Genomic DNA, 40,517 nt, shown 5'->3' with positions numbered 1-40,517 from the left:
ACCGTCCACAATTCTACTTCCGTACAACAGACGTAACAGGTGTTGTAAACCTTCCAGAAGGTGTAGAAATGTGTATGCCTGGCGATAACGTAACAATGAACATTGAATTGATTACACCAATCGCTATTGAAGAAGGTCTTCGTTTCGCGATCCGCGAAGGTGGCCACACAGTAGGCGCTGGCGTAGTAACAGCAATCGAAGCTTAATATAAGCTTTTATGCTCATCGTAGTGATGCGTTGAGCACAATACATGCAGCACTCAGAGCGGCAGATCCTGCCGCTCTCGTGTTGTGTTTTTAAACTATGAAGTAGAAGGTTGCCTCTGCGGAGGAGAATTTCTATGGAGCAGCCCATTCACGAAATGGACGACAGGAGGAATTATTAATAATGGCTAAACAGCAAAAAATCCGTATTCGCCTTAAGGCATACGACCACAAAGCTCTCGATCAAAGCGCTGCTAAGATCGTAGACACTGCAAAAAGAAATGGCGCTATGGTTTCTGGTCCGATTCCATTGCCAACAGAAAAGAATATCTTCACAATTCTTCGTTCTGTACACGTAAATAAAGATTCTCGTGAACAATTCGAAATGCGTACACATAAACGCTTAATCGATATTCTTGAACCAAATTCGAAAACAGTAGATGCTATCACTCGTTTAGATTTACCAGCTGGTGTATCTATTGAAATAAAACTATAAGGAGGTGCGATAATGTCTAAAGCTATTTTGGGTAAAAAATTAGGAATGACACAAGTCTTCACAGCTGAAGGCCAATTAGTTCCTGTAACAGTAGTGGAAACTACCCCAAGCGTTGTAGTGCGCGTTAAGACTGTTGAAACAGACGGCTACGAAGCAGTACAAATTGGTTACGGTTCCATTAAAGAAAAACATTTAACAAAACCTGTAAAAGGTCAGTTCGACAAAGCTGGCGTAGCTCCAGTGAAATATCTTCGCGAAGTTCGCGTTGCAAATGCAGCTGACTACACAGTAGGCCAAACTCTGGCAGCTGATATCTTCGCAGAAGGTGAATTAGTGGACGTAGTGGGTACAGGTAAAGGTAAGGGTTTTGCTGGCACAATTAAACGCCATAACTTCTCCCGTGGTCCTGAAACTCATGGTTCTAAATCTCACCGTGAACCTGGTTCCATCGGTCCTATGATCTCCGGTGGCGGCGGTAAGGTATACAAAGGTAAAAAACTCCCTGGACAAATGGGTGGTTACAGAGTTACCGTACAACGCTTATCCGTTGTGAAAGTTGATGCTGAACGTAACCTTTTATTGGTTAAAGGCGGTATCCCAGGCGCTAAAGGTAGCTTGGTTATGGTTCGCAACACGGTTAAACCTGTTAAATAATCATTTGTCGAAAGGAGGATTATGTAATGCCTACAGTAGCAACATATAATCAATCCGGCGTTAAAGTCGGTGAAATACAGTTAAACGATGCAGTATTCGGCGTTGAAGTTAACGAAGCCGTAATGCATCAAGCCGTAGTTCGTCAATTGTCTAACGAACGTCTCGGCACACATGCAACAAAAACTAGAGGTATGGTTCGTGGCGGTGGCCGCAAACCTTGGAAACAAAAAGGTACTGGCCGTGCTCGTGCAGGCTCCAGCCGTTCCCCAATCTGGATCGGTGGCGGTACTACATTTGGTCCACAACCTCGCAGCTATTACAAAGCTATGCCTCGTAAGGCTAGACGTTTAGCAGTTAAATCTGCTCTTAGCGATAAAGTGAATAATAGCGAATTATACGTTTTGGAAGAAATCACATTAGCAGCTCCTAAAACTAAAGAAGTGTTGAACATTATTAACAGCTTCAACGTTGGTGATGCAAAAGTATTGTTCATCACTGAAGGTGATGTAAATGTTGAACGTTCCGCTCGTAACATCCAAGGTGTTAAAGCTTTGGCTTGCGAAGGTATGAACATTTTCGATCTTCTTCATTACGATAAGCTCTTCATTACTAAAGGCGCTGTCGCAAAAATCGAGGAGGTGTTCGGATAATGCAATTACATGATGTACTAATCCGCCCGGTTATTACCGAAAAATCCACTATGCTTATGGAAGAAGGCAAATACACTTTCCGTGTGCCTTTAACTGCAAATAAAGTGCAAATCCGTCAAGCAGTTGAAAAAATCTTCAATGTAAAAGTAGAAAAAGTAGCTACTATTCGCGTTTTAGGCAAAACTAAACGCATGGGTCGTACACAAGGTAAACGTAGCGATTACAAAAAAGCTATCGTTACTTTAAAAGCTGGCGAATCCATTGAATTCTTTGAAGGTGTCTAAGAGTCTAGTTGTAAGGAGGCCCACTAATGGCAATTAAATCATTTAAACCGTACTCCGCTGGTCGCCGGTTTATGACAGTATCCGCCTTCGACGAAATCACAGCAAGCAAACCAGAAAAATCCTTGCTCGCTAAGGTTTCTCAAAAAGGTGGTCGTAACAATACTGGTAAAATGACAGTTCGTCACCAAGGTGGCGGTCACAAACGTCAATACCGTATTATTGACTTCAAACGTACTAAAGATAATATTCCAGCTAAAGTAGCAACAATCGAGTACGATCCTAACCGTTCTTCTCGTATCGCTTTGCTTAACTATGCTGATGGTGAAAAACGCTACATTTTAGCTCCTAACGGCTTAAAAGTTGGTGACGTTGTTTTCTCCGGTCCTGAATCCGATATTAAACCTGGTAACTGCTTACCATTGATTAATATCCCAGACGGTACACAAATCCACAATATCGAATTGAAAATCGGTAAAGGTGGCCAAATCGTTCGTTCCGCTGGTACATCCGCTCAATTGATGGGTAAAGATAATGGCTATGCTATTCTTCGTTTACCATCTGGCGAAATGCGCCGCGTACGTCAAGAATGCCGTGCAACAGTTGGTGTTGTTGGTAATACTGACCACAGCAACCAAGTAATCGGTAAAGCTGGTCGTCATCGTTGGATGGGCGTTCGTCCTGGCACTCGTGGTGTTGTAATGAACCCTTGTGACCATCCACATGGTGGTGGTGAAGGTAAATCTCCTGTTGGTCGTAAACATCCTGTTACACCTTGGGGCAAACCAGCACATGGTGTTAAAACTCGCGACAAGAAAAAAGCTTCTAATAGCTTAATCATTAAACGTCGTACAAAATAGGATAAAGGAAAGGAGATAAAATAGTGTCCAGATCTATTAAAAAAGGCCCTTTCGTAGCAGATCATTTGCTTAAGAAAGTTGATGCTTTAAACGAAACTAACGAAAAGAAAGTTGTAAAAACCTGGTCCCGTGCCTCTACTATTATCCCTAGTTTTGTAGGCCACACAATTGCTGTGCATGATGGTCGCAAACACGTACCTGTATTTATTACAGAAGATATGGTAGGTCATAAATTAGGTGAGTTCGCTCCTACACGTACTTATAAAGGTCATGGTAAGGACGAAAAATCTACAGGCAGAAAATAGGAGGAATTAATACATGGAAGCAAAAGCAATCGCTAGACATATCCGAATCGCGCCTCGTAAAATCCGTATCGTAGCTGATTTAGTGCGCGGTAAAAACATCGGCGAAGCATTTGCCATCTTGAAGTTCACTCCGAAAGTTGGCGCTGATGTAGTAGAAAAAGTTATGCGTTCTGCAATCGCAAACGCTGAACATAATTTCGATATGAATGTTGACAATCTTTACGTATCCGAGATCTTCGTTGATCAAGGCCCTACATTAAAACGCATTCATCCTCGTTCCCGTGGTCAAGCTTTCAAAATTTTGAAACGCACTAGCCACGTAACAGTAGTAGTTAAAGAAAGAGCTTAAGAAGGAGGGAAACAGAGTGGGTCAAAAAGTTAATCCACACGGTTTGCGTGTCGGTATCGTAAAAGATTGGGACGCAAAATGGTATGCAGATAAAGATTTCGCTGCTAATCTTCATGAAGATGTAAAAATTCGTAACTTCTTGAAAGAAACCCTTTTCATTGCTGGTATTTCCCGCATTGAAATCGAGCGTACAAATAAACGTATTAAATTGACTATCCACACTGCAAAACCAGGTATGGTTATCGGTCGTGGTGGTGCTGGTATCGAAGATATCAAAAAAGCAATGACTCGTTTCACTGACAAACAAGTGGACGTTAACATCGCAGAAATTAAACAAGCAGACATGGATGCAACTTTAGTTGCTGAAAACATTGCTGGCCAATTGGAACGCCGTATCGGCTTCCGTCGTGCAATGAAACAAGCTGTAGGTCGTACAATGCGCTTAGGTGCAAAAGGTATTAAAATCATGGTAAGTGGTCGTCTTGGCGGCGCTGAAATCGCTCGTAGCGAATCCTACCGTGAAGGTTCTATTCCTTTGCATACACTTCGTGCAGACATCGACTACGGTACTGCTGAAGCTCATACAACATATGGTTGTATCGGCATTAAAGTATGGATTTACAAAGGTGAAGTTTTGCCAGAAGCTAAACAAGCACCTGCTAAGAAGGAAGAAGGTGGCAAGTAATGCTTATTCCAAAGCGCGTAAAACATCGTAAGCAATTCCGCGGCCGTATGAAAGGTCGTGCTATGCGCGGTAATACAGTGTCTCATGGTGAGTTCGGCTTGGTAGCATGCGAACCATCTTGGATCACTAACCGTCAAATCGAAGCTGCCCGTATTGCTATGACTCGTTATATTAAACGTGGTGGTAAAGTATGGATTAAAATTTTCCCTGACAAACCAATCACAGCTAAACCAGCTGGTACTCGTATGGGTTCCGGTAAAGGTTCTCCTGAATACTGGGTAGCAGTGGTTAAACCAGGTCGTGTAATGTTTGAAATGGACGGTGTGCCAGAAGCTACAGCTCGTGAAGCTATGCGTCTTGCAAGCCATAAACTTCCAATCAAATGCAAATTTGTTGTTAAGGGTAAAGAATTGGGTGGTGACGTAAATGAAGGTTAATGACATTCGCAATATGAGCGCTGCCGAAATGGAACAAAAAGTTTCCGGTCTTAAGGAAGAGTTATTTAACCTCCGTTTTCAGCTTGCAACAGGTCAATTAGAAAATCCTATGCGCATTCGTGAAGTTAAGAAGACAATCGCTCGTATTAAAACTGTACAACGTGAAGTTGAACTTAAATCTGAAAACGCATAATAACAGATTTGTTAATGGTTGAAAAGGAGGCTTAAAATCGTGGCAGAAGAAAGAAACGTACGTAAAGTCCGCGTAGGTAAAGTTGTAAGCGACAAAATGAATAAAACTGTTGTTGTTGCTGTAGAACGTAAAGTACCTCACGCATTATATAACAAGCCAATGGTTAGCACAAAACGCTTCAAAGCTCATGATGAAAACAATGAGTGCCAAGTTGGCGATACAGTTAAAATTGTAGAAACTCGTCCACTTTCTAAAGATAAATGTTGGAGAGTTGTTGAAATTCTTGAAAGACAAAAATAAGAGTGATGTAAGGAGGAATAGACGATGATCCAGCAACAAACAATTTTGAATGTTGCCGACAACACTGGTGCAAAACGTATTATGTGCATCCAAGTCATGGGCGGTTCTTATCGCAAATTCGGCAATATCGGTGACGTAATCGTTGCTTCTGTAAAAGATGCATCACCCGGTGGCGTTGTCAAGAAAGGCGACGTAGTTAAAGCTGTTATTGTTCGTTCTAAAAAAGGTATCCGCCGTCAAGACGGTTCCTATATTCGTTTCGATGAAAACGCAGCAGTAGTTATTAAAGAAGATAAAACCCCTCGTGGTACTCGTATCTTCGGACCTGTAGCTAGAGAACTTCGTGAAAAAGACTTCATGAAAATCGTTTCTTTGGCTCCAGAAGTATTATAAAGAAGGAGGAACGCAGCATATGGCTAAGCTACAAATCAAAAAAGGCGATACAGTTGTTGTTATCTCCGGTAAAGATAAAGGTAAGCAAGGTACAGTTATCGCAACTGAACCTAAAAAAGAACGCGTATTTGTTGAAGGCGTTAACACTGTAAAACGTCACACAAAACCTTCTCAAGCTAACCCACAAGGCGGCATCGTTACTAAAGAAGCTGGTATCCATGTTTCTAACGTAATGGTTGTTGACCCAGAAACTAAAACAGCTACTCGTATCAAAAAGGTAGAAGGCAAAGACGGTAAATTCGTTCGCGCTACTGTTAAATCCGGTACAGTACTTAAATAATCAGGAAAGGAGGAGCTACATAAATGTCTCGTTTGTTTGAACAATACAACTCTGAAATCAAAAAGAGTATGCAAGAAAAATTCCAATACGGCAACGTAATGGAAATTCCTAAATTGGAAAAAATCGTTATCAACATCGGCGTAGGTGATGCAGTAGGCAATGCAAAAGCATTGGAAGCAGCAGTTAATGACTTGACTATCATCGCTGGTCAAAAACCTGTAATCACAAAAGCTAAAAAATCCATTGCGAACTTCAAAGTTCGTGAAGGCATGGCGTTGGGTACAAAAGTTACTCTTCGTGGCGAACGCATGTATGAATTCCTTGATAGATTGATCAATGCGGCATTACCTCGTGTACGTGACTTCCGCGGTATCAGCGCTACTGCATTCGATGGCCGTGGTAACTACGCTTTGGGTCTTAAAGAACAGCTCATCTTCCCTGAAATCGAATATGATCAGGTAGAACGTGTTACAGGTATGGATATCATTATCGTAACAAGTGCTAATACAGATGAAGAAGCTCGTGAATTGTTGACTCAATTCGGTATGCCTTTTGAAAAATAATAGGAGGAACATATAGATGGCTAAAAAATCTATGATTGAACGCGAAAAGAAACGCGCTAAAATCGTTGAAAAATATGCAGCTAAACGTGAAGCGTTAAAAGCAGCAGGTGATTATGAAGGCTTATCCAAATTACCAGCAAATGCATCCCCAACACGCTTGCACAATCGTTGCAACTTAACTGGTCGTCCTCACGGCTATATGCGTAAATTCGGTATCAGCCGTATTGCGTTCCGTGAATTGGCGTACAAAGGACAAATTCCTGGTGTTAAAAAAGCCAGCTGGTAATATTAGACGAGAGGAGGTTTTTAGATTATGGTAATGACCGATCCTATCGCGGATATGCTTACGCGCATCCGTAATGCAAATGCTGCACTTCATGAAACGGTAAACATTCCTGCATCTAGAATGAAAGCAGCAGTTCTTGACATCCTTTTACAAGAAGGTTTTGTAAAGAACGTAGAAAAAGAAGAAAACACTTTAAAAGTAACTTTAAAATATGGTTCCAATAACGAGAAAGTTATTACAGGAATTAAACGTATTTCCAAACCAGGCTTACGCGTTTACGCGAAAAAGGAAGAACTTCCTCGTGTACTTGGTGGTTTGGGTATCGCAGTTATTTCTACATCCAAAGGCGTTATGAGCGACAAACAAGCTCGTAAAGAAGGTCTTGGTGGCGAAGTAATCGCATACGTTTGGTAATAGTAGCAATAGGAGGTAGAAATAATGTCACGTATCGGTAGAATGCCTATCGAGATCCCTGCAGGCGTTACTGTTACATATGATAACCATCATATGAACGTAAAAGGTCCTAAAGGTGAATTATCTCGCGATTTGCATCCAGATATGAATATCACTGTAGAAGGTAACACAATCACAGTAACTCGTCCTTCCGACGAAAAAACTCATCGTTCCCTTCACGGTTTGACTCGCGCTCTTGTTGCTAATATGGTAACAGGCGTATCTGAAGGATTCACAAAAACTCTTGAAATCAACGGTGTTGGTTACAGAGCGGCTAAACAAGGCAATAAATTAGCTCTTACACTTGGCTTCTCTCATCCAGTAGAAATGGAAGCTCCAGCTGGTATTACAATTGAAGTTCCAGCTCCTAACAAAATCGTTGTGTCTGGTGCAGACAAAGAAGTTGTAGGCGCAGTAGCAGCTGATATCCGTAAATGGAGAAAACCTGAACCTTACAAAGGTAAAGGTATCCGCTATGAAGGCGAAGTTGTTCGTCGCAAAGCTGGTAAAGCTGGTGCAAAAGGTAAATAGTAATATCATCTATATGAATGAAAGGAGTGAATATCTTGCCTCGTAAATCTAGTAGAAACATCGCACGAGCAAAACGTCATCTTCGTATTCGCCGTCACATCTCTGGTACGGCAACTTGCCCACGTTTGAACGTATTCCGTTCTTTAGGCAACATCTATGCTCAAGTTATCGATGACGTAGCAGGTACAACTTTGGTAGCTGCTAGCTCTTTAGATAAAGATTTGAACTTGTCCTATGGTGGTAACGTAGCTGCTGCTAAAGCTGTTGGTGAAGCAGTTGCTAAAAAAGCTATCGCTAAAGGCATTGACACAGTAGTGTTTGACCGTGGTGGTTACATTTACCACGGCCGCGTAGCAGCCCTTGCAGAAGGTGCTCGTGAAGCAGGCTTAAAATTCTAAGAAGGAGGAACTATAGACATGGCGAGAATTGACTACACCAGTCTTGATCTTAAAGAAAGAGTAGTATTCATCAACCGCGTAGCCAAAGTAGTTAAAGGCGGTCGTCGTTTTTCCTTCAGCGCTCTTGTAGTTGTTGGTGATGGCAACGGTTATGTAGGCGTTGGCTTAGGTAAAGCAGCGGAAGTACCAGAAGCAATTCGCAAAGGTATTGATGATGCTAAGAAAAATATTGTAAACGTAGCAATTAAAAATGGTACAATCCCTCACAGCGTAACAGGCGTATTCGGTGCAGGCCGCGTATTCTTGAAACCAGCTGCTGAAGGTACTGGCGTTATCGCTGGTGGCCCTGTTCGTGCCGTATTGGAATTAGTAGGTGTTCGTAACATCTTGACTAAATCTTTGGGCTCTTCTAACCCTAACAATATGGTTCGTGCTACAATCGAAGGTTTGAAAGATTTGAAACGCGCTAGCGAAGTTGCTGAACTTCGTGGTAAAACCGTTGAAGAAATCTATAACGCGTAATAAGGAGACAAGAAATGGCACAAGTTAAAGTAACATTAACAAGAAGCTTAATCGGTCGTCCTGAAGATCAACGCGCGACAGTTAAAGCTTTGGGCTTGAAAAAAACTAATTCTCAAGTCGTAAAAGAAGTGACACCTCAAATCGAAGGTATGCTTCACAAAGTTAGACATTTAGTAAAAGTTGAAGAAGTTTAATACTGATAAGGAGGTGTACTGAATGAAACTTCATGAATTACAACCAGCAGCTGGTTCTAAAAAAACTCGTACTCGTGTAGGCCGTGGTTTAGGTTCTGGCTTGGGTAAAACATCTGGTCGTGGTCAAAAAGGTCAAAACTCCCGTTCTGGCGGTGGCGTTCGCTCCGGTTTTGAAGGCGGCCAAATGCCTCTTTATCGTCGTTTACCAAAACGCGGTTTCAACAACAGCGTTTTTGCTAAACAATATGCTGAAGTTAACGTAGCACAATTAAATCGTTTTGAAGATGGTGCAACAGTTGATCCAGTAGCTCTTATTGAAGCTGGCATTTTGAAAAATGTACGCGATGGTATTCGTATTTTAGGTAACGGTACATTGGAAACTAAAAACTTGACTGTTATCGCTAATGGCTTCACTAAATCTGCTGAAGAAAAAATCACAGCAGCAGGCGGAAAAGTTGAGGTGATCTAGGGTGCTAGATAGCCTCTCGAACATCTTTAAGATTACTGAATTACGTAACAAGATTTTGTACACATTGATGATGTTTGCCGTATTTAGAGCCGGCATTCACATTCCAGTACCAGGTGTAGATGCATCTGTTATTGAATCTTTGTTTACATCCGGTAACCTATTTGGTCTATTAGACTTGTTTGCTGGTGGTGCGCTAAGTAAGTTCTCTATCTTTGCAATGAGTATTACACCTTACATTAATGCTTCCATCATCATGCAACTGCTTCAGTCTGTAGTTCCTCAGTTTGAAGCATGGAGTAAAGATGGTGAAGACGGGCGTAAGAAAATAGCGAAGGTAACTCGTTATGGCACCGTAGTCCTTGGCTTTGTACAAGCCTCTGGCATGGCATTTGCTCTAAGAGCAAACAACGCTTTGGTAAATAATGATTTCCTTAGTGTATTTGTTGTGGCCATCATCCTCACAGCAGGCACATGTTTGTTGATGTGGATTGGTGAGCAAATCACAGCATATGGTATAGGTAATGGTATTTCCTTGATCATCTTTGCTGGTATCGTAGCTCGACTACCAGATGGTCTCGAAACTATTTATCAATATATCCAAAACGGAACTATTAACATGTTCCAAGCATTCTTATTTGCTGTAATTGCACTTGCGATGATTGCTGTCGTAGTAGCAGTTACACAAGGCCAACGTCGCATTCCTATCCAATACGCAAAACGCGTAGTAGGGCGTAAAATGTACGGTGGTCATTCTACATTCTTGCCGTTGAAAGTCAATCAGGCAGGTGTAATCCCAATTATCTTTGCGTCATCTGTGTTGATGTTCCCTGTGACGATTGCTCAATTTATTGACAATGAATTTGTTCATAAAGTGGCTGATCTATTTACATGGGGTACGCCGTTACAAACGGCATTGTATGCATTATTGATTTTTATCTTTACGTATTTCTATACTGCAATCTCTATCAACATTACAGATATGGCAGATAATATGAAAAAATACGGTGGTTTTATCCCAGGCATTCGTGCGGGTAAACCAACTGCTGATTATGTGGATAACGTGATGACCAGAATCACATTGGCTGGCGCTGTATTCTTAGCTGTCGTTGCTATTATACCGAATTTCCTCGGTAGTATAACTGGCGTCCAAGGCGTATACTTTGGTGGTACGGCTCTTCTCATCGTTGTAGGTGTAGCGCTTGATACAATGCAACAAATTGAGTCGCTCATGGTAACACGCCACTATAAAGGCTTTGTGAAATAGGAGGGAAACAATATGTATATTCTATTAATGGGACCTCCTGGTGCAGGTAAAGGCACTCAGGCAGCTCGACTTATTGAAAAATACGGTATTCCCCAAATTTCAACAGGTGATATGTTCCGCGCTGCGATTAAGAACGAAACACCTCTTGGAGTTGAGGCTAAGAAATACATCGATGCTGGTCAATTGGTACCAGATAGTGTAACTGTTGGTATCGTACGTGATCGCTTGGTGAAAGATGACTGCAAATCTGGATTTATTCTTGATGGCTTCCCAAGAACTACAGCACAAGCTGTATCCTTGGATGCAATCCTCAAAGAATTAGGAATTTCTTTGGACGCTGTACTTAACTTAAACGTTCCTTCCGAGGAATTGGTTAAACGTATTAGTGAACGAGCTGTTCTAGAAAATCGTGCTGATGATAACCCTGAAACAGTACAGAAACGTCTAGCTGTGTACGAAGAATCTACTAAACCATTAATTGACTACTATCGCAATAGCGGATTGTATCAAGAAATCAATGGTTTACAAGATGTAGACGCAGTATTTGCTGACATCATTAAGGCGTTGGAGAAATAATTCATGATTATTTTGAAATCGCCCCATGAGATTGAATGTATCCGCAAGGCAAGTAAGCTTACAGCAGAAACGTTGTCCTTGTTAGTAGAAAAGGCTAAACCTGGCATCACGACGCTTGAGTTAGATACAATTGCCGAAGAATATATTCGCAGCCACGGTGGTATACCAAGTTGTAAAGGGTACTATGGATTCCCTGCAACAATCTGTGCTTCTATTAACGAAGAAGTCGTTCATGGTATTCCGAGCGCTAAGCGCAAGCTTAAAAACGGCGATGTCCTCAGTATCGATCTTGTATCGTCTATTGATGGATATCACGGCGATTCGGCTGTGACGGTTCCTATCGGTCACGTCAAACCTGATGTGATGAAATTGTTAAAAGTTACAGAAGAAAGTCTGTTCAAGGGAATTGAACAAGTGAAAGTTGGTAACCGTATCGGTGCTATCGGTCACGCTGTTCAAACGTATTGTGAGAAACATGGTTACGGTGTCGTTCGCGACTTCGTAGGTCATGGTTTAGGCCGCGAAATGCATGAAGATCCGCAAATACCAAACTATGGTAGTCCTGATCAAGGACCTCTTATGAAGCCTAGTATGGTATTGTGTATCGAACCGATGATTACTCTAGGGACGCATCGTGTTCGTGTATTAGGGGATGACTGGACAGCAGTTACCGCAGATGGTAAACCTGCTGCTCATTTCGAACATACAGTGGTTGTTACAGAAAACGGCCCTGAAATATTAACTATGCGGGAAGAACCGCGGTTAATTAAATAAACAGGTAACCGGAGGAAAAGATATGTCAAAAGAAGACGTTATTGAGGTGGAAGGTACGGTAGTTGAGGCATTACCGAATGCCATGTTCCAAGTAGAATTGGAAAATGGTCATATCGTATTGGCTCACGTGTCAGGTAAAATGCGTATGAATTTTATCCGTATTCTTCCTGGTGATAAAGTTACTATGGAACTGACACCGTATGACTTAAATCGTGGTCGCATCACCTATCGCTTTAAATAAGCATAGGGTCCACAAAGGAGGTACTAATGAAGGTTCAACCATCAGTTAAAAAGATATGCGAAAAATGTAAAATCATTAAACGCAAAGGCCGTGTAATGGTTATTTGCGAAAATCCAAAACATAAACAAAAACAAGGATAATCTGATAGGAGGTGGATGATTAGATGGCACGTATCGCCGGTGTAGATTTACCTCGTGATAAACGAGTGGAAATTGGTTTAACTTATATTTATGGTATTGGTCCAACTTTAGCAGCTGAAATCATTGCTAAAACTGGTATCAATCCAGACACACGCGTTCGCGATCTTTCCGAAGATGAAGTAGCGAAAATCCGTGAATTGTTAGATGCTGAATACAAAGTAGAAGGTGACCTTCGTCGTGAAGAAGCACTTAACATTAAACGCTTGATTGAAATCAACTCCTATCGAGGCAAACGTCATCGTATGGGTTTACCACTTCGTGGTCAACGTACTAAAACGAATGCACGTACTCGCAAAGGTCCTAGAAAAGCAATTGCTGGTAAAAAGAAATAAGATAAAGGAGGGATAAAGCGTGGCTAAAAAAGTTGTTAGAACTAAAAGAAAAGAAAAGAAACATATTGAATCCGGTGCGGCTCATATTCGTTCTACATTCAATAACACTATCGTAACTTTAACAGATACAAACGGTAACGCGTTGTCTTGGGCTTCCGCTGGTGGCTTGGGCTTCCGTGGTTCCCGTAAATCCACTCCATTCGCTGCTCAAATGGCTGCTGAACAAGCTGCTAAAGCTGCAATGGAACATGGTCTTCGCACTGTTGAAGTATTCGTAAAAGGTCCTGGATCCGGCCGTGAAGCTGCAATCCGTGCTTTACAAGCTGCAGGCCTTGAAGTTACTTCCATTAAAGACGTAACTCCAATTCCTCACAATGGTTGTCGCCCTCCAAAACGCCGTCGTGTATAATTTATAGCGGCCGATTTGATACGGTGCTATAATTTAACTATGAACGTGTGTTGTATAGGAGGATGTTCCTGATGAGCGAAGAAAAGAAACTTAAAATCGAGAAAGTGGACATCGCCGATGGCGGTCGCTATGGTAAGTTCGTATGTGAACCACTAGATCGTGGTTATGGTATCACTCTCGGTAATAGCTTACGCAGAATTTTGCTTTCATCCTTGGATGGGGCAGCTATCACCTCTATCAAAATTGATGGAGTTCTTCATGAATTCTCTACTATTCCTGGTATTCGCGAAGATGTTACGGATATCATCCTTAACTTAAAGCAATTGTGCCTCAAAGTTGAAGAAGAAGCACAATTACCTTTGGAAGTTCATTTTGATTTCCAAAAGGACGGCGTATTGACAGCTGCTGATTTGGCTGAGCAATTCCCACCAGATGTAGAAGTATTGAATCCTGAACTCGTGATTGCGACAATGGATGAGACAGCTCATCTCGTAATGGACGTAGTGATCGAACGTGGTAAAGGCTACGTTCCTTCCACGAAGAATAAAAAAGATACAGATGTTATTGGTTGTATTCCAATCGACTCCATCTTCTCTCCAATTCTCCGTGCTAAATACGAAGTGAGTGATGTTCGTGTAGGCAATGAAATGGACTTCGACAAACTTACATTGGAAGTTTGGACTGATGGCTCCATTACTGCTGCTGATGCAGTGGCAAAATCTGCTGCCATTATGATTGGTTATTTAGGGAACTTCACTAAATTAGCACATTCTGCAGATGTTGTAGATGTAAACACTGGTGAAGGCGGTATCGTTATAGATCCAGTTGGTTCCGATAATGAAGAACCAGCTGTAGATGACGGCCCAGCAAAGATTTCCATCGATGAGTTGGAACTCTCTGTTCGTGCGTATAACTGCTTGAAACGTGCTGGCATTAATACAATTGCAGACTTGCTAGACAAAACCATTGATGACTTAGGAAAAGTTCGCAATTTAGGTAAAAAATCTATCGATGAAATTGAGGAAAAACTCAACAATCATCCAGGTGGTTTTCAACTTAAACAAAAAGGCGAATAAGGAGGAAGACGAATGTACAGAAAATTAGGCCGCGACAGCTCCGCTCGTAAAGCGTTGTTCCGTAGCATGTTAACATCTTTCTTCCAATATGAGCGTATTGAAACTACTGAAGCTAAAGCGAAAGAACTTCGCTCTTTAGCTGATCAAATGGTAACTTTGGCAAAACGTGGTGATCTTCATGCACGTCGCCAAGTTCTTGCATACCTCATGGATGAAAGCGTAGTAAAAAAATTGTTTGATACAATTGCTCCAAAATATGCAGACCGTCAAGGTGGTTACACTCGTGTAATCAAAACTGGTCTTCGCAAAGGTGACGCTGCACCTTTGGCTATTATCGAGTTAGTTTAATCAAACTCATACGGTGTTGTAACTTACGTTGCAGCACCGTTTTTTTATTGTCAATTTTATGGTACAATCGACTAGTATAATATCGTAATATGTTAGCAGTTATCGTAAGTAATGAATATATATTGTTAACCTTTTACATGATATCTAAGACAATATTAAATTCCAGTCCTATTAATAGGATAAATTGAAATATTGTATCATGCACAATATGAGCATGATAGATAATGTAAATATAAATATAAATGTAAATGTTAATGGTTATACTTTCATAGAAACGAAATTGACTAGAAAGATATGAGGCTATTCATGAACGGAAAAGACATTATGATTGAGGTCAATCATATGAGTCATATTTATACTGATGAGAACGGCAATGACGTACGTGCCTTAGACGATGTGAGTCTATCCATTAAGCGCGGCGAATTTGTTTGTATCATCGGTACTAATGGCAGTGGTAAAAGTACGCTTGCCAAGCATTTTAATGTGCTATTACAACCTAGCGAAGGACATATCAATGTGTGTGGCTTTGATACGCGAGATGAGGCACATATTTGGGATATTCGCCAACATGTGGGGATGGTATTCCAAAATCCTGATAACCAAATCGTAGCGGCCGTCGTAGAAGAGGACGTTGCCTTTGGTCCTGAAAATCTAGGCATTCCTAGTGATGAAATTAGAAAACGCGTCGATGCAGCTTTAGCAGCTGTTAATATGACTGAATATAGAGAACATGGCCCTCATTTGTTATCGGGTGGTCAAAAGCAACGTATTGCTATTGCAGGCGTATTAGCTATGAAACCAGATTGTATCGTTCTTGATGAACCGACAGCGATGCTCGATCCAAAAGGTCGTCGTGAGGTTCTTGAAACAGTTCATAAGCTCAATAAAGAAGAAGGTATTACCATTGTATATATTACGCACTTCATGGAGGAAGCCGTTACGGCTGACCGCGTTGTGGTCATGAAAAATGGTGTGAAATTACATGATGGTACGCCTCGTGAAATCTTTAGCCATGTAGATACTTTAAAAGGTCTTGGCCTCGATGTGCCGGTGGCATCAGAAATTGCTTTCAAACTGAATGCTAAAGGGTATGAAGTTGGTAAGAGTATCATTAATAATGAAGAGTTAGCAAAAGGGCTCAAAGGCTCAAAGTTAGGTAAGCAATTATCCGCTATACACTCAACAGATGCTTCAAGAGGGGAGGGAACCCACTAATGGCGATTGTATTAGATAATATTACATATACTTACGGCATGGGTACTCCTTTTGAAAAGACTGCACTTCGTGGTGTATCTCTTACCATTGAAAATGGGGAGTTTTTAGGTGTTATCGGTCATACTGGTTCCGGTAAATCTACCTTTGTACAGCATCTAAATGGGCTATTACATCCTACAACTGGTACCGTTACGGTCAATGGTGTAGATATTAGCGCCTCCACAGAGGAAGCTAAAAAAATGCGCCATAAGGTAGGCATGGTATTCCAGTATCCAGAGCATCAATTGTTTGAAGAAACGATTGCTCAAGACATCGCTTTTGGCCCTAAAAATTTAGGGCTTAGTGCTGATGATGTAGATGAACGTGTACGAGATGCGATGAAGTTTGTAGGTCTCGACTACGACACGTATGCAGAACGATCTCCATTTCATTTATCTGGTGGTCAAATGCGCCGCGTTGCTATTGCTGGTGTAGTGGCTATGAACCCAGACTTCCTCGTGCTTGACGAACCGTCTGCCGGACTTGATCCATTCGGTCGGGAAGAAATCTTTGAAGAAATCATTCGCCTTCATAAGGAAAAGGGGATAACGGTAATTCTCGTATCTCATAACATGGAAGATATCTCTCGCATGGCTTCTCGTCTTGTAGTACTCGATAAAGGGCGTGTCGTTCTCGATGGTGAACCGATGGATATCTTTAACAATCATCGCGATGAGTTACAAGCTGTTGGTGTAGATGTACCTCCCGTGTCCGTTACCATGGAATATTTACGTGAACAAGGCCTTGATGTGTCTAATCGCGTACTATCCGTAGATGATGCGGTACAAGCAATTCTAGAGGGAGGTAGCCATGTTAAATAACATTACTATTGGTCAATACTTCCCAGGTAATTCCTTCTTACATCGCATGGATCCGCGAGCAAAGATTATTGCTACTACAATCTTTGTTGTAGCTATATTCTTGGCTAATTCTCCATTGGCATATGGTATTGTAGGTGGTTTTACCATCTTTGCAATGCTGTTATCGCGTTTGCCATTGCGCCTTATGTGGTCTGCCATTAAACCGCTTTGGATTATTATCGTATTTACCATGGGTATTCATATTTTTACGACGCCAGGTAATCCAATTTTCCAATGGGGAATTATTAATATTACAGATCATGGGGTGGCAATGGGCCTTCAAATGGCGGCAAGATTAATCTTCTTAATCTTGTTCTCCTCCTTGTTGACCTATACGACTTCGCCAATCCGCTTGACTGATGGCATCGAGCACTTGCTCAATCCATTCCGTCGCATTGGTGTTCCTGCTCATGAACTGGCCATGATGATGACCATTGCGTTGCGTTTCATTCCTACCTTACTGGATGAGACCGATCGTATTATGAAGGCACAATCTGCTCGTGGTGCAGACTTTGTGACGGGCTCTATCATTCAACGCGCTAAAAACATGGTGCCGCTTTTAGTACCATTATTTATTAGTGCTTTCAGACGTGCTGACGAATTAGCCATTGCCATGGAGGCACGTTGTTATAGAGGCGGTGTCAACCGTACCCGTATGAAAGAATTACAAGTAACCTATGTTGATTATATCGGCATCGGTGCTGTAATCTTAATTACTATCCTACTCATCGTATTATGGTGGTTAGGGCTATGAGAAATGTACGAATCATAGTGGCTTATGATGGCACTGATTTAGCGGGGTATCAAAAGCAACCTGACGATAAGGGATTAACAGTACAAGGCTGTTTAGAATATGGTTTGTCAAAAATTTGTAATGAACCGATTCAAATCTACGGTGCTTCTCGCACAGATGCGGGAGTGCATGCTAAATTTCAAGTGTGTACCTTTCAAACGTCGGGGACTATACCGGTAGAAAATATTCCTCGTGCCATGATAGCTCATATTCCAAAAGATATAGTCGTTCTAGAAGCGGTAGAAATTCCATTAGACTGGAAGCCTCGTTGGAATATATATGGCAAGGAATATGTGTATACTATTCATAATCAGCTCATTGCAGATCCTTTGACGAAGCGGTATCATTGGCATGTGAAAAAGCCCTTAGATATTGCTCAGATGCAAGCTGCAGGTAATGAACTATTAGGTACGCATGACTTTACAACCTTAAAGGGAACGAATTCAACACCTGCGGATCCAGTTAAGACTATCCTGGGAATCCATGTGGAGGCAAAAGAGTCTCACGTGACGATTTCTGTGCTTGGTGATGGGTTCTTATACCATATGGTGCGTAATATTGCAGGCCTACTCGTAGATGTCGGGCTTGGTCGCCGTAAGGTGGAGGACATTAAAGGGTACTTAGCAGCTAAGGACCGCCGTGTTATAGGGAAAACTGCACCCGCTCAAGGCTTATGTTTAGAGGAAATATTCTTTACTGAAGAGCGGCAACAAGAGGTGTTACGGAATAAATATTCTAAATAATTTAAGAATAAATATTCTATATAATTTTATATAGACTCTTTTTTTGCCGTCTGAATATAAAACGATAAGCATAAATACTAAAAGGATACTACTTAAAAAGTGGTATCCTTTTTCTCTTATAATTTTTAGTTATAATACCTTAATTTATACCTATTATTATGTGAAATGATACATTGTAAACCTAAAATATACATGATACAATGACGATATAAGACAGGTTCGTACTATACATACATTAAAATAGTAAGGTAGACTCTTGTCAGCAGTGTAATTTTTATCCTAAGGAGGGTGAATCTCTTGCAAAAACGTAAAGATTTTATCTGGAAAATGGGCGGCCAACAAGGTGAAGGTATCGAGAGTTGCGGCGAAATCATGGCCACAATCCTTGCTAAAGAAGGCTATTCCTTGTATAGCCAACGTTTATTTGCATCCCGTATCAAAGGTGGTCATACTACATTCGCATTGCGCGTAGCATTGAATCAAATTATGTCTATCGGTGAAGGGGTAGACTTCTTGCTAGCTCTTGACCAAGAAACTGTTGATATGCACGGTTCCGAAGTTCGCGATGGCGGTTATATTATTTGTGATAGCAAAGTAAATCCTGACTTCTCTAAATACGAAGGTACAAAGATTAATTGCTTATCTTTGCCAATCTCTGAAACAGCAATGAAACAAGGCTCCATGTTGATGCGTAACATCGTAGCACTTGGTATGTCTGTAGCTCTTCTTGGTTTTGAAACTAAGATGTTTAAAGATGCTATTGCTGAACAATTCGCAAAGAAATCCCAAGAAATCATAGATAAAAACTTGGCTGCTTTCGATGATGGTCATGGTCTTGTAATGGAAAAATTGGGCGATGTTGAAATCGATACATTGCCAGCACCTGGTAAGAAAGATCAAATGTTCTTATTAGGTAACGAAGCATGTGCTCTTGGTGCTATTGCAGCAGGTTCCCGTTTCATGGCATCTTATCCTATTACACCAGCATCCGAAGTTATGGAATTCATGATTAAAAACATGGATAAATTAGGTGCTACAGTTGTTCAAACAGAAGACGAAATCGCAGCATGTATGACAGCTATGGGCGGCGTATACGCAGGCGTTCGTGGCTTTACATGTACTTCTGGTCCAGGCCTTTCCTTGATGGCAGAATCCTTGTCCATGGCTTCCATGGCTGAATTGCCAATGGTTGTTATCGACGTTCAACGCTCTGGCCCATCCACTGGTATGGCTACAAAAGTTGAACAATCCGATATTGATGCGGCTTGCTACAATGCACATGGCGACTATTCTGGTATCGTAATTTCTCCAACATCTATCGAAGAATGCTTCTATGAAATTCAAAAAGCTTTCAACTTGGCAGAAATGTATCAATGTCCAGTTATCTTTATGCCTGACTTACAACAAGGTTTGAATAAACAATCCGTTCCTTCCTTTGATTTGAACCGCGTACCTATTAATCGCGGCAAAATGATGAAAGAAGCTGAACTTCCTGAATTGGTACAACCTAACTACTTCAAACGCTTTGAATTGACTGAAGATGGCATTTCCCCTCGTACAATTCCAGGTATGAAAAAGGGTCTATTCCTTTCCACAGGCTTAGAGCATAATGAAGAAGGTAAACCAGCAGAAGCGCCTACAATGCACGTAGCGCAAACTGATAAACGTTTCCGCAAATTGGAAACTGTGGCTGACAACTATGAACCATTCTTGAACAACGCTAAATACGACGAAGCAGATGTACTCGTTGTAGGTATGGCTTCTAGCCGTGGTGCTATCGAAGAAGCAGTTACTGAATTCGATCAAGAAGGCGTTAAGGTTAACCACTTACAATTGCGCTTGATTAAACCATTCCCAGCAAAACAATTACAACCATTCTTTGATGCTGCGAAAAAAGTGGTTATCGTAGAGCATAATAAAACTGGTCAATTGACTAATTTATTTAAAATCAACATGCATAAGAAACATAAGATTTCTAGCTGCTTGAAATACGATGGTAATCCATTCACAAAAAGTTATGTGAAAAATGCAATTAAGGAGGTCCTATAATATGGCAACAGCTAAAGATTACAGAAACGATATTCGTCCTAACTGGTGCCCAGGCTGTGGCCATTATGGGGTTCAAGCAGCGGTTACTGATGCTGTGGTAGCGAAAAATATTCCACCAGAAAAATTAGCAGTAATTTCCGGTATCGGTTGTTCTAGCCGTATCGGTGGTTATTTCTATGCTTATGGTGCGCATACAACTCATGGTCGTGCGCTTCCTTACGCTCAAGGCGTTAAACTTGCTAACCAAGATTTAGAAGTTATTGCATTCTCCGGTGACGGCGATGCGTTTGCTATCGGTATGGGTCACACGATTCATGCTTTCAAACGTAATGTAAACATGACATATATTGTAATGGATAACCATGTATATGGTTTGACTAAAGGGCAAGCATCCCCTCGTTCCGACATCGGTTTTGTTACAAAAACAACTCCTCATGGTGCGTTCGAGTCTCCATTGTCCGTCTGTGAAACAGCGATTGCAGCAGGTGCTACATTCGTAGCTCAAAGCTATATGGTCAACCGTCAAGAGCTCGTTGATTTGATTCAACAAGCTATGGATCATGATGGCTTCTCCTTCATCAACGTATTTAGCCCATGTGTTACATATAACAAACGCAATAGCTATGACTGGTTCAAAGAACACTTAGTAGCATTGCCAGAAGGATATGACCCAACAGATCGTGCAGCAGCACTTAAAACTTTGGGTGATACAGATGGTTTGGTTACGGGTCTTATTTACCAAGATAAAACTAAACCTTCCTTCGAAAAATCCTTGGCAGCAGCTAATGGTGGTGCACATCCTCGTCCATTGACTGAAGATGTTGTAAAACCAGACCAAGCATTATTCGACAGCCTTTGTAATGGCTTCAAATAAGCATTAGCAGAACACTATAGATACTTGCTTATCTACATAATAAACGTGTCACCTTCGGGTGGCACGTTTTTTGTATGTACTATTTTATGAAAAACTATTTGGTAGATTGATTTCTGCGATTTGTCCCATGTGGTTATATAACGTGATATAATAAGGACATTGTATGATATTCATTGCAATTGTATCGTATTCATTGCAGAGGTTTTTATGAAAGCATACGAAAAGGGGATTAGTCTATCTATCTGGACTTTGAGTTGGCCTATATTTATTGAAGTGTTCCTACAGATGCTAGTAGGTAATATAGACCAATTGATGATGAGTCACTACTCGCCTCAAGCGGTAGCAGCGGTAGCTAATGCCAATCAAATTTTAAATATCTTTATTATGCTCATCATCGTCATGAGTACAGCTACGACGATTTTGATTGCCCAATATTTAGGAGCGAGAAACCAGTCCAAGCTATCAGAGGTATGTACGGTCAGCTTAATGATGAATTTTCTCTTTTCATCTATAGCGGCAGTATTCTTTATTATTTGTCATAAATGGATCTTTACATGGCTAGGTATACCACCAGAAACGATGAGTGATACGTCGATATATACTACTATCGTTGCTGCAGGGCTACCGATACAAGCGATGTATTATGCGTTAGTAGCCGTATTTAGGGGTCACTCATTAACACGCGTTACCATGTACATTGCCCTTGTGATGAATATCATTCATATTCTAACAAACTATGTATTAATCTTTGGACATGGTCCAATACCAAGTCTTGGGGTATTAGGTGTTTCTATTTCTACGTGGCTATCTAAGGTAGTAGGCCTCATTATTATTGGTTATACTTTTAAGAAATTATTGACCTTAAAAATTAGCTTTTCATTCTTAAAACCATTTCCGTGGCATACTGTTAAATCTTTATTGCATATCAGTGTTCCTTCTGGTGGAGAAACATTGAGCTATCAATTATCTCAAACTACGATCATGAAAATGGTCAACATGTTAGGCTTAGCAGTTATTAATACTAAAGTTTATGTATCTGTTATCGCCATGCTTTGTTATGTATACACCATAGCGCTATCCAATGCTTCACAAGTTATCGTAGGTTTCCTAATGGGCGCTAAGCGCCAAGAGGAGGTTACTAGTCGTGTATGGAGGTCCATGTATTTAGCGATTGCTATTAGCGTAGGCCTTGCTACATTCTTCTATGTGACTAGTGATTTTGTTGTATCTGTGTTTACTTCAGATCCGGAAATCCTAGAGTTAGCACATAATGTATTACTGGTTGAGATCTTTCTTGAGCTAGGACGTGCAGTAAATATCGTTATGGTTGGTTGTTTGCAGGCTGCCGGTGATATTCGTACGCCTATGCTAGTGGGAATCTTTGGCATGTGGTTATGCGCCGTGCCATTATCGTATCTATTTGGTATTTACTGGGGCTGGGGCCTTGTTGGTATATGGATTGCCATGGCCGCTGATGAAATCTTGCGAGGTTTATTGTTTGTATATCGTTGGTATAGCGGCAAATGGAGAAACAAGCATCTTATCGAGGCTTAATTTCATTCTCTCTAATTTTGATTTACAATTAGCTAAATAATAATGTAATATAACTAGCATTATATTAGAGAATAGACATTGCTAGTTTTACTTGAAAGTAGGTTTATATGAGCAAGACTGTGGGTATTATTGGACTAGGTCTATTAGGTGGGTCCTTGGCAAAGGCCTTAAAAGCATATACCGATTATGAGGTAGTAGGTTATGCACGTCGCCAAGAGGTCTGTGATGCGGCCATTCAAGATGGCGTAGTAAAAGCTGCATGGACAGAAGTTGAACCATTGATTAAACATTCTGATATCGTTGTATTCTCCTTGCCGCCTGATACAAATGCACGACTTTTTACTGAAACGGCTCATCTATTTAGACCAGGACAAGTCGTAACAGATGTATCCAGTGCTAAGGAAAATTTTGTTCATGCCGTATATGACTCTATTCCTAAGGGTACGATTTTTGTATCTGTTCATCCTATGGCAGGCTCTGAAAAGGGTGGTTATGAAGTATCTCATAAGAACCTTTTTAAAGGCATGGGCTGGATCGTTTTAGAGGATAAGGCCTCAGATGTATATAGTGAAGAAGTTGCTCAAGAATTAGCTGAAATGGGTCGTGCCTTAGGGTCTCGTATTGAGTTTGTCGATATTTATGACCATGATGCATATCTTGCGATGGTTAGTCATATGCCGCATTTGTTGGCGTCCATTGTGACACAAGTTTCTGGCGGTGGTGAATTGGGCGAATTACGCATGAAATTATCTGCTGGTGGGTTCCGTGATTGTACGCGTGTTGCAGGTGGGTTACCATCTATGTGGCGCGAAATTATCTATGGCAATCGTCATAATGTTATTGAAGGCCTTACACAAATTGAATCAGAAATTGAACATGTTAAAGCGATACTTTCACAAGATGATGAAGGACAAGCATTAGAAAGCTATCTTGAACGAAGTCGAGAGATTCGAGGAAAGTTACCGTATTTAACTGGTCAAATCAAGGATAATTAAAATGGCGTACTTTTGTATCCTATAAGAGAGTAAATGTAACTGAAAAAACATGACATATATCTAGAATCGTGTATACTATATATCGATATGAGTATGTAAATATATTATGTTAAGGGAGCTTTTATGAGTTTGTTACAAGAAACTTGTGGCGCTATTACAGGTCGCAGCTTAAAGATTGAACAACATATATTTAATAGCTGGAATGCAGAATCGCCGGTGGAACTATATGGTCGTCTTGTAGATGTTGTGGCTCAATATGGGGCGGCTACGAATCAAGAACAGGTATCCGTGCCAAAACCATGTATGATTATTGCTTCTGCGGATCATGGCGTAGCTGATATGGGGGTCAGTGCGTATCCCAAGGAAACAACTGTTGGGATGACACAAAATTATCTAATCCCTAAAGGGGCGGGTGCTAACTCCCTAGCTAATTATTGTGGGGCCCAAATGGAAGTTATCGACATGGGGATTGATGCGGATATGAGTTGGGTTCTAGGTCTTCGAAGTCATAAACTGGGGATGGGTACAAAAAACTTTGTAGAAGAGCCCGCCATGACACGCGAACAAGCCGTGGAGGGCATCGAAACAGGGATTCGTCTAGTAAAAGAAAAAATCGATGAAGGCTTTAACGTATTTTTGGTAGGTGAAATGGGCATATCAAATACGACAGCTAGTGCCCTTATGACTGCTAAGTTTGCAGGACTTACAGCGGAAGAGGCGACGGGACGAGGAACGAATATTTCCGATGAACGACTCAAACTAAAACAGCGGATCGTTCATGATGTGCTAGAAAAATATAAGGATATTAGTAAGGATGATGCTCTTGGTATTTTATCGTCTGTAGGCGGTTTTGAATTTGCTTGTATTGTTGGTGTTATCTTAGGCGCTGCAGCAAATCATGGGTTAGTTATTATCGATGGATTTAATACATCGGCTTGTGCATTGGTGGCTAAAACATTGGCTCCAAATGCGATGGATTATGTGATGGCATCTCATTTGTCTGCAGAAAAGGCGGCGAAGTCCTCCTTAGAAAACCTAGGCTTAGAAGCGTATGTAGACTTGGGGCTTTGTTTGGGGGAAGCCTCTGGCAGTTCGATACAAATGGGGATGCTAGATCTTGCGGTGCATATGTATATGGCCATTACAGGAGGTAATAAATGAGAACTTTCAAAATTGAGCCGTTAGATACACAAGCAATGGAAACATGTCGATTCCGTATTGATAATTTGACAAAGCCCATCTATAGCCTGGCTACGTTAGAAACCATAGCGGAGCGTTTTGCAGGAATTTTAGGAGACCCTAAACCAAATCATTTGCGTCAAGGTGTGCTCGTTGTGGCAGCTGATCACTTGGTAGATGGACCGCAAAATGATCAACATGGTAGTGAAAGTTATGCTGCCATAAAACGCTTTAATGAGGGAAGAACAGCTACACAAGGGGCTGCAGCTAAATTAAATGCTGTTGTACATGTGGTGAATGTAGGTCTAGAACAAGACACTTCTGATTTAGCAAATATTGAGCAACAGGTGATTCGAAAAGGGTCCCATTTTTTTGGTGTAGAACCCGTTATTTCTCGAGATGAATTAGAGCGTGCTCTTGAGCTAGGTTTTACCTATGCAGATAAATTACATGCAGATGGGCTACAAGTGGTGGCGATTGGTAACGTAGGGGAGAGAGCCTTCTTAGATTCTCTCGTAACGACGGCTACTATTACAGGCTGTGCCTACAATGATATTCTCGTACACAATGAATGGGGGCCTACAGTGGATGAACGTGCTGCTCATATTCATTCTTTTGTAGATCGATTTAATATTGCTGTTGATGATTGGTCTGCTATTAGTGAAAGTGAGCGCCGTGATGCGGTATTGCACTTGCTTCGCATAGCGGGTGGTTTAGATATTGCATTTTTAACGGCCTTTATCTTAGGAGCTGCTAGCCATCGCATGGCTGTAGTCTTTGATAATATAGTAACTGGTGCAGCTGTTTTGGCGGCGGTTACCATTGAACCGCTAGTTAAGGACTATGTGTTCCCATCGGCTGCCTATGATGAGCCTATACATGATGAACCTATACATAAGGAACAATGTCGCTTCTTAGGGGTAAAGCCTTATTTAGACTATAAACTGCTAATCGATGAAGCCTTAGGTTCTACCATGGGCCTATCTGTTATCAATGCATCTATGCATATGCTAAATGACATGAAAACCTTCGTTGAAGCAGAGGTGAGTGTAGCCGAAGATGGAGCCGGTAAAGGTAGACAAAAGGATAAAGAATAACCCGTTTTAAAGGGGGATTGTACCATCTCCCTTTTTCTTATGTGGGCGATGGTCTTTAAACCAATATTTACTAGTATTTTATGGAAAAACCATTGACACTATATGTGTAAATTGATATTATTATATGGCAGTCAGGACGGACTTAATTCATCCTTGACGACAGATTGATAATTATGTTATAGTAATTATCGGTTCTGTATGCGGGAATAGCTCAGCGGTAGAGCACCGCCTTGCCAAGGCGGGGGTCGCGAGTTCGAATCTCGTTTCCCGCTCCAATTTTATATGGCGGCATAGCCAAGCGGTAAGGCAGAGGTCTGCAAAACCTTTATTCCCCAGTTCGATTCTGGGTGCCGCCTCCACAATCGTTACCCATGCCGGGGTGGCGGAACAGGCAGACGCAACGGACTTAAAATCCGTCGGTTGGAGACAACCGTACCGGTTCGATTCCGGTCCTCGGCACCAATTAAGACTAACTTTTAGGTTAGTCTTTTTTTCTTATATAAAGTTTATTGGAGTAATATATACTTTTGTATTTATCTTGATTGTATATATACAGCATTGTATATATTGGATTTTGATATTTTGCGATAATTTAATTTAAGATAGGTGTATATAAATTTATGAACAAGAAACCAAAATTATTGATTAGTGAATGCCTTTGTGGTGTACCTTGTCGATATGATGGCAAAGACAATTATATCGACAAGATAGAAGTTCTAAAGGAATATTATGAATTAGTACCAGTATGTCCGGAAGTATTGGGCGGACTTAGCACGCCTCGTGATCCTGCGGAGCGTCAAGGTAATCGTATATGTACTGCTAATGGAACCGATGTTACGGATGAGTTTCTGCAAGGGGCTCAATTAACAGTTGATATAGCGCTTAAACATGGTTGCAAGGAAGCTTTGATGAAGGCGAAAAGCCCCAGCTGTGGATATAAGCGCATTTATGATGGGACTTTTAGTAGATCTTTGACGGATGGTCATGGATGTACTATCGAGGCATTGTTGGAAAAGAATTTAAGTATTTATACAGAAGATGATATAGAACTTTTACTTGCAGAAAAAAAGAGATGAGTTTAACTCATCTCTTTTTTGTTATATTAAGTTGCTTTACTATTAAAATAACTAATTAACATTAGAAAAATTAATAGTTACAATACTAATAAAAGACTACTTACCTGCATTAATAGGATCATTTGCCAATGGCTGTTCACCAAGTAATGTAGTTAAGTTATGTAAATTAAATCGATATTGAGTATTACTAAAATCTCGTGTTACATCATATCGCTGGCTTGGAGCATGCATAAGACCCACTAATGTGTCATATAGCAAATCATTTGTAAAGAATTGATGCTCATGTTTAGCAAGTATCTCAGCAGTCTGTGGATAAGTTGAGCGATATTGTGGAGATAAGTATACCCAGAATGGAATATGTGTCATAACAAAGTCAAATGTGTCAGGGTTATGAGACTTATCTAAGCTTTCACCGTGATCAGAAAAATACACCATAGCTTGTAAGTTTAATTTGTCTTTGCCATAGTTGTAAATTTGTTGTAATAACCAATCTGTATATAATTGGCTGTTAGCATAAGCTTCTTGACCATCAGGATACGGACCTTGTTTCCATTTACTGAATTCATGAGGGTAACGGTCATTATAATAAATATGGCTACCCATAATATGAATAACGATAAAGTTATTTTTGGTAGGATCTACAGTTTCTAATAATGGCAACAGTGCTTCATCATAACGATCTGAAAATGCATAAGACTCATGGGCCCATTTTGTTGTGTCAGCAGTCTTAGCCATTAATGAGATAGCTGTATCATATTCACCGAATACACCTTGATTGCTAAACCAAGAAGTAGTGTAGCCAGCTTTTTTTGCCACATCTAAGATGTTAGCTGAGTCAAGAAATGGTCTATCATCGTATTGATTTCGTTCAGATAGTGCGCGCTCCAAGGTTGGTACTGTTTGTACGTAGGATGAATATGCATTATCAAAGAAGACAAAGTCTTTATTGTCGGCACGCATATTGCCTTGCCATGGAGTGTCATCATATGGAAAACTTGGATTATATACTTTCATATAATCTCGAGAACTAGATTCACCGATGACTAGAATAATAGTACCAGGTGTTTTGTTCGCCGCTGTTTCTTTTGTGTCTAAATTAAAGGAATCAAATACTAAGTGGTGATTATCATTATATTGTTGCATTTGTTTTACATAATCGCCTGCAGCAATCCAGTTCGCCACAATACAGGTTTGAGGGAACAAGAAGAATGGTACATATACTAGAAATGCTACAAGGGATGCGATGAGCATAGCTGAGCGCATAGGACGAGTAGTATTTAAGTTTACTACTGCTCTCATTCCTAAGTTAGACCAGTATAATAAATAAGTCCATAAGATAAGACCAATACTTACTGCAATAAGACCAGGAATTCCGGCTGCATTTTTTAAGAAACCAAATGCTTCTTCTGGATTGGTCATATATACGGCGAGCAGACTGGCTGGAGTTAAGCAATGCCAGGTAGTCATGTAATAGCCGATTTGTAAGAATGGTATTAAGCTTAAAATCATGGAAATAATAGCCATGATTAAGGACGTTGTTTTATGGAAGCGGTTTGTTTGGTTCAGTAAAAACTGAATGCCTGATAATCCCATGAAAATCAATAAGCCAAATAAAAAATCATTAGCAAACTCATAGAAATATAGAGGCTTTACATAAGACCAGTGGAATAAAAGTGGAAAGGTAAGTGCCCATAAGATTCCAACTAGGCCATACCCTAAAAAAGGCCTGTGGAAAACGGTACACCCCATAAAATATTGAAATAAAAAGGTACCTACAATTGTTGGTACTGCTAAAATCGTAATATCTTCTACATCAAGTCCTAAAGTTATGGGCTCATAAATTAAAAATAAAACGATATATAAAACAATACCTATAATACCAAAGCGAAAAATGGGATTTTGCCCAATTTGCTTCACACTCGATGACATAATAAATCCTTTCTAAAAGGAATACACAATAACATATCTTTTATAATATATAATAATTACAATAATAAAGATAGCAGATGAGTGTAAAAAAAACAATTATTTGAAAGTACTACTATAAATGCTTTATAATTATATAGTTAAAGTACATTTTTTCTGAGGATTGGGGTTTATGGGAGATTATAATTACAAGTTGGACGTTTTTGAAGGTCCCCTTGATTTGCTCTTGCATCTCATTGAAAAACATAAAATAGAAATCACCGATATTCCTATCGTTGAAATAACGAGTCAATACTTGGAATATCTAGATAATTGGAACCATTTTGATATTCATTATAGTAGTGAGTTTCTTGTAATGGCATCGACCTTATTACAAATTAAATCTCGTATGCTGTTACCTAAGGCTGAACCTGAGCCAGATGAAGCTGAGGATCCACGTGATGAGTTAGTTGCAAAATTAGTAGAGTTTAAGAAAATCAAAGATTTTACATCTTTGTTAATAGAGCGTACAGCTGTATCTGCAAATATATTTAGTCGGCCAGAAGAGACGAGCGTACTTGGATTAGATAATGTATATAATTTAGAACTTTCACAGTTATACCAAATTTTTTATCAAACCTTAAAACGAGCTAAAGAGTTACCAGAAGAGGAAACAATTCGTGAGGTAAAGGTTGAAAAGGATACATATAGTTTAGAGGATATGATTCTATCCTTGTCTAGTCGTATACATCGTGGTGAAAGTTTATATTTTAGAGAGTTATTAGTAGCAATTGAAACAAAAAGTGGTATGGTAACCATCTTTATGGCTGTTTTAGAATTATTAAAACAACAAGTTATGGAAATGCGTTATGAAGATGATGATATTATATTCACTGCTACCTTGGATGGGGCCGTGTAGAAAGGGGGCTATATGAGCTTACCAATGATGCATTTAGAAGCCGTTTTGTTTTCAGCAGCAAAGCCTATATCGATAGATATGCTAGAAGAGGTGTTTGGGCTTTCCACAGAGGAAACACAAAAATATATAGAAGAATTACAACGTGAACTAGAAGAACAAAATAGAGGTATTCGATTACGTATATCAGGAGCCGGTGTTGAATTAGTCAGTGCTGTTGCATGTGCTGATTATGTTGGTCATATTCGTAAAAAAGAAGATAAACTATCTAATGCGGCCATGGAAACATTAGCTGTTATCGCATATAAGCAGCCTATTACAAAGGCTGAAATCGAAGAGGTTCGCGGTGTAAATAGCGATAAAATTATAAAACAATTATTGACAAAATCTCTTATAGCTGAATTAGGTCATAAGGATACTGTTGGCAGACCGATTTTATATGGCACAACTGATGAGTTTTTGAGAAGTGCTGGTGTAGAATCTATTGAAGCCTTACATCAAGAAGTTTCGGAAACAGAAGGATAACATGGAACGATTACAGAAATATATTGCCAGTTGTGGTGTTGCATCACGACGTAAGGCAGAAGAACTAATTACTGAAGGTAAAGTACAGGTCAATGGCCGTAAGGTAACCGAACTAGGGTTCAAAATTAACCCACAAAAAGATAAGGTTAAGGTTAATGGTCAATTATTGGCTCAAGAGAAGCCTGTATATTATTTGTTAAATAAGCCAAAGGGTGTCATTACATCTGTATCTGACCCTCAAGGTCGAGAAACTGTTTTGGATTATATTAAAAACGAGTCTAAACGCATTTATCCTATTGGACGTCTCGACTTATATACAGAAGGTTTATTATTACTTACTAATGATGGTGAGTTAGCACAGAACTTAACACATCCATCTAAAGGTGTGGAAAAGACTTATGAAGTTCGTATCAAAGGCCGTGTTCGCGATGAAGATTTACAAAGTATTGCAAATGGTGTAGAGCTCGAAGATGGTATGACTGCGCCTGCAACAATTGTAGATTTAGGCTTTGATGTTCATAATGGGGTACACGAAGTGGAAATTACCATTCATGAAGGCCGTAATCGTCAAGTTCGTCGTATGTTTGAACATTTTGGATATCGTATTCATAACTTAAAACGCATTGCTTATGCTGGTCTTACTTTAGGTGGTGTAAAACGCGGTGCTTCTCGTCAACTAACAATTCGTGAAGTAAAAGCGCTAAAAGTATTGGGGTCAGATAAGGCATGAAACAAATCATAGTCATTGGCGGTGGTGCAGCAGGATTAATGGCTGCTGTTATAGCAGGCCGAGAAGGGGCACGCGTCATCTTATTAGAAAAAATGAATATGGTTGGTAAGAAAATGGGCATTACCGGTAAAGGTCGCTGTAATATTACGAATAGTGCAGATATGGCTCAATTTATTAAAAACACTCCTGGTAATGGTAAGTTCTTATACGGTGCCTATGAACGCTTTAGCAATGAAGATCTTCTGAACTTATTGCACAGCTGGGGGTTAAAAACTAAAGTAGAACGTGGGGGACGAGTGTTTCCTGAATCCGATTCTGCATTAGAAGTACGCAATACCTTTATGAATATCCTCAAAAAGTATAGTGTCCAAGTTCATTTAAATGAACCTGTTACATCGATTACTGTAAAGGATAATCGTGTAGTCGGTGTTACAACTGATAAAGAACAATATGCTTGTGATGCTGCTATCATTTGTACTGGTGGCGCATCCTATCCATTGACCGGTTCTACTGGTGATGGTTATACTTTAGCCGAAAAAGTGGGACATACTATTACTGATATTCGTCCATCTTTGGTACCTATCGTTACAAACGAAACGTGGGTAAAGGAAATTATGGGGCTTAGTCTTCGCAATGTTGAGGTTTCTGTAGTTTCTAAAAATAAGGTGCAAGCTAAACAATTTGGGGAGATGATGTTTACCCATTTTGGTCTTACGGGGCCTACAATTCTATCGTTAAGTCACACGGTAGGTAAGTTGCTTCGGAAGAAGAATCCTCAAATTACTATTGAAATTAATCTTAAGCCTGCCTTGGCTGCAGAAGTATTGAATAAGCGCTTGCAAAAGGACTTTGATTTATATTCAAAAAAACAATTGGCTAATGGTATGAAGGATTTATTGCCGGTGAATCTTATTCCAATTGTTATAAAGCTTGCTGAGCTAGATTCTACTAAACCAATTAATCAAATTACAAAGGAAGAGCGTTTGCGCTTATGTCATGTGTTGCAACATATGACATTAACAGTTAAGGAGTTACGACCAGTAGCGGAGGCTATTGTAACAGCTGGTGGTATTTCCTTAAAAGAATTTAATCCTAAAACTATGGAGTCTAAATTGATTGGCGGTTTATATGGTGCTGGCGAAGTACTAGACATTGATGCTTTTACAGGAGGATATAATTTACAAGCTGCCTTTTCCACAGGCTATGTGGCGGCTATGCATGCCGTACACGGTGATGAAGAATAGAGGTTATTATGAGCACTAAAAAAATTGCCATTGCTATTGATGGTCCTGCAGGGGCTGGTAAAAGTAGTATTTCTAAAGTAGTGGCCAATGAATTAGGGTATTTATATATTGATACAGGTGCCATGTATCGTGGTGTTACATGGGCAGTTCTTAATAGTCAAATCGATGTTAAAGATCAAGCTGCTGTAGAAGCTTTATTACCATCTTTGAATTTGACTTTAGAACCTACTGCAACAGCATATAAAGTCTATGTTAAAGATAAAGATGTAACATCATTAATTCGCCAACAACAAATTAATGATAATGTATCGACTATAGCGTCATATAAAGGGGTTCGACAATATTTGGTAGAACGTCAACAGGCGATGGCTGCTGTTGGGGGCGTTATATTAGATGGTCGAGACATAGGATCCGTTGTATTACCAGATGCAGAGTTAAAAATCTATTTAACTGCTTCTGTTGATGCGCGGGCAAAACGTAGATGGCTTGAAGTACAAGGTACACCAAACGAGCAAACATTAGAAGAAATTAAAAAGAACGTAGAAAGTCGCGATGAAATGGATAAAAATCGTGAAGAATCTCCACTTATATGTGTTGACGATGCAGTAGTTGTAGACTCTAGCGATATGACTTTCGATGAAACTGTGGCATATATATTGAATTTAGTACAGGAGACAATCAATCATGAATAAATTTTCTACCTGGTTATGGCGTACAGCCTTTTGGCTTCGCTATAAGGTAGGGTATGGGTTGAAAGTATATGGTCGCGATAATTTCCCAATGGAAGGACCTGTTATCGTTGTTCCTAATCATTTAAGTAATAATGATCCACCTATTTGTGGTTATGCATTACCTAGGCATGTACATTTTATGGCTAAACAAGAATTATTTGTGAATCCTATATCTCGGTTTATTTGTACATGGCTTGGCGCGTTTCCTTTAAATCGTGGAGCTATTGATAAGGTTGCTATTCGTCATGCAATGGGGCTACTTAAGGACAATAAGGTTTTAGGAATTTTTGCAGAAGGCAACCGCCAAAAAAATGGCAAACTTGGTAAATTTCATGATGGTGCAGCATCAATTGCACTTAGAACAGGGGTTAGCATAGTGCCTGTTGCTATCATTGGTTCTTATAATATGGAACGCGATAAAGTTGCTTGTATCATTGGTAAACCGATTCCAGTTGAAAAAGCTAAGGCGACACCAGAAGCAATCCAAGAAGTAAATGATCGTGTTAAAAATGAGATTCAAAAAATGATAGATTCTTATCATGAAAATCGTATAGAGGAGACTTTATGGAAATAATTTTGGCTGAAAATCATGGCTTTTGCTATGGTGTAAAACGGGCTGTCGAAATGGCAAATGAAGCTGCAAATAGCGATGGTAAAAGCTATACATTAGGGCCTATTATTCACAATCCTCAGGTTGTAGGACGTCTTGAAGATAAAGGGGTAAGCCCTGTTCAAGAAGTGTCTGATATCGCAGAAGGGACTATGATTATTCGCTCTCATGGTGTAGGTCCCGCTATTTACGAAGAGGCAGAAGAAAAGGGCTTACATATTGTGGATGCTACATGTCCATATGTAAAAAAAGCACAACAAGATGCAAAGTCTGTCATTGAAGAAGGTATGACTTTGGTGATTTTAGGGGAAAAAAACCATCCTGAGGTCAAAAGTATCAATTTATGGGCGAATAACGAAGGAATAATCATTGAAGATGAAGATTCCGCTGAAAAACTACAAATTGTGGAAAAAATGGGTGTTGTTGTGCAAACAACCTTTTCACAATTCAAATTTAACAGTATAATAGACATATTAGAGAAAAAATCTAAGAATCTTAAGGTTTTCAAAACGATATGCAATGCAACGCAAGAACGACAGAATTCTGCCGTTGATTTAGCACGTAATGTAGATCTTATGATAGTGATAGGTGGTAAGAACAGCGGCAATACGAACCGATTGGCAGAGGTTTGTCGTGACGTTGGATGTACAACGTATCACATTGAAACTTCTACTGAATTACAACTGGAATGGTTTAACCGAGTACAGACGGTAGGAGTAACAGCAGGAGCATCGACTCCCGACTGGATTATTAAGGAGGTCATTGAGACAATGAAAGATTTTGCAGAATTATTAGCAGCCGAAGGTCAAGAAGAATTTAAGAAAGGGAACGTTGTAGAAGGTACAGTAGTTCAAGTTGAAGATGAACGAGCTTATGTATCTTTTGGCTACAAAACTGAAGCCATTTTGAACAGAACTGAAATTTCTTATCCAGCACCAGAATCTGCCAAAGATGTGTTAAAAAATGGTGATGAAATTAAAGCAGTTATCATGAATCACATCAAAGAAGATAATCCTATTTATCTTTCCATGACTCGCTTGGCTAAAGATGAAGATTGGCAATATGTTATCGAAGCACAAGAAAAAGATGAAGCTATCGTATGTAAAGGTATTGATGCTATCCCAGCAGGTTTAGTAGTAACAGTTAAATCCCTTCGTGGTTTCATTCCATTGTCCCAAGGTGATGTTCATTTTGTGAAATCTTTGGACAACTTGGTTGGTACAGAATTTGAAGCTAAAGTACTTGAAATCGATGAAAAGAAAAACCGTTTGGTTCTTTCCCGTCGTGCAGTATTAGAAGTGGAACGTCAAGCTAAATTAGCTGAAGCATTGAAAAACATCAACGTTGGTGAAAACTATAAAGGTATCGTTCGTAAAATCATGCCTTATGGTGCATTCGTAGATATCGGCGGTATTGAAGGTTTACTTCACATTTCCGATATTTCTTGGCAAAAAATTAAAAAAGTGGAAGATGTTCTTTCCGTTGGTCAAGAAATCGAAGTTAAATTACAATCTTTCGACGCTGAAAGCAATAAATTATCCTTGTCCTTGAAAGCTTTATCTAAGAGCCCATGGGACGTTGCTGAAGAAACATTGCATGTTGGCGATGTTATCAACGGCAAAGTTGTTCGTTTAGTAGCTTACGGTGCATTTGTAGCTGTTAATGACGACATCCAAGGTTTACTTCACATTTCCCAAATTACAAAACAACGTAATGCGAAAGTTGAAGATTACTTGAACCGTGGTCAAGAAGTTGAAGTTAAAATCATTTCTCTTAACAAAGATGAAAAGAAATTGGGTTTGGCTTTGACTGAATTGATGGAATCAAAAGAAACTGCAGAAGACGCTGAATAATTCATTGTCTAATATAAGGCTAGCCAAGGTTTCCTTGGTTAGCCTTTTTGCGTACTTTACTTAGAATATGATAAAATATAGTAATGTATTAGATTAGATAATGAGGTGAAACTATGGCAAAACCATTAGTGGCTGTTGTAGGCCGTCCAAATGTTGGTAAATCTACACTTTTTAATGCCATTGTTAATAAACGTATCTCTATCGTTGAAGATATTCCGGGGGTAACAAGGGACCGTATTTACTTCGATGCAGAGTGGTTAAATCGTGAGTTTACAATGATCGATACAGGTGGTATCGAGTTCATTACTGAAAATAGTCATGTTATTCCTAAGATGATGCGATTACAAGCTGAATTAGCTATTGAAGAAGCGGATGTAATTTTATTTGTCGTCGATGGTAAACAAGGTATTGTACCTGCTGATGAAGAGGTTGCCAATATTCTTAGAGCTAGTGGAAAACCTGTTGTACTCGTAGTTAATAAGATTGATAGTGTAAATCAAGAGCCGAATATTTATGAATTCTACAATCTTGGTTTGGGGGACCCCATTGGCATTTCCGCTAAAAATCTCATGAATTTAGGTGATTTGCTGGATGATACTGTTAAACATTTTCCACCAGTTGGCACTAATGTAGATGATGAAGATACTATTCATGTTGCCGTTATTGGTCGTCCAAATGTAGGTAAATCTTCTTTGACTAATGCATTATTAGGTCAAAATCGTGTAATAGTATCTGATGTAGCAGGTACTACTCGAGACTCCATTGATACCTATTGGACTCATGAGGGCCAAAAATTTGTACTTATTGATACGGCGGGAATGCGTCGTAAGTCTAAAATCGAAGAAGCCGTTGAACGATATAGCATTGTTCGTTCTTTGCGCTCCGTAGACCGTTCTGATATTGTAGTTCTTGTACTAGATGCTCAAGATGGAGTTACAGAACAAGATAAAAAAATTGCAGGTTATGCTTACGAAGCGGGTAAAGGCGTAGTCATTGTTGTTAATAAATGGGATCTTGTTGAAAAAGATGACAAAACAACATTGCGATTTACTGAAGATATTTATGATGAATTAGGTTTCTTACAGTTTGCACCAATCTTATTTGCTTCAGCTTTAACTAAGCAACGTATTCATCGTTTAGCTGATATGTTGAAGTTTGTATCTGAACAACAATATCGCCGTGTATCTACGGGGACATTAAACCAATTATTACAAGATGCACAAACTGTAAATCCTGTGCCATCTCGCAATGGTAGAATTCCAAAAATTTATTATATGACGCAAGCTAGTGTTAAGCCGCCTACATTTATTTTATTTGTAAATGAACCAGAGCTAATTCACTTCTCTTATATGCGTTTCTTAGAGAATCGATTGCGTGAATCCTTTGGCTTTGAAGGAACACCGATACGTTTAGTATTACGCGGTAAAAAACGGGATGATGAGGAATGATAAATGTAATGTTTATTGTATATGCTGTGTTAGCATATCTTATAGGATCTATACCTAGTGGCTTAATTATCGGTAAGATTTTTTTCAATATTGATGTACGCGAATACGGATCTAAAAATATAGGTGCTACAAATACATATCGTGTTATAGGTCTTAAAGCTGCTTTGCCCGTATTTTTGTGTGATGCCTTAAAAGGTGCTGCCGGAGTTTTATTGCTATCAAATTATGGTCCAATGTTTATGATTTTAGGCGGTATTCTTGGAATGATGGGGCATAACTGGTCTGTTTTTCTGGGCTTTAAAGGTGGTCGTGGTGTTGCTACGGGTTTAGGTGTACTTATTGCACTTTCACCATTAGTAGCATTGATTTGTTTTCTTGTTTGGGGAGTCATCGTATACTTTACTAAACTTGTATCTTTAGGCTCTATCATTGCTGCAGCGTTAGTACCAATACTGATGTTTTTTACGGGAGAATCCTTCTGGTTTGTTGGCTTTGGTGGATTAGCAGCTTTATTTGTCATTGTACGTCACTGGGATAATATTAAACGTCTACTTGCTGGAAATGAGTTAAAAGTAGAGCGTATTAAAAAGGATTAAAGAATGAATGTTGTTGTTATCGGCTCTGGTAGTTGGGGGACGGCCCTTGCTATTAAATCCGTTTTAGCGGGAAATACTACAACTGTATATTGTCGTCGCCCAGAATTTGCAGATCAACTTGCAAAAGACTTAGAGAATAAAGACTATTTACCTGGTGTAAAACTTCCAAAAGAATTACAATATAGTTCCGATTTAAAGGATTGCATTACGAAGGCAGAAGTGGTTTTGATGGTTACTCCTTCTGTACATGTACGAACTAGTTTAGAGTCTATTAAACCTTATGCTCATATAAATCAATCCTATATTCTATGTTCAAAAGGTGTAGAACGAACAAGTGGTAAACTTTTAACGACTGTTATGAAAGAAGTTCTTGGCTCTGTGGGATGTAATTTAGCTGTTTTATCTGGGCCAAATCATGCTGAAGAGATTGGTCGTAATTTGCCTGCTGCTTCTGTGTTGAGTACAGAGAATCTAGAAGTGGCTACAACATTGCAAAAAGCATTATGTAGTAAAAACTTTAGAATTTACGCAAATACAGATATCATTGGTGTTGAGCTAGCTGGTGCTACCAAAAATATTATTGCTCTTGCAGCAGGTATTGTAGATGGTCTAGCCTTAGGTGATAATTGTAAGGCTTTATTATTGACACGTGGTCTTCATGAGATGACGCGTTTTGGCGTAGCCTTAGGCGCCCAAAAAGAAACTTATGCTGGTCTTGCCGGTATGGGAGATTTGATTGCTACCTGTATGAGTCCTCATGGTCGTAACCGTGCGGCTGGGCAAAAACTAGCAGCCGGTAAGACGATGGATTATATTATTAATCATACAAATATGGTGGTGGAAGGATTTTTTGCCACAGATATAATTTATAAAATGGCTTGTGAATATCAAATTGAAATGCCTATAACCAAGGCTTTGTATGAGGTTTTATACGAAGAAAAATCTCCTGCCTTGGCCTTAGCTGAGTTGATGGGACGAGACATTAAAATTGAAGTATCATAAATAAAAGATACTTTTAATTTGGTTATTTATATACTATAATTAATGAGTATAATCTTGTGAGGGTTGTATGCGAATTATTGGCGGAACTGCTAAGGGACATGCTATAAAAGCACCTAAAGGGGTAGATACTAGGCCTACACTTGATCGTGTTCGTGAAAGTGTGTTTAATGTATTAGCCAACAGAGGCATATTTGGTACGGATGTATTAGATATATTTTCTGGAACCGGTGCTGTAGCAATTGAAGCCTTAAGTCGCGGTGCAGCACATGCAGTTGCGGTAGACTTTAAAACGGGAAGATTAATTTTAGAGAATGCTAAACATTGTCGTGTGGATGATCGGTTGGAAATTATTCCGAGGAAACTTTCACAATTAAAAAATTATATAGTGGGACGACAGTTCGATTATATATTTTCTGATCCGCCATATGAAAATGGATTTATACAAGATACCATAGATTTGGTTACAACCTATAATTTATTAAAGCCTGACGGTGTTTTATTGTTAGAACATCATAAGGATGAGGTATTTACCTTACCAAAATCATGGGAATGTATAAAAGAACAGAAATTTGGTTATACGATGGTTTCCTATTTTGTAAACATAGCTGAAAGGAGCTAAACCTGTGCGTATAGGTGTATGTCCGGGTAGTTTTGACCCAGTTACAAATGGACATGTTGATATTTTTGAACGGGGCAGCCGATTAGTTGATAAATTAATTATTGCTGTTAGCTCAAATCCGAATAAAAATTCCTTATTTACTATGGAAGAACGGGTTGAGATGATTCGAAATTCGGTCAAACATATTCCTAATGTTGAAATTGATTGTACAGGCGGTTTGCTCAACCAATATGTTAAATCCAAGAATGCTACTATTATCATTCGAGGATTACGTGCTTTGAGTGACTTTGAATATGAATTTCAGCGTGCATTGTTTGCAAAATATTTGGATGATGACATTGAAACGGTATTTATTATGACAAATAACAAATACTCTTTTGTCAGCTCCACGGGTATTCGTGAACTAGCTAGATTTGGTGGAAAGCTAGATGGTCTTGTTCCGGATGATGTTAAGGAAAAACTTGAAGAACGCTTTAATACGGTCCATAATAAATAGGGGTGAATTGTATGAAAACAGAAAAATTATTAGAAGATTTAGAGGTTCTTATCGAATCTAGCAGCCGTATTCCTATGACTACAAAACGTATGGTTGAGGAAGACGAAATTATGCGTATTATCGATTCTATTCAAGAGTCCTTGCCATTGGAACTTGAAGAGTCTCGTCGTATCGTAGCGGATAAAGATAAAGTATTAGCTGATGCCCAACGTCAAGCTGAAACTTTAATCGATCAAGCTAAAGATTATATCGCTAAATTAACAGCTGAAAGTGAACTTGTAAAACAAGCGCAAGAACAAGCTAATCAAATTATTAATGCGGCAAACCAATCTTCTGATGAGTTGAAATCCAGCTCTATTCAATATGCTGGTGATGTTCTTAAATATGTTGAAAACAACTTGGAAAAAACATTGGAAAGCTTGCGTCAAAATCGTGAAAGTTTGAAACAAACTGAACAACGTACGGAAGAAAACCAATAATATAAAGCAAAAGCTAAAGGCTAGATATCATATGATATCTAGCCTTTTTTTCATTGTACGCCGAATAGGCATGACTAAACCCCCAGTTAAACTGGGGGTCAGTAAAA

General features: G+C 39.6%; 55 protein-coding genes, 3 tRNA genes and 1 pseudogene. 58 read left to right on the top strand and 1 reads right to left on the bottom strand.

The genetic code is table 11. The features are described from left to right. The 45 genes and pseudogenes from tuf to Q0507_RS09485 form a co-directional block, all read left to right on the top strand. Positions 1-206 (top strand): annotated as a pseudogene (gene tuf, locus Q0507_RS09705) (elongation factor Tu); the annotation flags it as partial. Positions 207-387: 181 nt separating this feature from the next. Continuing rightward, the gene (gene rpsJ, locus Q0507_RS09700) at positions 388-699 is read left to right on the top strand and encodes a 30S ribosomal protein S10 (protein WP_004695100.1); all 312 of its coding nucleotides are present in this window, start codon (positions 388-390) and stop codon (positions 697-699) included. A gap of 12 nt (positions 700-711) precedes the next feature. After that, positions 712-1,353 (top strand): 50S ribosomal protein L3, encoded by a 642-nt coding sequence (rplC, locus tag Q0507_RS09695; protein WP_004695102.1) that lies wholly within the window; start codon positions 712-714, stop codon positions 1,351-1,353. Positions 1,354-1,379: 26 nt separating this feature from the next. After that, the gene (gene rplD / locus Q0507_RS09690) at positions 1,380-2,003 is read left to right on the top strand and encodes a 50S ribosomal protein L4 (RefSeq protein WP_298715460.1); all 624 of its coding nucleotides are present in this window, start codon (positions 1,380-1,382) and stop codon (positions 2,001-2,003) included. Further along, positions 2,003-2,287, top strand: a complete 285-nt coding sequence (rplW, locus tag Q0507_RS09685) for a 50S ribosomal protein L23 (RefSeq protein ID WP_004695108.1) — start codon at positions 2,003-2,005, stop codon at positions 2,285-2,287. The genes rplD and rplW overlap by 1 nt, the downstream gene beginning before the upstream one ends. A gap of 26 nt (positions 2,288-2,313) precedes the next feature. Then, a complete protein-coding gene (gene rplB / locus Q0507_RS09680; RefSeq protein WP_009351255.1) occupies positions 2,314-3,144 on the top strand; it encodes a 50S ribosomal protein L2 in 831 nt (276 codons plus the stop codon). A 23-nt stretch (positions 3,145-3,167) separates the two neighbouring features. Further along, positions 3,168-3,449 (top strand): 30S ribosomal protein S19, encoded by a 282-nt coding sequence (gene rpsS / locus Q0507_RS09675; RefSeq protein WP_105092676.1) that lies wholly within the window; start codon positions 3,168-3,170, stop codon positions 3,447-3,449. 13 nt (positions 3,450-3,462) lie between these two features. Further along, positions 3,463-3,798: a 50S ribosomal protein L22 gene (rplV, locus tag Q0507_RS09670; RefSeq protein ID WP_004695112.1), complete on the top strand. Its 336-nt coding sequence runs from the start codon at positions 3,463-3,465 to the stop codon at positions 3,796-3,798. 16 nt (positions 3,799-3,814) lie between these two features. Next, positions 3,815-4,483, top strand: a complete 669-nt coding sequence (rpsC, locus tag Q0507_RS09665) for a 30S ribosomal protein S3 (RefSeq protein ID WP_004695113.1) — start codon at positions 3,815-3,817, stop codon at positions 4,481-4,483. Further along, positions 4,483-4,920: a 50S ribosomal protein L16 gene (gene rplP / locus Q0507_RS09660; RefSeq protein WP_004695114.1), complete on the top strand. Its 438-nt coding sequence runs from the start codon at positions 4,483-4,485 to the stop codon at positions 4,918-4,920. The genes rpsC and rplP overlap by 1 nt, the downstream gene beginning before the upstream one ends. Beyond that, positions 4,910-5,113 carry a 50S ribosomal protein L29 gene (gene rpmC / locus Q0507_RS09655; RefSeq protein WP_004695115.1) on the top strand — a complete coding sequence of 68 codons (204 nt, stop codon included), beginning with the start codon at positions 4,910-4,912 and terminating at the stop codon, positions 5,111-5,113. The genes rplP and rpmC overlap by 11 nt, the downstream gene beginning before the upstream one ends. 39 nt (positions 5,114-5,152) lie before the next feature. Beyond that, positions 5,153-5,413 carry a 30S ribosomal protein S17 gene (gene rpsQ, locus Q0507_RS09650; RefSeq protein ID WP_295206356.1) on the top strand — a complete coding sequence of 87 codons (261 nt, stop codon included), beginning with the start codon at positions 5,153-5,155 and terminating at the stop codon, positions 5,411-5,413. Between the two features lie 24 nt (positions 5,414-5,437). Further along, complete coding sequence (gene rplN / locus Q0507_RS09645; RefSeq protein WP_005376994.1) at positions 5,438-5,806, top strand: 50S ribosomal protein L14; 369 nt, start codon at positions 5,438-5,440, stop codon at positions 5,804-5,806. Positions 5,807-5,825: 19 nt separating this feature from the next. After that, the gene (gene rplX, locus Q0507_RS09640) at positions 5,826-6,146 is read left to right on the top strand and encodes a 50S ribosomal protein L24 (protein ID WP_004695118.1); all 321 of its coding nucleotides are present in this window, start codon (positions 5,826-5,828) and stop codon (positions 6,144-6,146) included. Positions 6,147-6,169: 23 nt separating this feature from the next. Then, complete coding sequence (gene rplE / locus Q0507_RS09635) at positions 6,170-6,709, top strand: 50S ribosomal protein L5 (RefSeq protein WP_298715456.1); 540 nt, start codon at positions 6,170-6,172, stop codon at positions 6,707-6,709. Positions 6,710-6,725: 16 nt separating this feature from the next. Then, positions 6,726-6,995, top strand: coding sequence for a 30S ribosomal protein S14 (gene rpsN / locus Q0507_RS09630; protein ID WP_004695122.1), 270 nt, complete (start codon positions 6,726-6,728; stop codon positions 6,993-6,995). 27 nt (positions 6,996-7,022) lie between these two features. Further along, complete coding sequence (rpsH, locus tag Q0507_RS09625; protein ID WP_004695128.1) at positions 7,023-7,409, top strand: 30S ribosomal protein S8; 387 nt, start codon at positions 7,023-7,025, stop codon at positions 7,407-7,409. Between the two features lie 24 nt (positions 7,410-7,433). Next, positions 7,434-7,979, top strand: a complete 546-nt coding sequence (gene rplF / locus Q0507_RS09620) for a 50S ribosomal protein L6 (protein WP_298715453.1) — start codon at positions 7,434-7,436, stop codon at positions 7,977-7,979. A gap of 35 nt (positions 7,980-8,014) precedes the next feature. Then, positions 8,015-8,377 carry a 50S ribosomal protein L18 gene (gene rplR / locus Q0507_RS09615; RefSeq protein WP_009350984.1) on the top strand — a complete coding sequence of 121 codons (363 nt, stop codon included), beginning with the start codon at positions 8,015-8,017 and terminating at the stop codon, positions 8,375-8,377. 18 nt (positions 8,378-8,395) lie between these two features. Next, positions 8,396-8,899, top strand: coding sequence for a 30S ribosomal protein S5 (rpsE, locus tag Q0507_RS09610; RefSeq protein WP_004695136.1), 504 nt, complete (start codon positions 8,396-8,398; stop codon positions 8,897-8,899). 14 nt (positions 8,900-8,913) lie between these two features. Beyond that, positions 8,914-9,093, top strand: a complete 180-nt coding sequence (rpmD, locus tag Q0507_RS09605) for a 50S ribosomal protein L30 (RefSeq protein WP_004695138.1) — start codon at positions 8,914-8,916, stop codon at positions 9,091-9,093. Between the two features lie 22 nt (positions 9,094-9,115). After that, complete coding sequence (gene rplO, locus Q0507_RS09600) at positions 9,116-9,562, top strand: 50S ribosomal protein L15 (RefSeq protein ID WP_298715450.1); 447 nt, start codon at positions 9,116-9,118, stop codon at positions 9,560-9,562. A gap of 1 nt (position 9,563) precedes the next feature. After that, positions 9,564-10,826, top strand: a complete 1,263-nt coding sequence (gene secY / locus Q0507_RS09595; RefSeq protein ID WP_298715448.1) for a preprotein translocase subunit SecY — start codon at positions 9,564-9,566, stop codon at positions 10,824-10,826. Positions 10,827-10,838: 12 nt separating this feature from the next. After that, positions 10,839-11,402: an adenylate kinase gene (locus tag Q0507_RS09590; RefSeq protein WP_004695145.1), complete on the top strand. Its 564-nt coding sequence runs from the start codon at positions 10,839-10,841 to the stop codon at positions 11,400-11,402. 3 nt (positions 11,403-11,405) lie between these two features. Continuing rightward, positions 11,406-12,176, top strand: coding sequence for a type I methionyl aminopeptidase (gene map, locus Q0507_RS09585; RefSeq protein ID WP_298715446.1), 771 nt, complete (start codon positions 11,406-11,408; stop codon positions 12,174-12,176). 22 nt (positions 12,177-12,198) lie between these two features. Beyond that, complete coding sequence (gene infA, locus Q0507_RS09580) at positions 12,199-12,417, top strand: translation initiation factor IF-1 (protein WP_004695147.1); 219 nt, start codon at positions 12,199-12,201, stop codon at positions 12,415-12,417. 26 nt (positions 12,418-12,443) lie between these two features. Beyond that, complete coding sequence (rpmJ, locus tag Q0507_RS09575) at positions 12,444-12,557, top strand: 50S ribosomal protein L36 (RefSeq protein ID WP_004695148.1); 114 nt, start codon at positions 12,444-12,446, stop codon at positions 12,555-12,557. A 23-nt stretch (positions 12,558-12,580) separates the two neighbouring features. Further along, positions 12,581-12,949 (top strand): 30S ribosomal protein S13, encoded by a 369-nt coding sequence (gene rpsM, locus Q0507_RS09570; protein WP_298709078.1) that lies wholly within the window; start codon positions 12,581-12,583, stop codon positions 12,947-12,949. A 19-nt stretch (positions 12,950-12,968) separates the two neighbouring features. Continuing rightward, positions 12,969-13,358, top strand: coding sequence for a 30S ribosomal protein S11 (gene rpsK, locus Q0507_RS09565; protein WP_004695151.1), 390 nt, complete (start codon positions 12,969-12,971; stop codon positions 13,356-13,358). Positions 13,359-13,429: 71 nt separating this feature from the next. Then, a complete protein-coding gene (locus Q0507_RS09560) occupies positions 13,430-14,434 on the top strand; it encodes a DNA-directed RNA polymerase subunit alpha (protein WP_298715444.1) in 1,005 nt (334 codons plus the stop codon). A 12-nt stretch (positions 14,435-14,446) separates the two neighbouring features. Next, positions 14,447-14,782 (top strand): 50S ribosomal protein L17, encoded by a 336-nt coding sequence (gene rplQ / locus Q0507_RS09555; protein ID WP_004695155.1) that lies wholly within the window; start codon positions 14,447-14,449, stop codon positions 14,780-14,782. A 306-nt stretch (positions 14,783-15,088) separates the two neighbouring features. Next, a complete protein-coding gene (locus Q0507_RS09550) occupies positions 15,089-15,997 on the top strand; it encodes an energy-coupling factor transporter ATPase (RefSeq protein ID WP_298715442.1) in 909 nt (302 codons plus the stop codon). Continuing rightward, the gene (locus Q0507_RS09545) at positions 15,997-16,857 is read left to right on the top strand and encodes an energy-coupling factor transporter ATPase (protein WP_295813875.1); all 861 of its coding nucleotides are present in this window, start codon (positions 15,997-15,999) and stop codon (positions 16,855-16,857) included. The genes Q0507_RS09550 and Q0507_RS09545 overlap by 1 nt, the downstream gene beginning before the upstream one ends. Continuing rightward, positions 16,847-17,650: an energy-coupling factor transporter transmembrane protein EcfT gene (locus Q0507_RS09540; RefSeq protein ID WP_298715439.1), complete on the top strand. Its 804-nt coding sequence runs from the start codon at positions 16,847-16,849 to the stop codon at positions 17,648-17,650. The genes Q0507_RS09545 and Q0507_RS09540 overlap by 11 nt, the downstream gene beginning before the upstream one ends. Continuing rightward, positions 17,647-18,432 carry a tRNA pseudouridine(38-40) synthase TruA gene (truA, locus tag Q0507_RS09535; RefSeq protein WP_298715437.1) on the top strand — a complete coding sequence of 262 codons (786 nt, stop codon included), beginning with the start codon at positions 17,647-17,649 and terminating at the stop codon, positions 18,430-18,432. The genes Q0507_RS09540 and truA overlap by 4 nt, the downstream gene beginning before the upstream one ends. Positions 18,433-18,729: 297 nt before the next feature. Further along, positions 18,730-20,481: a 2-oxoacid:acceptor oxidoreductase subunit alpha gene (locus Q0507_RS09530; protein WP_298715434.1), complete on the top strand. Its 1,752-nt coding sequence runs from the start codon at positions 18,730-18,732 to the stop codon at positions 20,479-20,481. A 1-nt stretch (position 20,482) separates the two neighbouring features. Next, a complete protein-coding gene (locus tag Q0507_RS09525; protein WP_298715432.1) occupies positions 20,483-21,355 on the top strand; it encodes a 2-oxoacid:ferredoxin oxidoreductase subunit beta in 873 nt (290 codons plus the stop codon). Positions 21,356-21,562: 207 nt separating this feature from the next. Further along, positions 21,563-22,909: an MATE family efflux transporter gene (locus Q0507_RS09520; RefSeq protein WP_298715430.1), complete on the top strand. Its 1,347-nt coding sequence runs from the start codon at positions 21,563-21,565 to the stop codon at positions 22,907-22,909. A 107-nt stretch (positions 22,910-23,016) separates the two neighbouring features. Continuing rightward, positions 23,017-23,904, top strand: coding sequence for a prephenate dehydrogenase/arogenate dehydrogenase family protein (locus tag Q0507_RS09515; RefSeq protein ID WP_298715428.1), 888 nt, complete (start codon positions 23,017-23,019; stop codon positions 23,902-23,904). A 123-nt stretch (positions 23,905-24,027) separates the two neighbouring features. Then, a complete protein-coding gene (locus Q0507_RS09510) occupies positions 24,028-25,065 on the top strand; it encodes a nicotinate-nucleotide--dimethylbenzimidazole phosphoribosyltransferase (RefSeq protein ID WP_298715426.1) in 1,038 nt (345 codons plus the stop codon). Further along, the gene (locus Q0507_RS09505) at positions 25,062-26,180 is read left to right on the top strand and encodes a nicotinate-nucleotide--dimethylbenzimidazole phosphoribosyltransferase (RefSeq protein ID WP_298715424.1); all 1,119 of its coding nucleotides are present in this window, start codon (positions 25,062-25,064) and stop codon (positions 26,178-26,180) included. The genes Q0507_RS09510 and Q0507_RS09505 overlap by 4 nt, the downstream gene beginning before the upstream one ends. A gap of 200 nt (positions 26,181-26,380) precedes the next feature. Then, positions 26,381-26,455, top strand: a tRNA-Gly gene (locus Q0507_RS09500). 9 nt (positions 26,456-26,464) lie between these two features. After that, positions 26,465-26,539 (top strand) — tRNA-Cys (locus Q0507_RS09495). Positions 26,540-26,553: 14 nt separating this feature from the next. After that, positions 26,554-26,642, top strand: a tRNA-Leu gene (locus tag Q0507_RS09490). Positions 26,643-26,800: 158 nt separating this feature from the next. Further along, positions 26,801-27,256, top strand: coding sequence for a DUF523 domain-containing protein (locus tag Q0507_RS09485; protein ID WP_298715422.1), 456 nt, complete (start codon positions 26,801-26,803; stop codon positions 27,254-27,256). A gap of 96 nt (positions 27,257-27,352) precedes the next feature. On the opposite strand, the gene Q0507_RS09480 is transcribed toward Q0507_RS09485, so the two are convergent. Continuing rightward, positions 27,353-29,185 carry a phosphoethanolamine transferase gene (locus tag Q0507_RS09480; protein WP_298715420.1) on the bottom strand — a complete coding sequence of 611 codons (1,833 nt, stop codon included), beginning with the start codon at positions 29,183-29,185 and terminating at the stop codon, positions 27,353-27,355. 169 nt (positions 29,186-29,354) lie between these two features. Between Q0507_RS09480 and Q0507_RS09475 the strand changes: the two genes are divergently transcribed. The 13 genes from Q0507_RS09475 (at position 29,355) to Q0507_RS09415 (ending at position 40,410) form a co-directional block, all read left to right on the top strand. Beyond that, positions 29,355-30,080 (top strand): ScpA family protein, encoded by a 726-nt coding sequence (locus Q0507_RS09475; protein ID WP_298715418.1) that lies wholly within the window; start codon positions 29,355-29,357, stop codon positions 30,078-30,080. Positions 30,081-30,092: 12 nt separating this feature from the next. Further along, the gene (gene scpB, locus Q0507_RS09470; RefSeq protein ID WP_298715417.1) at positions 30,093-30,602 is read left to right on the top strand and encodes an SMC-Scp complex subunit ScpB; all 510 of its coding nucleotides are present in this window, start codon (positions 30,093-30,095) and stop codon (positions 30,600-30,602) included. A gap of 1 nt (position 30,603) precedes the next feature. Beyond that, positions 30,604-31,332 (top strand): pseudouridine synthase, encoded by a 729-nt coding sequence (locus Q0507_RS09465; protein ID WP_298715415.1) that lies wholly within the window; start codon positions 30,604-30,606, stop codon positions 31,330-31,332. Further along, on the top strand, positions 31,329-32,576 hold the full coding sequence (locus Q0507_RS09460) for an NAD(P)/FAD-dependent oxidoreductase (protein ID WP_298715413.1): 1,248 nt from the start codon (positions 31,329-31,331) through the stop codon (positions 32,574-32,576). Before Q0507_RS09465 ends, Q0507_RS09460 begins: the two co-directional genes overlap by 4 nt. Before the next feature lie 8 nt (positions 32,577-32,584). Further along, complete coding sequence (gene cmk, locus Q0507_RS09455) at positions 32,585-33,268, top strand: (d)CMP kinase (RefSeq protein WP_298715411.1); 684 nt, start codon at positions 32,585-32,587, stop codon at positions 33,266-33,268. Then, positions 33,261-33,881 (top strand): 1-acyl-sn-glycerol-3-phosphate acyltransferase, encoded by a 621-nt coding sequence (locus tag Q0507_RS09450; protein ID WP_298715409.1) that lies wholly within the window; start codon positions 33,261-33,263, stop codon positions 33,879-33,881. The genes cmk and Q0507_RS09450 overlap by 8 nt, the downstream gene beginning before the upstream one ends. Further along, on the top strand, positions 33,872-35,770 hold the full coding sequence (locus Q0507_RS09445) for a bifunctional 4-hydroxy-3-methylbut-2-enyl diphosphate reductase/30S ribosomal protein S1 (protein ID WP_298715407.1): 1,899 nt from the start codon (positions 33,872-33,874) through the stop codon (positions 35,768-35,770). The genes Q0507_RS09450 and Q0507_RS09445 overlap by 10 nt, the downstream gene beginning before the upstream one ends. A 113-nt stretch (positions 35,771-35,883) precedes the next feature. Beyond that, positions 35,884-37,218, top strand: a complete 1,335-nt coding sequence (gene der, locus Q0507_RS09440; RefSeq protein ID WP_298715405.1) for a ribosome biogenesis GTPase Der — start codon at positions 35,884-35,886, stop codon at positions 37,216-37,218. Beyond that, positions 37,218-37,814, top strand: a complete 597-nt coding sequence (gene plsY / locus Q0507_RS09435) for a glycerol-3-phosphate 1-O-acyltransferase PlsY (protein ID WP_298715462.1) — start codon at positions 37,218-37,220, stop codon at positions 37,812-37,814. The genes der and plsY overlap by 1 nt, the downstream gene beginning before the upstream one ends. A gap of 3 nt (positions 37,815-37,817) precedes the next feature. Beyond that, entirely contained in the window at positions 37,818-38,816 is a 999-nt protein-coding gene (locus Q0507_RS09430) for an NAD(P)H-dependent glycerol-3-phosphate dehydrogenase (RefSeq protein WP_298715403.1), read from the top strand. Positions 38,817-38,883: 67 nt separating this feature from the next. Further along, positions 38,884-39,435 (top strand): 16S rRNA (guanine(966)-N(2))-methyltransferase RsmD, encoded by a 552-nt coding sequence (rsmD, locus tag Q0507_RS09425; protein ID WP_298715401.1) that lies wholly within the window; start codon positions 38,884-38,886, stop codon positions 39,433-39,435. A 4-nt stretch (positions 39,436-39,439) separates the two neighbouring features. Next, positions 39,440-39,931, top strand: coding sequence for a pantetheine-phosphate adenylyltransferase (gene coaD, locus Q0507_RS09420; RefSeq protein WP_298715399.1), 492 nt, complete (start codon positions 39,440-39,442; stop codon positions 39,929-39,931). An 11-nt stretch (positions 39,932-39,942) separates the two neighbouring features. Then, positions 39,943-40,410: an ATPase gene (locus tag Q0507_RS09415; protein ID WP_298715397.1), complete on the top strand. Its 468-nt coding sequence runs from the start codon at positions 39,943-39,945 to the stop codon at positions 40,408-40,410. Positions 40,411-40,517 lie beyond the last annotated feature (107 nt).

Origin of the sequence: uncultured Veillonella sp. (genome assembly GCF_938010505.1) — a bacterium.
Lineage (GTDB): Bacteria > Bacillota > Negativicutes > Veillonellales > Veillonellaceae > Veillonella.
This window is presented reverse-complemented; position numbering and strand designations above follow the sequence as displayed.

Excerpts from the sequence above, each read along its gene's own strand:
- rpsJ (WP_004695100.1), top strand. The coding sequence starts at position 388 with ATGGCTAAACAGCAAAAAATCCGTATTCGCCTTAAGGCATACGACCAC.
- rplC (WP_004695102.1), top strand. The coding sequence starts at position 712 with ATGTCTAAAGCTATTTTGGGTAAAAAATTAGGAATGACACAAGTCTTC.
- rplD (WP_298715460.1), top strand. The coding sequence starts at position 1,380 with ATGCCTACAGTAGCAACATATAATCAATCCGGCGTTAAAGTCGGTGAA.
- rplW (WP_004695108.1), top strand. The coding sequence starts at position 2,003 with ATGCAATTACATGATGTACTAATCCGCCCGGTTATTACCGAAAAATCC.
- rplB (WP_009351255.1), top strand. The coding sequence starts at position 2,314 with ATGGCAATTAAATCATTTAAACCGTACTCCGCTGGTCGCCGGTTTATG.
- rplV (WP_004695112.1), top strand. The coding sequence starts at position 3,463 with ATGGAAGCAAAAGCAATCGCTAGACATATCCGAATCGCGCCTCGTAAA.
- rplP (WP_004695114.1), top strand. The coding sequence starts at position 4,483 with ATGCTTATTCCAAAGCGCGTAAAACATCGTAAGCAATTCCGCGGCCGT.
- rpmC (WP_004695115.1), top strand. The coding sequence starts at position 4,910 with ATGAAGGTTAATGACATTCGCAATATGAGCGCTGCCGAAATGGAACAA.
- rplN (WP_005376994.1), top strand. The coding sequence starts at position 5,438 with ATGATCCAGCAACAAACAATTTTGAATGTTGCCGACAACACTGGTGCA.
- rplX (WP_004695118.1), top strand. The coding sequence starts at position 5,826 with ATGGCTAAGCTACAAATCAAAAAAGGCGATACAGTTGTTGTTATCTCC.
- rplE (WP_298715456.1), top strand. The coding sequence starts at position 6,170 with ATGTCTCGTTTGTTTGAACAATACAACTCTGAAATCAAAAAGAGTATG.
- rpsN (WP_004695122.1), top strand. The coding sequence starts at position 6,726 with ATGGCTAAAAAATCTATGATTGAACGCGAAAAGAAACGCGCTAAAATC.
- rpsH (WP_004695128.1), top strand. The coding sequence starts at position 7,023 with ATGGTAATGACCGATCCTATCGCGGATATGCTTACGCGCATCCGTAAT.
- rplF (WP_298715453.1), top strand. The coding sequence starts at position 7,434 with ATGTCACGTATCGGTAGAATGCCTATCGAGATCCCTGCAGGCGTTACT.
- rpsE (WP_004695136.1), top strand. The coding sequence starts at position 8,396 with ATGGCGAGAATTGACTACACCAGTCTTGATCTTAAAGAAAGAGTAGTA.
- rpmD (WP_004695138.1), top strand. The coding sequence starts at position 8,914 with ATGGCACAAGTTAAAGTAACATTAACAAGAAGCTTAATCGGTCGTCCT.
- rplO (WP_298715450.1), top strand. The coding sequence starts at position 9,116 with ATGAAACTTCATGAATTACAACCAGCAGCTGGTTCTAAAAAAACTCGT.
- Q0507_RS09590 (WP_004695145.1), top strand. The coding sequence starts at position 10,839 with ATGTATATTCTATTAATGGGACCTCCTGGTGCAGGTAAAGGCACTCAG.
- map (WP_298715446.1), top strand. The coding sequence starts at position 11,406 with ATGATTATTTTGAAATCGCCCCATGAGATTGAATGTATCCGCAAGGCA.
- infA (WP_004695147.1), top strand. The coding sequence starts at position 12,199 with ATGTCAAAAGAAGACGTTATTGAGGTGGAAGGTACGGTAGTTGAGGCA.
- rpmJ (WP_004695148.1), top strand. The coding sequence starts at position 12,444 with ATGAAGGTTCAACCATCAGTTAAAAAGATATGCGAAAAATGTAAAATC.
- rpsM (WP_298709078.1), top strand. The coding sequence starts at position 12,581 with ATGGCACGTATCGCCGGTGTAGATTTACCTCGTGATAAACGAGTGGAA.
- Q0507_RS09560 (WP_298715444.1), top strand. The coding sequence starts at position 13,430 with ATGAGCGAAGAAAAGAAACTTAAAATCGAGAAAGTGGACATCGCCGAT.
- rplQ (WP_004695155.1), top strand. The coding sequence starts at position 14,447 with ATGTACAGAAAATTAGGCCGCGACAGCTCCGCTCGTAAAGCGTTGTTC.
- Q0507_RS09550 (WP_298715442.1), top strand. The coding sequence starts at position 15,089 with ATGAACGGAAAAGACATTATGATTGAGGTCAATCATATGAGTCATATT.
- Q0507_RS09545 (WP_295813875.1), top strand. The coding sequence starts at position 15,997 with ATGGCGATTGTATTAGATAATATTACATATACTTACGGCATGGGTACT.
- Q0507_RS09540 (WP_298715439.1), top strand. The coding sequence starts at position 16,847 with ATGTTAAATAACATTACTATTGGTCAATACTTCCCAGGTAATTCCTTC.
- truA (WP_298715437.1), top strand. The coding sequence starts at position 17,647 with ATGAGAAATGTACGAATCATAGTGGCTTATGATGGCACTGATTTAGCG.
- Q0507_RS09525 (WP_298715432.1), top strand. The coding sequence starts at position 20,483 with ATGGCAACAGCTAAAGATTACAGAAACGATATTCGTCCTAACTGGTGC.
- Q0507_RS09520 (WP_298715430.1), top strand. The coding sequence starts at position 21,563 with ATGAAAGCATACGAAAAGGGGATTAGTCTATCTATCTGGACTTTGAGT.
- Q0507_RS09515 (WP_298715428.1), top strand. The coding sequence starts at position 23,017 with ATGAGCAAGACTGTGGGTATTATTGGACTAGGTCTATTAGGTGGGTCC.
- Q0507_RS09510 (WP_298715426.1), top strand. The coding sequence starts at position 24,028 with ATGAGTTTGTTACAAGAAACTTGTGGCGCTATTACAGGTCGCAGCTTA.
- Q0507_RS09505 (WP_298715424.1), top strand. The coding sequence starts at position 25,062 with ATGAGAACTTTCAAAATTGAGCCGTTAGATACACAAGCAATGGAAACA.
- Q0507_RS09485 (WP_298715422.1), top strand. The coding sequence starts at position 26,801 with ATGAACAAGAAACCAAAATTATTGATTAGTGAATGCCTTTGTGGTGTA.
- Q0507_RS09480 (WP_298715420.1), bottom strand. The coding sequence starts at position 29,185 with ATGTCATCGAGTGTGAAGCAAATTGGGCAAAATCCCATTTTTCGCTTT.
- Q0507_RS09475 (WP_298715418.1), top strand. The coding sequence starts at position 29,355 with ATGGGAGATTATAATTACAAGTTGGACGTTTTTGAAGGTCCCCTTGAT.
- scpB (WP_298715417.1), top strand. The coding sequence starts at position 30,093 with ATGAGCTTACCAATGATGCATTTAGAAGCCGTTTTGTTTTCAGCAGCA.
- Q0507_RS09465 (WP_298715415.1), top strand. The coding sequence starts at position 30,604 with ATGGAACGATTACAGAAATATATTGCCAGTTGTGGTGTTGCATCACGA.
- Q0507_RS09460 (WP_298715413.1), top strand. The coding sequence starts at position 31,329 with ATGAAACAAATCATAGTCATTGGCGGTGGTGCAGCAGGATTAATGGCT.
- cmk (WP_298715411.1), top strand. The coding sequence starts at position 32,585 with ATGAGCACTAAAAAAATTGCCATTGCTATTGATGGTCCTGCAGGGGCT.
- Q0507_RS09450 (WP_298715409.1), top strand. The coding sequence starts at position 33,261 with ATGAATAAATTTTCTACCTGGTTATGGCGTACAGCCTTTTGGCTTCGC.
- Q0507_RS09445 (WP_298715407.1), top strand. The coding sequence starts at position 33,872 with ATGGAAATAATTTTGGCTGAAAATCATGGCTTTTGCTATGGTGTAAAA.
- der (WP_298715405.1), top strand. The coding sequence starts at position 35,884 with ATGGCAAAACCATTAGTGGCTGTTGTAGGCCGTCCAAATGTTGGTAAA.
- Q0507_RS09430 (WP_298715403.1), top strand. The coding sequence starts at position 37,818 with ATGAATGTTGTTGTTATCGGCTCTGGTAGTTGGGGGACGGCCCTTGCT.
- rsmD (WP_298715401.1), top strand. The coding sequence starts at position 38,884 with ATGCGAATTATTGGCGGAACTGCTAAGGGACATGCTATAAAAGCACCT.
- Q0507_RS09415 (WP_298715397.1), top strand. The coding sequence starts at position 39,943 with ATGAAAACAGAAAAATTATTAGAAGATTTAGAGGTTCTTATCGAATCT.